We start from the raw sequence: 57,470 nt of genomic DNA, 5'->3' as shown, positions 1-57,470 counted from the left end.
CGGCTGATGTCTGGCGTCGCTCAGAGCGTCGGCAGCGGGTCCATCGGCATGTCCAAATACTTGCGATGCAGCCGGTCGAGCTCGCCGTTCATCGCATTGAAGAAGATGAAGCCGTCGAGCCAGCGCACGAGATTATGCTGATCCATCTGCACACCCATATGGGCCGGGCTGCGGCGGATGACGAACTTGCGCTCGAATTCCTTGTTCGGGTTCTGCTTCGCCAACGCCTGCGCGACGATGCTGTTGGTGGCGAGCAGGTCGGCCTGGCCGGTGATATAGGCTGCCGCGGCCGTGGCATCGTCCTCGGTGCGCATCAGGCTCGCCTTGGGTGCGGTCGCCGAGATCGCCAGTTCCTGTGTCGTGCCCTTGGCGGCGGCGACGCGGGCGGAGCCGATGGTCTCGGGGCTGCTGACCGGCGAGGCCTTGGCGCCATAGACGGCCAGGAAGGTATTGGCATAGGGCGCGGTGAACTGGATCTGCTTGGCGCGCTCCGGCGTCAGCCCCATCACCGAGATCACGATATCGACCTTGTCGGTGAGCAGGAACGGAATCCGGTTGGCGCCGGTGATCTGCTGCATCTCGAGCTTTACGCCGAGGCCCTTGGCGACCATTTCGGCCATCTCGATGTCGAAGCCGATCGGCTTGCGGTTCTCGTCCTGGGCGCCGAAGGGCGGGGCGTCGAGCGGCACGCCGATGCGTACCACGCCCTTGGACAGGATGTCCTGGAGCTTGTCGGCCCGGGCTTCGGCTCCGCCAAAGACGGCAACAGTCAGTGCAGCCAAACCTGCAAATAGCGAACGCATGTTTCGTCTCCCCTCGTTGTGCAACTGGTGTCGATCGGCCTCCTCAGTGCAGGACCGCGCTGAGGAAGGTCTGTAGTTCGGGCGTCTTCGGCTCGGCGAGCACCGCCGCGGCCTGGCCTTCTTCGTGAATGCGGCCCTCGTGCATGAAGACCACGCGCGAGCCGAAGCGGCGGGCAAAGCCCATCTCATGCGTGACGAGGATCATCGTCATGCCGTCCTGCGCCACCGATTCGAGCACCTTCAGCACCTCGCCGGTGAGTTCGGGATCGAGCGCCGAGGTGACCTCGTCGAACAGCATCAGCTTGGGCTGCATCGCGAGCGAACGGGCGATGGCGACGCGCTGCTGCTGGCCGCCGGAAAGCTGGGACGGGAAGGCGTCGAGCTTGTCCTCCAGCCCGACGCGGCGCAGCACGTCGCGGGCGATCTCGCGGGCTGCGTCCGGCGCCTGCTTCTTCACCACCCGCGGCGCGAGTGTGATGTTGTCGCAGACCGAGAGATGCGGGAACAGGTTGAAGCTCTGGAAGACGATGCCGACCTCCTGCCGGAGCTTGCGCAGGTTGGTCCTGGGATCGTTCACCTGCACGCCGTCGACGAGGATCGAACCGCCCTGGATCGGCTCGAGGCCGTTGATGCAGCGCAGCATGGTGCTCTTGCCGGAGCCCGAGCGCCCGATCACGGCGATGATCTCCCCCTTCGCGACGTCCAGCGAGACGTTCTTCAGAACCTGGACCGCGCCATAGCTCTTGCTGATCCCCTTGATTTCAACGAGCGACATCGAGCTTCCGCTCGAGCGAGCGGCTCCATTGCGTGAGGGGGAAGCACATCAGGAAGTAGATGCAGGCGACGGTGATGTAGACGGCGAAAGGCTTGTAGGTGCCGGCGGCAGTGAGCTGGCCCTCGCGGGTCAGTTCGACAAGCCCGATCGTCGCGGCGAGCGAGGTGTTCTTGATGAGCTGGACGAGGAAGCCGACGGTGGGCGGGATTGCGACGCGGATCGACTGCGGCACGATGATGTGGCGCAACTGTTCCCAGAGCGACAGGCCGAGCGAGGCGCCGGCCTCCCATTGCGTCTTGGCGATCGAGATCAGCGCGCCGCGCCAGATTTCGCCGAGGAAGGCGCTGCCATAGACCGAGAAGGCGACGGCGGCTGCGAACCACGGATTGACCGAGATGCCGATCAGCGGCAGGCCGAAGAAGATCAGGAACAGCCAGACCAGCAGCGGCGTGCCCTGGACGATATGGGTGTAGCCGGCCGCCAGCCAGCGCAGCGGCGCGAAGGGCAGGATGCGGACGACGGCGATGACCAGGCCGAGCAGGGCGGCTCCGGTGAAGGCGGTGACGGTCAAGGCCACGGTCCAGCGCGCCGCCGCGACCAGGTACATCACATCGATCAGGCCGAAGGAACGGATCATCGCCTGACGAACGCCCAGTAATATATGCCGGCAAAGAGGCCGCGGAAGGCCAGCGCGAGGCCGAGATAGAGCACGCCGATCACGGTGTAGACTTCGAAGTCGCGGAAGGTACGCGACTGCACGATCGAGGCCGCGTGGAACAGGTCCTCGACCGAAATCTGCGAGACCACGCTCGTCGCCAGCATCAGCAGCACGAATTGGCTGGCGAGCGCGGGAAACATCGATTTCAGCGCCGGGAACATCACGATGTAGCGGAAGACCTGCAGGCCGGAGAGGCCGAGCGAGTGGCCGGCCTCGGTCTGCGCCTTCGGCACCGCTTCCAGCCCGGCCCGGACGATCTCGGTGGTATAGGCGCCGAGATTGATGACGAGTGCGATGATCGCCGCCGTCAGGCCGTCGAGCCGGAGGCCGAAGCTCGGCAGGCCGAAGAAGATCAGGAAGAGCTGGACCAGCAGTGGCGTGTTGCGGATCACCTCGACATAGCCACCGACGATCCGCTTCAGCCAGCCCGGTCCATAGACCCGCGCCGCAGCACAGGCGACGCCGATGACGAGGCCGCCGAGCATCGCGCAGGCCGAGAGCAGCAGCGTGATCCAGACGCCGTCGAGGATCGACTCCCACGCCGCAAACACATCCCGAAACTGCAGGCCGTATTTCATCGCGCTCAGACCGCCACGGCCGCAGGCAGCGTGACGGCCCGCCCACAACAAACCGACAGAGTGATCAGCGATGGTGTCATTGAGCCTCCCCTTTACAAGAGGCTAGGTTGGCTTCTTATTTGATGTCAAGCTTCACATATGAAACGAGGCAGCATGCCTGACCTTCCGGAAACAGATGACGGCGAGAAGGCCTCCTATTCCGCTCCGGCTCTGGAGAAGGGGTTGGATATTCTCGAGCTGCTGGCGGATGTCGGCGAGCCGCTTTCGACCCGCACCATTGCCGAGCGACTGGAGCGCTCGAAGAGCGAGATCTTCCGCATGGTCTTCGTGCTGCAGCAGCGCGGATATCTGGTGCGGGAGGCGGGAACGGACAGGCTCGCACTGTCGCGACGATTGTTCGATCTCGGCATCAGGACGCCCAGCGGGCGGCAGCTGACCTCGGTCGTACTGCCTCTGATGGAGCGCTTCAGCGAGGAGAGCGGGCAGGCGGCTCATCTCGTCGTGCTGAGCCGTGCGCAGACCGTGGTTCTCGCGACGACCTCCGGACATCTCGACGCGACGGTTACCGTGCGGCCGGGCTATGGCAGGCCGGCGCTGGAAGCCAATTCCGGATTGCTCATCCTGGCGTTCCAGACACGGGCACGGCGTCTGACCCTGATGAAGGATGCCGATAATGAGGCGCGGGCGCGGCTCGAGAGCACCGGCGTTGCGGCCATCTTCGAGATGATCAGGGAGCAGGGACACCAGATCGCACCAAGCCGCGACATTCTGGCGGTTACCGATATCGCCTGCCCGGTCATCGGACCGGCAGGCTATGCGCAGGCGGCGATCCTGGTGCCATGCCTGCAGCGCCATGGCGTGCAGACCAATGAGAAGGCGATCCTCACCAGCCTGAAGGCCTGCTGCCACGAGGCGGGGCTGCGCCTGGCCTATAGCTGACCAGGTGCAGGATGTTGGATCAGGCGGTGACGGGCTGCGGCGTGTAGCCGGCCGCCGTGACGATCGCCGCGATGGCGGCGCGGTCGCTGGTGCCCAGGACGCTGACCAGTTTCGAGGCCGGGTCGGCCTGGACGCGGGTTCCGGGAAGGCCAATTTCGATCGCCTTGATGATCGTACCGGCGCAATGCCCGCAGGTCATGTCCTCGACGCGGAAGCTGAGTGTTCCCGCGCCCTGAGGCTGTGCCTGAGTCCCAGGTGTCGTCTTCTCGCTATGGCTCTGGCATCCGCACATCGTTCTGCGTCCTTTCTGAGGGGTATGAAAGGGAGCCTAAAGCTTCCCATGATGGGAAGGTCAAGCGCCCTCTGCGGGATGCCGGCGCACATCGTGGGGAGGATCCGGCCCTCTCGCGGAGTGTTGAAAATTGGCCTTGACCTTCCCATCATGGGAAGGATCATACCTCTCGCCATCAACATGTGGAGATCAAGCCATGGCGATGGCACGGACAGCGGGAAGCCCCGTTAGAGAATTTGAGATCGAGATCGGCGGGATGACTTGTGCTTCCTGTGTCGGGCGCGTCGAACGCGCCGTGAAGGCCGTCGACGGCGTCGGCTCAGTCGCAGTCAACCTCGCGACCGAACGAGCCCGCGTTACCCTGTCTTCCGGCGGTAGCGATGCCGGCGCGATTGCGGACGCGATCCGCGGCGCCGGCTACGAGCCCACCGAGCGCACCGTCGAGCTGAAGATCTCCGGCATGACCTGCGCGTCCTGCGTCGGCCGGGTCGAGCGGGCGCTCAAGGCGGTGCCGGGCGTGCTCGACGCGACCGTGAATCTCACGACCGAGCGTGCCACCGTGCGGGCTCTCGGCGGTGCGGACCAGATGCAGCAGCTCGTCGCGGCCGTTGCAGGAGCGGGCTATTCCGCCGAAGCGGCGAGCATCGATGCCGGAGCCTCAGATCGCGAGCAGCAGGCGCGCGAGGCGGAACAGGCGGGTTTGAAGCGCGCGGTCATCATTGCCGCAGTCGCGACAATCCCGCTGCTCGTCTTCGAAATGGGCTCGCATATGTACGAGCCGCTGCACCATTTTCTCGCCGGGCGTGTCGGCGAGTTCAACATCAAGCTCCTGTCCTTCCTGCTCGCGACATTCGTCCAGTTCGGGCCGGGCCTGCGCTTCCTGAAGAAGGGGTGGCCGGCCTTGCTGCGTGGCGCGCCGGACATGAACTCGCTGGTCATGCTCGGTACCAGCGCGGCCTATCTGTACTCGACGGTGGCGACCTTCGCGCCGGAGTTCCTGCCTGACGGCACGGACTACACCTATTTCGAGGCCGGTGCAGTGATCGTCACGCTCGTCCTGACCGGACGCTGGTTCGAGGCCAGAGCCAAGGGCCGGACCAGCGAAGCGATCCGGCGACTGATGTCGCTGCAGGCGAAGTCGGCGCGTGTCCTGCGCGACGGCGTCGAGGCCGATGTCGGGATCGAGAGCGTTGTTCCKGGCGATGTCGTCATTGTGCGTCCGGGGGAGCGCATCCCGGTCGATGGTGAGGTTCTCGACGGCGTGTCCTATGTCGACGAGGCGATGATCACCGGTGAGCCGGTGCCCGCCCGCAAGGAAGCGGGGGCGGCTGTGACCGGTGGCACGATTAACGGCACGGGTGCCTTCCGTTTCACCGCCACCAAGGTCGGTGCCGATACGCTGCTTTCGCAGATCGTCCGCACCGTCGAGGCGGCGCAGGGCTCGAAGCTGCCGATCCAGGCCATGGTCGACAAGGTGACGATGTGGTTCGTCCCGGCCGTGATGGCGCTCGCGCTTGTGACCTTCGCGGCCTGGTTCGCCTTCGGCCCCAGCCCCGCCTTGTCCTATGCTCTCGTCAACGCGGTCGCCGTGCTGATCATCGCCTGCCCCTGCGCGATGGGATTGGCGACTCCGACTTCGATCATGGTCGGCACCGGCAAGGGCGCCGAGCTCGGCATCCTGTTCCGCCAGGGCGATGCGCTCCAGGGTCTGAAGGATGCGAAGATCGTGGCGCTCGACAAGACCGGAACCCTGACCAAGGGCAAGCCGGAGCTGACCGATCTCGTCACCGCCGAGGGCTTCGAGGAGGCCCAGGTGCTGCGGCTGGTCGCCTCGGTCGAGGCTCGCTCGGAGCATCCGATTGCGGAAGCGATCGTTGTCGCTGCCCGCCAGCGCGGCCTCGCCCTCGCAGAGGTGTCGGAGTTCGCGGGTGAACCCGGCTTCGGCGTCAAGGCCGTCGTCGAAGGCCGGACGATCGAGATCGGTGCCGACCGGCTGATGCGGCGTCTCGGGCTCGACCTCTCGCCCTTCACGGAGGCGGCAGGCCGCCTGGGCGATGCCGGCAAGACGCCGCTCTATGCGGCGATCGACGGCAGGCTCGCGGCCATCATCGCGGTTGCCGATCCGGTCAAGGCCACGACCCCCGAGGCTATCGCATCGCTGCATCGGCTCGGCCTGCGCGTCGTGATGATTACCGGCGACAACCGGCGTACGGCCGAGGCGATTGCCGCGAGGCTTGGCATCGACGAGGTCGTGGCCGAGGTTCTGCCGACCGGCAAGGCCGAGGTGGTGGCCGGGCTCCAGGCCGGTGGCGCCAAGGTCGCCTTCGTCGGGGATGGCATCAACGACGCGCCCGCCCTGGCCAAGGCTGATGTCGGCATTGCCATCGGCACCGGCACGGACATCGCCATCGAGAGCGCCGATGTCGTGCTGATGTCGGGCGATCTGAATGGTGTCGCCAATGCCATTGCGCTGTCACAGGCGACGATCGCCAATATCCGCCAGAACCTGATCTGGGCCTTCGGTTACAACGCCCTGCTGATCCCGGTGGCTGCCGGCGCGCTCTATCCGAGCTTCGGCATCCTGATGTCGCCGATGTTCGCCGGACTGGCCATGGCGCTGTCGAGCGTCAGCGTCCTGACCAATGCGCTGCGCCTGAAGCGCTTCCGCGCTCGCACGCCGGCCCCGTTGCAGGACCAGCGCGCCGCCAGGCTCGCGTTGGCGGGGTGAGACTGTAGGAGGAGCATGAGAGATGAACATCGGACAAGCGGCAACAGCCTCTGGCGTCAGCGCAAAGATGATCCGCTACTACGAGAGCATCGGGCTGATCGAGGCTCCGGTGCGCACCGAGGCGGGTTATCGTGTCTATGCCGGTGACGACGTCCACACGTTGCGCTTCGTCAAGCGCGCCCGGAATCTCGGTTTCTCGATTGAGGAAACGCGTGAACTCCTGGCGCTCTGGCGCGACAAGAGCCGGGCCAGTGCCGATGTGAAGGCGTTTGCCCTGCGCCACATCGGCGAGCTCGAGGCGCGGATCGGCGAGCTTCAGGCGATGGTGAAGACGCTCGGCCATTTGGCGCAACATTGCCACGGCGACGGTCGCCCCGATTGCCCGATTCTCGAGGACCTCGCCGATGCTCCCGTCCGGCAAGCCGCGGTTCCGGCAGGCTCTCGCGGCAGGGTACGGCATCACGCCTGAAGCCGGACAGGGCGGGCGCCCCGCAAGGCGCCTGCGCCACACGGCGGCTTAGGTTTCCCGGAAAGCGCGCGCCATGCTGTCCTTCAGCGGCTGCATCAGATATTCGAAGAACGTGCGTTCCTTCGTCTGGATATAGACCTCTGCCGGCATGCCGGCCGTCGGTTGGAAATCGTGGATCGCGGCGGCGCTGTTGCTGTCGAGGCGGACCCGTACGACATAGAGATCGGACGTATTGGGGTAGCCGCGCTGCCTTTCATCCGGCAGGGCGTCGGCCGAAATATAGATCACCTTGCCCTTGATCATCGGCGTCGTGCGCTGATTGAGGGCGCTGAGGCGGATGGTCGCGACCTGACTGTGCTTGATCTTGTCGATATCCTGAGGACGGACATGCGTCTCGATGACGAGCTCTTCCTGCAGCGAGACGATCTCCATGATGCTCTTGCCCGCCTCGATGACACCGCCGGCTGAGTGGTAGCGCAGCTTGACCACGGTTCCCTTGACCGGAGTGACGATCCTGGCGCGGTCGAGAACCCCCTTCACCGTGTGTATGCGTTCCCGGACATCGTTCAGATCGGCACTGACGTCCTGCAACTGCTCCGATGCGGCCTTGATCGCGTTCTTTCTGACACCATCGATCTGCTCGACTGCGCGAGCGATGCGCTCCCGCGCGTCGCCGATGTCCCCGGTGATCCGGCCRGCCTCGCCGCGTAGATTGGCGGCGTTGCGCTGAAGCGCGAGGACGTCGGGCTTGCGGATATAGCCACGGTCGAGCAGGGCCTGTTTGCCAGCGAGCTCTTCCTTGAGGAGTTCGCTCTGCTGGGCGACGGCGGCAAGCTGGGCCTTGCTGCCTGCGATTCTTTCCTCCAGCCCGTCGATGCCCTTTTGCTGAGCCGAAATGTCATTGGAGATGTTGTTCTGGCGGGCAATGAAAGTCGCCGTCTGCGCCTGGAGCATCGCGGCGACATCGGGATCGGTGCTGCTCGCAATCAGGTGGGGGGGGAATACCAGTTGGGACCGACCGGCCGCCTCGGTGTTCAGCCGCGCTTCGACCGCCTCGAGCCGCATCTGCTTGAGCAGGTGCCGGCGGAGTTCAGCCCGGGAAGAGGTGTCGTCGAGCTGCACGAGCAACTGGCCGGGCAGGACGACGTCGCCCTCTCGCACCATGATCTCGCGGATCACGCCGCCTTCGAGATGCTGGATCGTCTTGTTCTGTCCCGTGGTCACGAAGACCCCCGGCGCGATCACGGCGCCTGAGATCGGTGCGGTATTGCCCCAGACGCCGAAGCCCATGACCGTCATCAGCATGATGCCGATGCCGCTGAGTTTCGCCCATCGGGTGTTGCGCGGGACGTCGCCATACCAGGGCTGAGCTGCGATCATTGCGGTCATCGTGCGTCTCTCCACCCTTGCAAAACGCCTGACTGCCCGCCCCGGCAGGGGCGTGGCGGCACAGAATCTCAGTTCGGCCTTGGCGTGCTGTCGATGCTCCGCTGCCCGACGATCAGGGGCAGGATCTCGTCGCGTGCGCCGATCGCCTGGACCGCGCCATCCTTGATCATCATGATCTTGTCGACGCTGCGCAGCAGGGCCGGCCGCTGTGTCACTGCCACGACCGTCATGCCTCGCGCCTTGGCACGCTCGAAGGCTCGCGCCAGCGCGGCCTCGCCGATCGTGTCGAGATTGGAGTTGGGCTCGTCGAGAACGACCAGTCTCGGATTGCCGAAGAAAGCACGGGCGAGCCCGAGTCGCTGCTTCTGGCCGCCGGAGAGCGGGCTGCCATCGATGCCGATCTGCGTCTCGTAGCCATGGACGAACTGCGCGACCATTTCGTGGATGTCGGCGATCTCGGCAGCCTCGTACACATCCTCGTCGCTCGCGTCGTCCCGCATCCTGGCGATATTGGCCTTGATCGAGGCTGGGAAGAGTTGCGTGTCCTGGGGGAGATAGCCGACATTCTCGCCGAACTGCCGCGGGTCCCAGTTGCGCTGCTCCATTCGGTCGAGCCGCACCGTGCCGGCCGTTGGCGTGATCGAGCCGACCAGCATGCGCGCGAGCGTCGACTTGCCGCTGCCCGAGGCGCCGACGATGGCAAGCGAGTCGCCGGGTTCGAGGCTGAAGCTGATGCCGTTCAGGATGACCTTCTTGTTCGGTGGCGGCACATAGAGGATGCGCTCGACATCGAGGCGGCCCTTGGGGTTCGGCAGCTTCAGCCGATCGAGATTGAGCGGCGAGGCCTGCAACAGGGCCTGAACCCGGGAATAGGCGGCACGCGCGTGGATGAAGCTGCRCCAGCCTTCGATCGTGCCTTCAAGCGGGGCCAGCGCGCGGCCTGCGACCACTGATGACGCGATGACCATGCCGCCGGTGAGGGATCCTTCCAGGGACAGCCAGGCACCCCAGCCGAGCATGGCGATCTGCGTGCCGAGCCGGAAGAATTTCGACAACCCGGTCATCATGATGTTGCGATCCTGGGCGCTGACCTGCGCCTTCAGGGATTCCGCGGTCTCGCGGCCCCAGATCAGCACGCCCTCCGGAATCATGCCCATGGCGTTGATGACCTGCGAGTTCCGCGACATCGCTTCCGACTGCAGATTGGCGCGCGTCGCAAAGGCGCTCGACCTTGCGAAGGGGACGGCCGTCAGCTTCTGGTTGAAATAGGCGACCACGAACAGGACGATGGCGGCGACCGTGACGATGTAGCCGAGATGCGGGTGGATCAGATAGACCGCCAGCAGGTAGATCGGTGCGGTCGGCGCATCGAGCATCGTCAGGATGACCGGCCCGGTCAGGAAGCTCCGGATCTGCTGAAGATCGGCGAGTATCTGGAACTCCCGATTCGAACCGCTCTGGGCCGCCTTGGCTGCCGCGCTGAGAACRGGGCCGCCGAGCCGGCTTTCGACATCCACGGCAACCCGCATCAGGATGAAGCGGCGCATCATGTCGAGCAAGACATGGGCCAGGATCGCGACCATCACGATGATCGAGAGCATCATCAGCGTGTCGAGGCTGCGGCTGGTCAGCACCCTGTCCGACATCTGGAACAGATAGATCGGGACAGCCAGCACCAGCGTGTTCACGACGATCGAAAAGATCGCGACGATCACCAGGTTGTGGCGCGCTTCCGCGAGCCCTTTGCCGAGGACCTGCTGGAAATCGCGATCCCCGAGGCGTTGTTCGAGCGGTGATCGGCCGCCGCTGCCACCGCCCCCTCCGCCACCACCTGTTCCGCCCTTGCCGCCCCCAGGACCGTTCGATGTCGTCGTGCCTTGCGGGCTGCCGGCGCCTCCGACCGGTCGCAGATTGGGGACGCTGTCGGCGGGAGGAGCGCCATGCTTCGCCTCGGCGCGCAGCGGGGCTTGCCCTGGTGAGGCCTGACGGGCCTCGCCGGCCATGCGGTCGTTTGAATTGGCGACCAGCGTGAGCGGGGGCGGGGGCCTGCCAATGGTCGTCCCGAGCGGCGTGGCTCCGGGCAACCTGGCGGCATCTGGACGGTTCGATGGCGCGGCGGGAACGGCTTCGTCGGTCATGGAGAGCCCTCGATGCGTACTGGCCTCAAGACATGATGTTGGAGGTGAGGTGATCGTGCTGGGACGGGTCGGGTATGACTGGGCGCGAGACGGAGGAGTCCGATCCGGAATGTGTATCCACGTCATGAGCGAAGGCGACGAGCTCGGGCACCAATGTCTGGGTGTCGTGGATGGTGACCTTGTCGGTGTCGGTGATCATGTTGGTCTGGATCAGCACGCTCTCCTCGTAGGTGTCGCCACCCAGGTATTTCGAGGTCGAAAGCGTGCCGGGATCGATGATATGCGCTTCGTTCAGCACCGTGTTTCCGCCGGTGGCGACGCCCTGGGTCGTCCCGGGGTGAGCATTGGCCTGGATGACCTGGTCGGCGTCGTTCAGAACATTGATCTGGGTGATGACGTTCACGTCGTAATAGTCGCCGGGCACGTAGAGGACGTGAAGCGTTCCGAACCTGTTGCCGTTGAGTTGCCAGTTGGCGTCGGGCGTCAGAATTGTAGAGTTCTGATCAAGAGCGCCGAGAAGATCGTAATGCGCCTGCTGCATCGGCTTGAATGCGACGCTGTCATAGGTCGTGATATCTGCGAGATTGGTAAGGTTGTTGAAGCCTGTGGTGACAACGGTAATATCGCTGCCGTGGCCTGTTGCAAACAGCTTGGCGCTGTCTGAGTCCAGAACGATGTTGTACTGGTAGATCCAGTCGGCGCGGTGATAGTTGCCGCCAATGATGATGATGTCGTAGCTGTCCAGGCCGGTGATCTGAGCGAGATTGAGCTGGGCGTTCTCGCCGCTCTTCACGTCGAAATAGGTTCCGTTCTCCGCCTGAACGATCCTGTCGCTATCGTTCAGTCCATTGAACTGAATGACGGATTTCACATCATAGAAGCTTCCCGGCATGACATCGACCGACCAGAAGGGGGTCGCTGCGGCGCCGTTTGGCGCGATCGTCATCGTATGCGTCGCGAATTCCGCGATGTTGTGGACTTCGTTGCCATGGCTCTGAACCAAGGGGGCCAGCGTGCCATCGACGGCGACGTCGACATGGTCGTTGTCCACGAGGACATTTACCTGCGCGATGCCGCGGCTGAAGAAATAATTGCCGCCCACGATCATCGAGCCTGTTGCTTCGTTGGCGTCGACGATGACCGCAGCATTTGCCAGCATGTTCAGCCCGGTCTCCGAGACGACGGCGACCCCGCCTGTGGGTTCGGCGGCTGTAATGGATTTGGTGATGCTGTCGGCGGGCGCGTCGGCCAGGCGCCAAGGCGCGACCTCGGCAAGGCTCGGCACCGGTGGATCGTTCGCGTTGAGCGCGCCGTCGACAATTCTGCCTTCCATGGCATGTGAGACAGGGCTGCCGTCGGAATAGGGGCTCCCCGTTTCGGTCCAGCGCATATCGCGACTTTCGATAGCCGCTATCACGCTCTGGGTCGTGCCGCCCTGAAGCGCCGCGACCTCGCCGGGCACAGCGCTCTGCGCCTGGTGCAGCATGTCGCTCAGGACGCCGTCGAGATGAAGTTCGGGGGGCACGACGAGAGTGCCGTCAGGATAACGGATCGCGTCGGATGTCAGCAGATCCCGGTCGTCCGCCTGATTGACCTGGTGGATCGAGAGCAATGTCTCGGTGCCGCCGTTCTGATACCCCACAGTGACGATCTTGTGGCTGGTGACCATATAGCCATAGTCGTTATCGACGCTGTCGGGCGCATCGAGGCGATGTGGAGGCGGATGACTCGATGGGAGGATTCTGGCCGGCGGAGTGAAGGGTGTGGGCGTCAGGCTGTGGAGGGCGGGACTGTCGTCGGAGACGTTCGGCGCCCGAAAGAACACGGGTTGCGAAGCCGTTTCATCCGGTGTGATGGGCGCAACGCGATCGTAGAAGCGATCGCCCCCCTCGTCCGACACGACCCGGGACGCTTCGCCGTCATAGGTTTCGCGCGCCCGCATTTCATCAATGAAGACGCGAAGATAGCCGGCAAAATGCCATATCGTTTCGGTAAAGCCGCCAATGTTCATGGCACACTCTGCACTATTGCCTGGCAAGGCCGGTCGCGAGGGCACCAGGCATTGCGTGGGCTCAGGGGCTCACCGGCCCCGAGCAGGGAGCGCGCGGGGAGGCGACCCCGCGCGTCCGAGCATAGCTTGCCTTCCGAGCGTTGGGACGCTCAAAGTGTGCCGATGTCGTGACCTGCGACGGTCAGGTGATCGACGGAGTTGAACTGGACATTTGCGCCCATGGCGATGTGCTGTGTGAAGGCCTCCTGGGTCAGGGCCACGTTGGCAGCAGCCGCGCCGATGCCCGAGTAGCCGTCACTTCCGCCATGGATGTCGCCGAAGCTCGACGATGCTGAGCCACCCGTGGCCGTGGCGGTCATGGAGAAATCGCCAACCGCTTCCGGGATATGGCCTGGACCATAGCAGGACGGGTCGAGCCCACCAGAGTTGAAGTTCACCGACGGATTGGACAGGCTGTCATTGTCGGTGAGGTTGTTGACCTGCGCGATATTGAAGTTGTTGCCGTCATCCGTCGTCTGGGTGACGACGGACGGCATCACGATCGAGTCGTGGATGTCGTGAATCGAGTCGATATCCATCACCCGGTTATCGACGGGTGGCACGAGGGCGCCACTGAGGTCGAGGTCGACCTTTACATTGACAGTGGTGTCGACGGCGGTCTGAACGTGGTTGATGTTCTCGTTGTAGTTGAGGTTGCCGTTCAGGTTGCCATTGGCGTTCAGATTGCCGTTGCCGTTGAGATTCAGGTTGCCGTTGTCATTCCAGACGGAGGTGTCGACGGCCTGCGCGGAGTACTGCGCCTGGCCTTGTCCCTGCCCCTGGCCTTGTCCTTGCCCCTGACCTTGTCCCTGCAATTGGGCTTGAATCTCAGCCTGCGCCTGATCCTGGCTTGGATCCTGCGGGTGATAATCGTTGTTGTTCGGCATGGTGCTTTCCCGTCAAAAAAGGAAAGGCACCCTTCCGCTCGTTGATCGCCGCGTCCCTTCTGCGCTGCGCCGATCCACTTGCGTTGGATGCCATTAGTGCGGAATATTGATAATTTATGTCGAATGAATGTCCCGCCTATCTACGCAAGGAACGTTCTTCAAGATTTCGTACTGGCGACAGCAGAAACCCCTTAATTGACTAAGTCATTGTTTGCGTCTCCCGATATTAATTAGTTGATATAAGTAATAATTTTTCTGAACTATTAGTCTGGTTCGATATTGGGCCAGAGTGTGCGAAATGAAATCTGAGACATATAATTTTATGAGTCATATACTAGCAGATAGGTATAAATTCTGAATATTATTTAAAATTATTGAATGTAATATTCATTATTGGCGAACAATTTCTTTTTGTTGCCTAAATTGATAAATGTCTCAGAAATAATGTGACAATTTGGGGGTTGTGTGCATTATTCCCGATCAGCAAACATCCAACTATGCCCTTGCGGCGTCAATGTATCGAATTATTACCCATTTTCAGACTTTATTGACTTTCAATTACCCATCTGGGACCATGTTTTCGGGTTGGAGGTTGCGCCATGCCGAACGCCATCCGCTTGCAGAACGAGCGCGTCGTCCATTTGTCGCTCGAACGAATGGTCTGGCCTTCCGGACCGGTTTGCCCGCATTGCGGCGAGGCTGCCCGGCTGGGGCGGCTCAACGGCCTGAGCACCCCGATTGGCGCGTGGAAATGCTATTCCTGCCGGAAGCCGTTCACGATCAGGAACGGCACGATCTTTCACAACAGCCATGTGCCTCTGCATGTCTGGCTCCAGGCCCTCTACCTGCTGACGGCGACCCGGCAGAAGATGGGGTCGCAAAGGCTGGCGCAAACGCTGGGAGTTTCCGTCCGAACGGCCTGGCATCTGAAGCAGAAGATTGCCGGCGGCCTCGCGGTTTCTCCGCTGGAGGTGGCCTGCTACGCACCATGGCAGCATGGCGACATGGTCATGCGCTGCGAGTTCCTGGACTGCCAGGTCGATGGCGGCCCAGGCAGCGCGAGTTGCGTCGCGCGTTTTGAACGCTTCATGGCAGCGCTGGAAGGCATCGCAACCGCGGAAACGGACACCTTGTTCATTCAGGCGTTGCGGCGGCTCCTTGCAACCCGGCCGGAGCGGCTGGAAGAGGCCGGCGAGGCGTTGACGGAAGTTCAACTTGAACTCGGCTTGCTTGACGACGAGCCGGCGCAGCCGCGGGTCCGAGCTGCGAGCTTCGGCGGTTTCGGCATGCCGGTCTCTCAGGCCAAGAACTGACCTCTGCGCATATGACGTTCGACATGGTCGTGCCAGAGCTCGTCCAGCGTTCTGCTTCCGGCTTCGCTGGAAGCTGTGCCGAGCGGCTCCATTCCTACCAGTTCGCCCGCCGATGGCCGGGTGGCGTCCAAGGCTTCCAGAAAGGCGAGCGCTCCCATCGACCCTGCGGTGAAGGCCGGGTCTCGGCGGCTGCTCAGAAGACAGATTTCCTCGCCCACAAGTTCCGGGCCGATCCCGGTGAGAGCATTCAGCACCGATGACTGGGCCGAGGCGAGCGCGTGCGTTCGCAGCTCGCCGCATTTGCGTTCGACGATCAGCGTGACCAGGGTCGCAAGGAAACCGAGAATCTGCGGCTGGAGCCAGTCGCCCGCTTGCAGGCCGGCGCCATTCGCGGAAGTCTTCAGAACGAACGGCTCGAGGACGGAGAAGGCAGCCTTGCGCGCTGGTCGGGCTCTCAGAAGATCGAACATGCTGGCTCTGCCGTATCGGAGCCTTCAGGAACGGTGGACGACATGCTTAGGCACAACCGGAACGGGCCATCTACGCTGCCGCCCCGTCCTGATTTCATCGCGCTGGAGCTGGCCGCGCAACGCTCGGCCGAGCAAAGGGTAGCCTTTCTGTCGTTGATAGGCGATCTCAATTTCGCCTGGTCCAACAATGAGAGCATGTTCATCTATGTGCTGATGCTGCTGCTGGACACGGACGAGGCGGCTGCAGCGATCGTCTTTTCCACGCTCAACACGACGCGGGCGCGCCTCGACCTGGCGCAGCGCCTCGCCAAGGTCCGGATCACGGACAAGGGGCTGCGCGCCGAGCTTGACGCGGTTGTCGAGGCCTTTTCTGCGGCAACGCGGCTGCGCAACGATCTCAACCACGCCACCTTCGTCGTCGACGCGAGCGGGGCGATCACACACACACAGAGCATGAAACTGGAGGAGGCCCGGGGCAGGCTGCGTTTCGGCACCCGCCGCCCCGTCGACCAGGCTCGGCTCGACGAGATCGCGGCGGCGACGCAGGAACTCTATGCTCTGAACCGGCGGATCTGGGATCTCCTCCCGCAGCTCGAACGCGGCGTGGCCACGTCCTGACCTTGCTTGGCATCGCTCCGAAAAGTGGAGTGCGGTTTTCGGGAAAGCCGATGCAAACACAGGTGGTTAGACCGTCGGACTGGATATGATATCCGGTCCGATGATCTAGGAAAGGCGCAGCCGCGTCTCCGCATCGAACAGGTGTAGCCGGTCGAGATCGCATGCGAGTTTCACTGCCGCTCCGGCGGCAGGTACGAAGCGGCCATCAGCCATGCCGACCACTTCGCGGCCGGCGAGCTTGACGATGACCTGCGTCGTGACGCCGAGGGGTTCGGCTACGACCACCGTGGCATTGAGCTTCTGCCGCCCCGCGGAGGTGAGGTCGGGTGCATCGAGCGGCTCGACCGTGAGATTGTCGGGCCGCAGGCCCATCAAAACCGTGCTGCGGTCGCCGAGGCGCGCGGCCGCGTCAGGGGCGAGAGTGAGCGCCGCGCCACCGGGCTCCAACGCCAGCGCGGGCATCCCGTTCTGCTGGACCACGGAGACCTCCAGCAGGTTCATCGTCGGCGTGCCGATGAAACCGGCAACAAAGGCGCTCGCAGGGGTGTGAAACACGTCGAGCGGCGTGCCGACCTGCTCGATCCGTCCGTCGCGCATGATCACGATTCTGTCAGCGAGAGTCATCGCCTCGATCTGGTCATGCGTCACATAGACGATCGTGGTGCCGATCGACTGGTGCAGCCGCTTGATCTCGGTGCGCATCTGGCCGCGCAACTGGGCGTCGAGATTGGAGAGCGGTTCGTCGAACAGGAAGACGGTGGGATCGCGCACGATGGCGCGGCCCATGGCGACGCGCTGGCGTTGGCCGCCGGAGAGCGCATTCGGCCGGCGTTCGAGCAGGTCGGTCAGCCCGAGCAGCGCGGCCGCTTCGCGTACCTTGCGGTCGATCTCGGCCTTCGGCAGTTTTGCAGCGTAGAGGCCGAAGGCGATGTTCCGGTGCACCGTCATATGCGGGTAGAGCGCATAGTTCTGGAACACCATCGCGATGTTCCGGTCCTTGGGCTCCAGCGTGTTCACGATGCGGCCGCCGATCGAGATCGTGCCGTCGCTGAGGCTCTCGAGCCCGGCGATCATCCTGAGTGTTGTCGACTTGCCGCAGCCTGAAGGGCCGACCACGACGATGAACTCGCCATCGGCGATCTCGAGGTCGATGCCGTGGACAATGCCGACATCGCCATAGCGCTTGACGACCTTGCTGAGCGAAACGCTGGCCATCGGCTCAAAGTCCCTTCGGCGCGGAGAATGAGGCAATGGCGCCGGACAGCGTCTTGCCCGCTGCGGCGTCCCGCGCAGCGTGACGGGCAATCAACTCCCGCGCCTCTGCAGCCTGTGCCTCGTAGAGGGAGAGGCTTTCGGCGATCGCGGCAGGGGCCGGTCCGCCTGGGAGCGTCCGCACCGAGACGAAATACTCGGGCGTCACGGCCTCGCGGAATTCGGCCTCGGTCAACACCGGGTCGCGGTCGGTAACCTCACGGAACAAGGCGACGAACTCGGCATAGGGCACCGTGCCGAGGGTCTGCCGGGTCGCCTGCAGGTGCTTTGCCATCGCGGCGGCGACATGATGCGTGATGGCGAAGGGCAGTTTTTCGCAGCGCACCAGCGTGTCGGCGAGCTCGGTGATCGTGGCGTAGGACGCCTCGATATTCGCCCGCGCCCGCGTCTCGTCGACCTTGGCGGATGCGAAGACCCCGCCGAGAAGGCTGAGCGCGCGTTCGGCCATGACGAAGGCTTCGTAGCCCTGACCGTGCACCTCGTGCTCATTGTCGTTCATGTCGGTGAAGGGCGTATTGTGCAAGGCGAGCAGCACCGCGTCGCATTTGCCCGCGGTGAGCGAAGCCATCAGGCGCAGATGCTCGACGGGAACCGGATTGCGCTTCTGCGGCATGATCGAGGAGATCTGCACGAAGCCGTCGGAGAAGCGTAGTTGCCCGACCTCGAACGAGGTCCAGAAGGCGAGGTCCTGCGCGAAACGGCCGAGATTCAGCGCCAGCACCCGCAGGGCCGAATAGACGCCGGCGGTATAGTCGCTCGAGGCGATGCAGCCATAGGAGTTGCGCAGGAAATCGGGGAAGCCGAGCAGGTCTGCGACGCGGGCGCGGTCGAGCGGGAAGCCTGTCGTGGTGATGGCAGCTGCGCCCATCGTGCTGAGGTCGACGACCTCGCGCGCCTGCATCAGCCGGGTCACGTCGCGCAGCAACACCTCGATCACTGCGCCGAGATAGTGGCCATAGGTCGAAGGCTGGGCCGGCTGGCCGTGCGTATAGGCGAGGATCAGCGTGCCGGCCTCCTCGCGCGAGCGCCGGATCAGCGTTGTGATCAGGTCGAGCAGCTGCAGGCCGAGCGTGTCGAGCCGCTCGCGCAGCGCGAGCTTGAACAGGGTGTGGTCGATATCGTTGCGCGAGCGCCCGGTATGCAGGCGCCCGGCGATGTCCTTGTCGATCAGCGCCGCGAGCTTGGTCTCGATGAAGAAGAACAGGTCCTCATGCTCGCCGGTATAAGCGGCGGGTTCGGCTCCGGTGAGTTCACGTTCCACGATGTCGAGAGCGCCAAAGATCGCCGCCGCCTCGGGGCGGGTCAGCAGGCTTTGCTCGGCCAGCATGACGCCATGGGCGCGGTGCAGGCGCAGGAGATGCGCGAGATGATGCATCTGGCTATGGGCAAAGCCCGGCGCCAGCACGGTGCGGGCATAGACCGGCGCCGGAAAACGGTCGTCGCTGCCGGAAGGGGCGTCGGGCGTAAGCGCGTTCATGCGAGAATCAGCCTTTCAGGCCCGCGAGCACGACGCCGCGGATGATGTAGCGCTGGAAGATGACGAAGACGACGAGCGTCGGCAGCGTCGCGATGGTGGCGCCGGCCATGATCAGCTCCCAATCGGTCAGGAACTCGCCGGAGAACGAGGCAAGGCCGACCGGCAGTGTGTAGAGCGCACGGTCATTGGTGGCGATCAGCGGCCAGAGGAAGGCGGTCCAATTGCCGAGGAAGGTGAAGATCGCCAGGGCCGACAGCGCCGGCGTCACCAGCGGCAAAGCCACCTTCCACCAGATCGCGAATTCGCCGAGCCCATCGATACGCGCGGCATGGATGTAGTCGTCGGGCACGCCGGCGAAGAACTGCCGCATCAGGAAGACGCCGAAGCCGGTCATCAGTCCGGGAAACATGATGCCCCAATAGCTGTTCAGCCAGCCGAAATTCTTGGCCATCAGATACCAGGGCACGACCAGCATCTCGGTCGGGATCATCAGCGTCGTCAGGATGGCGATGAACACCACCTCGCGGCCGCGGAACTTGAACTTGGCGAGCGTGTAGCCGATCAGCGAATCGAAGAAGAGTACGGACAGGGTGACGAGGAGGCTCGTCACCAGCGAGTTGACGAACCACAGGCCGAAGCGCGTGTTCTTGAAGATATAAACGTAGTTCTCGAAGGTCGGTTCGCGCGGGATGATGTTGAGTTCATAGACCTCGTTGGAGAGCTTCAGCGAGGTTGCGACCATGTAGAGCAGCGGCATCATCATCGCGATGGCGCCCATGGCGAGGAGCGTCCAGGCGAGCACCTGGCCGGGACGAGCGGCGAGTTGCAGCCGCCAGTTCGGCATCGGGGACGCGGCGGAGGTTGCCGTGCTCATGATTTCTCCCGCATCAGCCAGAGTTGGAGGAGGCTGACCGTCAGAAGGATCACGAACAGCACCAATGTCTGCGCCGCCGCATAGCCCATCTGATATGAACGGAAGGCGGTCTCATAGATGTAGAGCACCAGAGGCTTGGTGCTGTTCAGAGGTCCGCCGGCGCCGTTGTCGGTCATGTTGTAGACCGTGTCGAAGATGCGCAGGAAGCCGATCGACGAGATCACCACCAGGAAGACGATGGTGGGCTTGAGCAGGGGCAGGGTGATCTGGCGCAGGATCATCCATTTGCCCGCGCCGTCGATCCGCGCCGCCTCGTAATAGCTCGACGGAATGGCACGCAAGCCCGCCATGAACAGCACGATCTGGAAGCCGAGCCCGGCCCAGATCGCCGGCGTCAGCACTGCATAGAGCGCCTGCGTCGTCGAGCGCAGGAAGGGCTGCGCATCGAGCCCGACCGCGTTCAGCATGTTGTTGAGCAGCCCGATCGGTGGCGGCTGGTAGAACCAGCGCCAGACCCAGGCCATCGCGACTGTCGTCGTCAGGTGCGGGATGAAATAGCAGGCCCGGATCAGGCCATGCGCGAAGCGGACCTGATCGAGATAATAGGCGATGACGAAGGACAGGAGCAGGCTGAGCGGCGTGCCGACCATGAGGTAGATGAACGTGTTCTTGAAGGCGAGCCAGAACACCGGATCGCCCATCATCTTCCGGAAATTGTCGAGCCCGATGAAGACCGGTTTCGAGAGCAGGTTCCACTGCATGAAGGCGATGCCGAACGATTCCAGTGCCGGATAGAATCGGATCACCGCGAAGAATGCGATCGGCACGGCAAGGAACGCCCAGGCCGTGAGTGCCTGCTTCGTCTCGATCGTCAATCCCGCGTAGCCCCGCATGCGTCGCATCCCCGTTCCGGCGTCCCCGCTTTGTGTCGTCCGATTAAATCAAGTCCGTTGATTTAATACGAAGCCGGCGACATGATGCAAGCCCTGCTTCGCGCCAGGCCCACAGGCTCTGCATTTCAATCGGAAGGTTCGCGCCGCTCATGAGCGTATCCGGTCTCGCCCCGTTCGATCGCCGCGGCCATCATCGCCGCGTGGTGATCGAGGCGTTGAGGCGTTCCGGTGCAGCCTCGCGCGCGGAGATCGCCGAGGCGACCGGGCTCTCGGCCCAGACCGTCTCGACCGTGACTGACGAGCTGTGTCGCGAAGGACTGGTGAGCATCGTCGGCCGCCGCGCTTCGGCGCGCGGCCAGCCGCCAATCGATCTCGCGCTGGCGCTCGATGGCGGCTTTGCCGTCGGTGTGCAGGTCGAGCCTGGCCGCATGACCGGTATCTTGGTCGATCTCGGCGCCCATGTCCGGGCCGAACGCAGCATCGATTGCGATACGGGGCGCCCCGATCTCGCCCTCCCGAGCCTGATTGCGCTGGTTGCCGGGTTGGTCGAGCAAGGCCGCATTGCGCGGGCCCGGCTCTGGGGCGTCGGCATCGCATTGCCGGGCCCGTTCGGAGATGTCGCGGAGAGCGAGCAGGATCCGCTAGCCATGGCGGCCTGGTCTCGGCTTCCGTTTCGCGAGGCCTTCTCTGCGGGGCTGAACCTGCCCGTCATCGTCGGCAACGACGCGACGGCTGCGGCAATCGGCGAGCATCTGCATGGGGTTGCGCGCGATCTGCGCAGCTTCGTCTATCTCTATCTTGCCGAAGGCATCGGTGGCGGCCTCTTCGTCGAGGGACAACCGGTGACCGGCGCCTTCGGCAATGCCGGCGAGATTGGCCGCATGATCGTCGGCCACGACCCTGATCGGGGTGGGCTTGTGGCGCTGGAGGCGCGGGCTTCGCTGCATGCGTTGCGTCGGATGCTGGGTGATGCCGGCGTCGGGGATGCGGACAGCTGTGCGGTTGAGCGTCTCTTCGAGGGTCACGAGGCGATCGTCGCTTGCTGGATCGCCGAGGCGGCGCGCCATTTGCGCATCGCCATCGCCAACATCGAGAACCTGCTCGATCCCGAGACCATCGTGATCGGTGGACAGGTGCCGGAACGGGTCCTGGCTGCCCTGATGCAGGCCATCGCGCCGCTGCCGGCCTCCGTCAGCCAGCGCAAGGGCCGGCAGCAGCCACGCTTGCTGACCGGGCGCGCTGGCCGCAATTCGCCGGCTCTCGGCGGCGCGACCTTGCCCTTGTTCAGTGGCCTGACGCCGCATCCGCGAGCAGCAAAACTGCCGAAACCGGCGCGTGCGGCGAGAGCAACGGAGCTAGGAAAAACCCGTCCGGCCAATGGCAGGCGGGATCTGGCGGCGGGGAGCTGAGGCCATGGTGCCGGCTTGTCCCGCAATCGAGATCGAACCGGCCAGCCTATTGGTGGAGCGGTTGGTAGGCGAGGGCGCCCGTCGCGGCGTCCTGTACGATCTGGCCGAAGGCCTCGGACTCGATGAAATGCCCGGCGGCAACGATCGCCCCGGTTCTGGCTGCATGTTCCGCCACGGCGCGGCGGCTCTGCCGCGCCTGATCCTGGTCGCGATCGGCACGATGGCACCACTCGGGAACCGCGATCTGGGCCGGGTTGTGCCAGCTGTCTCCGGCGATCAGGACGGGGCGGCCCGCACCTTCTATCAGGATCGCATGATGGCCGGCGGTATGTCCGGGAGCCGGCAGGAGCGAGGCGGTTATTTTGCCGCTATCGAAGATCGGCAGTCCAGCCTCTGCGGCCTCGAGCCGACGGCTCTCGACGATGGGCGCGATGCTGCGCCGGAAGGCCGCGACATGGTGCGGCAGGGCGGCTTCCTCGCCCTGAGCCTGCCAGTGCGCGATCTCGGCTGCCGGCGCGAGATAGCGCGCCTGGCTGAAGCGGAGAGCGCCGGTCTCGTCGAGTGCCCAGCCGACATGGTCGAGATGGAAATGGCTGAAGACCACGAGCGAGACTGCGTTCGGATCGAGCCCAGCGGCCTTGAACTCCTCTGGCAGCCGGCCGCCGAGCCCGTCGAAATAGGGACTGGGGCCGGGGCCGAGGCCGGCATCGACCATGAGGATGCGGCCATCGCGGCAGAGCAGCGCGAAGACGCCGAAGCGCGTGTGGAACATCCCGACGGGGAACCAGCGCGCCGTCAATTCAGGATGCGCCGCGAAATCGGCTTCGGGAAACGCATAGCGCGAAGCAGCCGGCGCTGGCGCGGCATCGGTCAGCGCAAACAGCGTTGCGCCATCGAGGTCCAGTCGCCGCATTTCAGTCTCCAGCCACAGATGCGGGCCGGCGCCCGCCTGTTCCACGCCTGCCATCCTTCACCAGGGACAACAAGGGAGAGTAGACCATGACGACAGACAACCAGGGCTTCCGCCTCAGCCGGCGCAGCTTCGCGACCGGGGCCGCGGCCGCCGGCCTGACCGTGGCGGCGCCGAGTGTGCTGCGTGCCCAGACCGTGCAGATCGAGTACTGGCAGTACTTCTTCAAGGAACGCGTCGAGGCGATGGATGCGCTCATCCAGCAGTTCGAGGCTGCCAATCCGGGCATCAAGGTCAAGCACACGCACTTCCCCTACGCCCAGTACCGGACCAAGACGGCGGCTGCCGTGCCGGCGGGCGAGGGACCCGATGTCCTGCAGCTCTTCTTCGGCTGGATGCGCGAATACGCCAAGTCGAAGCTGATCCAGCCGCTGCCGGCCGAGCATTTCAACGTCGCCGATATCGACAAGAACTATTTCGAGTTCGTCCGGATGATGCGGACGAACGAGGGATACTGGGCGCTTCCGACCGCCGTCCGCAGCCTCGGCCTGTTCTACAACAAGACGCTGCTGAGCAAGCCGGGCGCATCTGGTGGCAAGCCGCCGGTGACGCTTGACGACATGCTGAAGAACGCGCTGGCCGTCACCGAGCGCGACTCGCGTGGCAACATCACCACGGCCGGCGCGACCATCGGCATCCCGTCGCAGGACTACCATTGGTGGCGCGAGATCCTGCTGCGCCAGTTCGGCGGCAAGCCCTACTCGGACGATGGCCGCACCGTGACCTATGCCAACGACGCGGGGGCCGCCTCCTTCGGCTGGTATACCGATCTGCAGCGCAAGCATAAGGTCGCTGCGGCGGGCTTCCTCTCCGAGAGCCAGGCGGCCTTCAAGGCCGGCAAGGCGGCGCAGCATGTCGACGGTTCGTTCCGCCTCGGCACCTTCAAGAGCGCGCGTGGCTTCGATTGGGGCGTCTCGGAAATGCCGACCCATAACGGCATTGCCAGCAACTACGCCTCCTATTGGGTCAATGGCCTGGCGTCGAGCGCGACCGGAGCCAAGCGCGATGCAGCGCTCAAGTTCCTCGCCTTCATCACCACCAATGACGCGATGCAGCTCTGGTTCGAGAAGACCGGCGAGCTGCCGGCCAAGCCCGAGGTCGCACTGAGCGCCAAGAACCTGGCCGATCCGCTTTCCGGCCCGATGCTGGCTGGCCTCAAATACGCCCATGCCACCGATTTCGTGGCGGAAGAGGCTCAGGGCCAGATCTTCCAGGACATGCTCGACCGGGTGCTGCYGCAGAACCAGGATCCGCTCGCGGCCCTGAAGGAGGCTGCCGCTGCCGAGCAGAAGCTGATCGACGACTACTACAAGGCCTGATCCAAGGCTTTGGTCCAAATGTGCTGCCGCCCGGTTCTCCCGGGCGGCAGCGCTGATCTCAGGTCGCCGGCCGCGCGACGACGGGGACGTACTCGTCCAGATCCTCATCGGCGAAGTTCACGGTCCGGCCGAGTTCCGCCGAGCGATAGAGCGCCATCAGCATGTGCACGACGGCGACGCCGTCGGCAAAGGTCTCCTCCGGCATGGTGCCGCGCCGGAACGCCTCGACGAAATGCCGGTTCTCCAGCGTGTAGCCATAGACGCCGGCTTCGTCCTCCAGCACGGGCATCAGGCCGTGCTCGGCATTCTGCTTCTCGACCAGGTCCTCGCCGCTTGCGCCGCTGACCGCGCGCGAGATGAAGATCTTCAGTCCCGTGTTCAGCGAGCTGAACTCCATCGCATATTCCGGCCCGAGCAGTTCGAGCGTGATCCTGAGGCCGGGGCCGACATAGGCCCATGACGTCGTCGCCTCGATCATCAGCTCGTTGCCGTCGGGGTCCCGCAGCGTGATCAGCCCGCGTGCAAAATCCTCCGACGGCCGCTTGGCATAGTCGACCTCAGGGCCCATCCCAGCCTTGAGCTGCTTGACATAGGCCGGCCGGTTCCATTTCAGCGTCGCGACGGTGGCATTGGCGGAGACCAGGGTCAGCGCATCGCGGGGCTCGCCCGGCGCGGTCAGCAGATGGCGGGCGACCTCGACGCTGTGGCACATCATGTCCGAGAGCACGCCGCCGCCCTGCTTCTCGCCCTGCCAGAACCAGGGTTCGTGCGGGCCGCTATGTTCTTCGGCGGCGCGCGCGATATAGGGCCGACCGGCGCCGGGCACGGCGCGACGCCAGATGATCTCGCGCCCGCGCTGCACCGCCGTCGAGAACAGCTGGTTCTCGAGATAGCCGTGCAGCAGCCTGGCATCCTCGGCCAGCCTCAGCATCTCGCGCGCCTCGCGCAGTGTCCGGCCCAGAGGCTTCTCGCAGGCGATGGCGCGCAGGCGGGACCGGCCGGACGTTACCGCCGCGTGGATCTCGCGCATCGTCTCGACGCGCGTGTGGTTCGGGCTCAGCAGCCAGATCGCGTCGATCTCGCCGGAGGTCAGCATGGCCTCGAGGCTGGCGAACGCCTTGCAGGGGCCAAGATCGAGTTCGTTCGCCCGCGCCGCGAGGGCCGCGCGGCGTTCCGCGCGCGGCGAGTAGACCCCGGTGACCGCGACATTGCGGACTCCCATCAGCGCCGTCAGATGGAAATGCGCGATGAAGCCGGAGCCGACGAAGCCGATCCGCAGGGTGGGAAGCAGGGAGTGRTCGGGCATGGCCACCTCGTGATCAGTCGCGCGGGTTGAGAACGTCATTGAGCGCATCGCCCAGCAGGTTGAAGCCGATCACGACGACGACGATCGCGAGCCCGGGCCAGATCGCCATCCAGGGGGCGTCCACCAGGAACTGCCGAGCGGCGTCGAGCATGCTGCCCCAGGACGGATCGGGGGGCGCCTGGCCAAGGCCGAGAAAGGCGAGGCTCGCCTCCGCCAGCACAGCGATCGCCGTGGTCAGCGTGGCCTGCACGACGAGCGGCGGCATGATGTTGGGCAGGATATGCGAGATGATGACCTTGCGATGCGACGCGCCGAGCGAGACCACCGCGCTGACATAGTCTTCTTCCCGCACGATCAGGGTCTGCCCGCGCGCGAGCCGCACGAAGATCGGCATCGCCGAGATGCCGATGGCCATCATCGCGTTCTGCAGGCTCGGGCCGAGGAAGGCGGCAAGCGCGATCGCCAGAACCAGGAACGGACAGGCGAGCAGCGCGTCGGTCAGGCGCGAGATCACGATGTCGACGACACCGCCGAAATATCCGGCGATCAAGCCGAAGGGCACGCCGAAGACCAGTGCGATCGCCACCGAGAGGAAGCCGGCCGCGAGCGAGGCCCTCGCGCCGAAGATGATGCGCGACAGGACGTCCCGACCCAGATCGTCGGTGCCGAAGGGGTGGGCGAGTGTCGGGCCGAGCCGGATCGCCGACCAGTCCGAGGCATTGGGATCGTAGGGGGCGACCCAGGGGGCGAAGACGGCCATCAGCGCGAAGACGAGCACGATGCCACCGCCGATCAGCGCCGAAGGCTCGCGCAGCAGGCGCTCCCACCCCGTACGGGTCCGCACCGGGACAGAGGGCGCAATGATCTCGACCTGGCTCATCCGCGCAGCTTCGGATTGAGCGCGGCATAGGCGATGTCGGCGAGAAGGCTCATCAGCAGGAAGAAACCGGCCGCACACATCACCACGGCCTGGACCACGGCGTAGTCGCGGCTGAAGACGCCGTCGACGATCATCTTGCCGAAGCCGGGAATACCGAAGACCTGTTCCGTCAGCACGGCGCCGGAGAGGAGCTGCCCGAATTGCAGCGTGCCAAGGGTGACGACCGGGATCAGTCCGTTGCGCAGCGCATGGCGGACCACGACGACATGTTCGCTGAGGCCCTTGGCGCGCGCCGTGCGGACGAAATCCTGCTTCAGCACGGTCAACATCGAGCTGCGGGTATGGCGCATGATGATGGCGCCGGAGGCGGCGCCGAGCACGAGGCTCGGCATGGCCATGGTCCTCAGGTTGCCGAGCGGACTTTCGAAGAAGGGGACGTAGCCGCCCGACGGCAACCAGCCGAGCGAGACCGAGAACAGCAGGATCAGCATGATCCCGAGCCAGAAGCTCGGGATCGAGAGGCCGGCGAGGCCGAACAGGCTGACGGCGTGGTCGAGCACCGAACCGCGCCACAGGGCGGCGATGATTCCGGCGGGGATTCCGATCGCGACTGCGATCAGCATCGAAAGCGTCGCGAGTTCGATCGTGACCGGCAGTTTCTCGGCGATCATCGTGCCGATCGGCAGTCGGGTTCGGATCGAGAGACCGAAATCGCCCTGCACGAAGGCGCTCAGCCAGCTCCAGTATTGCACTGGCAGGGGCTGGTCGAACTGGTACTTGGCGCGGAGGTACGCGATGATCTCGGGGCTGCGATCCTCGCCGGCGAGTGCGAGCGCGGGGTCGCCGGGCAACAGCTTCTGCAGCCCGAATACCAGGATCGAGACCAGCAGCAGCGTCGGCACCGCGACGGCCAGACGCCCCGCCAGGAAGTTGATCATTCCGCGCCCCTCTCGGCCGCCGGCACGTGCCTCACGGCGCCGGCTTGACGCCCTTCAGCCGCAGCAATCCGTCGGGATACACGCTGAGGCCGCCGACATTGGCGCGCGCCGCGAAGAACCAGTTCGGATGATAGAGCGGGATGCTGGGCAGGTCGGCGAGATAGAGGCCGGTGGCCTTCTCATAGAGCGCCTTGCGCTTGCCGGCGTCACCCTCGGCACGGGCATTGTTCAGGACGGTTTCGAGATCGCGGTTGCAGTATTTGTTGAAGTTCTGGCCGCCGGCGCAGGAGAAGAAGGCGTAGAGGGTCGGATCCGGATCGCCGCGCCCGCTCCAGTTGCCGATATAGACCTCGAAATTTCCTGCGAGATAGCGCTGGATCGCACTCGCCGTTTCGAGCGGCAGAAGCTTGACGTCGAAGCCCGCCTCCTTGGCCATGGATTGCACGATCTGTGCGACGCGCGCATCCGTGAGGGCGTTCTCGAAGGTGATCTCGACCGGCACGCTGGTCACCCCGGCCTGCGCCATCAGGGCCTTGGCCGCGGCGACGTCACGGGCCGGAACCGGATGCGCCTTCGAATGGAACGGGTCCGAGGGCGGGATCATCTGGTTGTCGGCGGTGTATTCACCGTTGAAGGCAACGCGGTTGATGATGGCGCGATCGAGCGAGAGCTCGAAGGCCTTGCGCAGCCGGGCATCCTTCGCCAGGGGGCCGTTGGCCTTCTCGCCATTGCCGAGATTGACCATCAGATGCGAGACGGCGAGACCGGGCGCGCCGTGCAGCTTGAGGCTCTTGTCGTCACGCACGGTCTTGAGATCGGTCGGTGCGACGCGCTCGACGAGATCGAGATCGCCGGCCCGAACGCGCGACAGGCGAACGGTTGAATCCGGCACGTAATAATAGGCCACGCTGTCATAGCCGTAATTGGCGGCGTCCCAGTAATCCGCGAACTTCGTCAGCTTGATCAGGTCGCGCGCCTTGCGCTCGACGAACTTGTAGGGTCCCGCACAGACGGGCGCGTTGGCGAAGTCGTCCTTCGCACCGGCCGCGGGCGAGACCATCATGCCGGCGCGGTCACTGAGCACGGAGAGCAGGGGGGCGAAAGGCTCCTTGAGCGTCAGGCGCACCTGATCGGGGGCCACGACCTCGACGCCAGCCACCGCTGAAAGCTCGGCCTTCCGGCGAGAGTCCTTCATCGTCAGCATGCGCTCGATGTTGAACTTCACGGCCTCCGCATCGAAGCTGGTGCCGTCGTGGAACTTCACGCCTGGGCGGAGCTTGAAGGTGATCGCCTTCTGATCCGGCGCCCATTCCCAGCTCTGGGCGAGTTGCGGTGCGATCGTCAGGTCAGGCGCAATATCGACCAGCTTGTCGCACATGGCCGCGAAGACGAAGCGGCCGGCATAGGTCCCGCTCGTCGCCGGGTCGAGCGCATCGGGGTCGTCCTGGATGCCGACCCGCAGATTGGTGCCCTGGGCCGAAGCGGCAACCGCAGCGCCTGCCAGACTTGCTGCGAGCGCAGCGGCAAAAACCAGTGGTCTAGAATTTCGCATGATCCAGCCTCCCGAGCCGTCTCGTCACCAGCTGCCACCGAGGCGGCGCCGTCTTGAGCGTGATGCTGACGGGAATGCATGCACGTGCTCTCGAGTTTGTAAAGACACCTGACGAACAATGCCGCTCGGCAAGAGGATTTAGTCGCATCTTGCATGTGCGAGATTGACAATTGGCAAGAACGATCCGTTATTAGTTCGCATGGTTGACGAATTGACGGATGAACCGCCTCGCGCAGAGGCTTACTCCACGCCGGTTGCGCGCCAGATGTCGGTGCGCTCGGTGATTGAGGCCGTGCTGCATCGCGGCCCGATTTCACGTGCCGAGCTGGCCCGCATCACCGGCCTGTCGAAGCAGACGACCTCCGAGGTCGTGCGCGCGCTGGAGGATAGCGGCTGGTTGCGTGTGCGTGGGCAGACGCAGGGCGCGGTGGGACGAAGTGCCGTGACCTACGAGATCCAGCAGGACGCCGCTTTCGTGCTCGGCGTGGATCTCGGGGGCACCAAGATCCACGCCGCGCTTGCCAATGTGGTCGGTACGATCGTCGCGGAAGAGATGGAGCCGACGGATTCGCGCGGCGGCCTTGCGGTGGTCGAACAGATCGGCGCGCTGGCTGAGCGGCTGGCACGCAAGGCCGGCCTCGCTCCGGGCGGCCTGCGCTGCGCCGCCATGGGCAGTCCGGGCGTCGTCGATCCACGCTCGGGCAAGATCGAGATCGCGCCCAACATCCCCGGCTTCGACCGCATCCGGGTGGCGGACGAGCTCGAGCGCCGTCTCGGCTGTGCCGTGGTGATCGAGAATGACGTCAATCTCGCAGCGATGGGCGAGCAATGGCAGGGCTGCTGCAAGGACGTCCGCAACTTCGCCTTCATCGCGATGGGCACCGGCATCGGCATGGGCCTTGTTCTGGATGGGCGACTTGCCCGCGGCGCCAGCGGGGCTGCTGGCGAAATCGCCTTTCTGCCGGTTGGCGGCGATCCTTTCGACTCGCGCGGCCAGTTCCATGGCCCCTTTGAGACCGCGATCGGCAGCGTAGCCATCCTTCAGCGTTACCGCGGCTTTGGCGGTCGCATGGCGCAGGATGTGCGCGGTGTCTTCGCGCAGCTCGCTCAGGGCGAAGAGGCCGCCATCGCGACACTCGACGAGACGGCGCGCGTCATGGTCCAGGGCATGATGGCGATCCGCGCCGTGGTCGACCCTGAATTGATTGTGCTCGGCGGCAGCATTGGCGTGCGCGAAGAACTGATCTCGCGACTGCGTACGCTCGTCGCCCGGCATCTCGGGGGAGCCCTGCGGATCGAGCCGAGCGCGCTTGGCAGCCGTGCGACGCTTGTCGGAGCCGTCGGCACGGCGCTGTCACGAATCCATGACAGCCTGTTCGGCCTGACCAGCCTCCAGAGCGACTTCGCTCTCCCCGTCGGGAAGGCGACCGAGACAGCATGAACGCCCATGTCACTGCCCCCGGCCTCGTCGTGCTCGACGATGCCGCTACCGTTGCCGCGGATGTCGCGAACAGGATCGTGGCGGAACTCTTGTCGCGGCCTTCGACCGTGCTTGGCCTGGCGACAGGCGAGACGATGCGCCCGGTCTACGGCGAGTTGGTTGCGGCCTATCGCGCCGGGCGGGTCTCCTTTGCCGGGAGCACAAGCTTCAATCTCGACGATTATGTCGGCGTGCCGCCGCAGCACCCGGCCTCGTTCCCGCGTTTCATGAATGAGACGCTGTTCGAAGAGGTCGATGCCGATCGCGCCCGCACCTTCATGCCAGACGGCAACGCGTTCGATCTCGCTCGTGAGGCGGCAGCCTATGAAGCCGCTATCGCGGCGGCCGGCGGCATCGACCTGCAGCTGCTGGGCATCGGCTCCAACGGCCATATCGCCTTCAACGAACCCGGTTCGGATTTTACCTCGCGTACGCGCCAGGTCGCGCTCGCGGCCTCGACTCAGGAAGCGAACCAGGGGCCCTTCGCCGAAAGCGAAACGGTGCCGGAATTCGGCATCACCATGGGGATCGGGACGATTCTGGAGGCGCGCCGGATCATCCTGATCGCTACCGGAGCGGGGAAGGCGGCGGCGGTGGCCCGCGCGGTCAAGGGGCCGCTCGATCCTGCCTGCCCTGCGTCGATCCTCAGGACACATCGCGCCGCGATCATGATATGCGACCGCGCAGCAGCAGCCGGTTTGAGCTGACGACAAAGGGAAGAGACGATCATGTTCGGGACGCGGGATTTCACCAGGCCAGGGCGTTCGCTGGCAGTGGCAGAGAACGGGATGGCGGCGACCTCCCACCCAGCGGCCACTTTGGCGGCGCTCGGCATCCTGAAGGCCGGCGGCAATGCGATTGATGCGGCGATCGCCGCCGTGGCGATGCAGGGCGTCATCGACCCCCACATGACCGGCATCGGCGGCGATTGTTTCGCGATCTACGCTCAGCCCGGCAAGGCGCCGATTGCGCTCAATGGCTCCGGGCGTGCACCAGCGGCGGCCACGCTGGCTTGGTTCCGCGAGCAGGACATGACCTCGATTGCCGATAACTCACCCCATGCCGTGACGGTTCCTGGCGCGGCCGATGCCTGGTGCCGACTCTCGGCCGACCATGGCCGCCTCAGCCTGGAGGAAGTGCTGCAGCCCGCCATCAAGGCGGCGGAGGACGGCTTCCTGGTGACCCCGCGCGTCGCCCATGACTGGGCGATCTACGCCAATCGCCTGCGCAAATATGAAGGTGCGGCGGCTGTCTATTTGCCGGGCGGCGAAGCCCCCCGCGTCGGCGATCGCATGACCCATCCCGCGCTCGGGCGGACGCTGCGCCGGCTCGGCCATCAAGGACGCGACGCCTTCTATCGCGGGCCAGTGGCGGACGAGATCGTTTCCGTCCTCAATCGCAACGGCGCTCTGCATGTCGCGGATGACTTCGCCGGCCAGACCTCCGACTATGTCGAGCCGATTTCAGCCGAATATCGTGGCTATCGCCTGCACGAGTGCCCGCCGAACGGCCAGGGGCTGACGGCACTGATCATCGCCCGCATCCTCGAGGGTTTCGATCTCGCCGAGGGGCGCGTCAGCGAGGCCGATCGTATCCATCTGCTGGCGGAGGCGACGAAGGCTGCCTATCACCAGCGCGACCTGCTCGTTGCCGATCCGGCCTTTGCGCCTGTCGATGTGCAGCAGGTTCTGTCGGATGCCTTCATCGGCCGCCTGCGCGACCGGATCGACATGAAGCGGGCGCAGCCCGCCGTCGACGACGACATGCCGGTGCATCGCGACACGGTCTATCTCACCGTGGTCGATCGCGATCGCAACGCCGTCTCCTTCATCAATTCGTTGTTCTGGGCCTTCGGGAGCGGCATCTATGCGCCTGAATCCGGTGTGATGCTGCAGAACCGTGGCGCCGGCTTCCGGCTGATCGAGGGCCATCCCAACGCGATCGCGCCGCGCAAGCGCCCGCTCCACACCATCATCCCGGCGCTGCTGACCAAGGATGGCCGCACGCAGATGACCTATGGCGTGATGGGCGGCCAGTATCAGGCGACCGGCCACGCGCATGTCCTGTCTTCGATGCTCGATCGTGGCGACGACCCGCAGCAGGCGGCCGACCGCCCGCGCAGCTTCGTCGCCGAGGGCAAGCTCACGGTCGAGTCGACGATCGGCCCCGAGATCCGCGCCGATCTCGCCGCGCGCGGCCATGATGTCTCGGTGCTGCCCGAGCCGACCGGCGGCTGCCAGGCCATCTGGATCGATGAGGCGCGGGGCGTCCTGCTCGGCGGCTCCGATCAGCGCAAGGACGGCATGGCGCTCGGCTACTGAGCCTGGCGCCGGCGCACCGAGCCCGCTCGGCGTCTGATATGAACAGGGCCCGCCTGGCACAGGCGGGCCGCTTTGCGAGAGCTGTCTATCGCGGTCTCGGCCCGATATCCGGCATGGACGGTGGCCGTGTGCTGCGCTCGGAACCGAGGCTTACCGCCGGCGGCTTTTTCAGCAGCCGCACTGCGAGATAGCCGACGAGGCCGGCCGATAGCAGGCCGATATAGGCCAGCAACGCCTGCGGCCCGAACACTTGCATGAACCCGGTGGCGACGATCGGGCCGATGGCTGCGCCCGTTCCCCAGAGGAAGAGCAGCCCGGCCGAAAGGCCGACCGCCTGATCCTGTCCCAGCCGGAGATAGGCGTGCGTGACCGCGACGGTGTAGAGCGCAACGCTGCAGCCACCGATCAGTGCGAAGAGCGTGTAGGACCAGAGCTTGGCGTGCGGAGCATTGGCGAAGAGCACGGCGCCGAGCGCTGCAGCAGCGAGCGTCACGATCGTTGCCGCGCCCAGCATGATGATGCGGCTGTCGATCCGGTCGGCCATCAGGCCGATCGGCCATTGCAGGATCAGCGCGCCGATCTGGATCGAGGCGGTCAGCAGGATGGCCGATTGCTGGTCGAGACCGATGAGGATGCCATAGGCCGGGGCGACATTGGTCAGCACCCCGCCCATCAATCCGACGTAAAGACAACCGACGACGGCAGCCGGGGCCTGGAGCCAGAGCGTCTTCAGCTTGACCGAGACGAGCTCGTGCGATTCCGGGGCTCTCGTGCGCGTCAGCCCGACCGGGATGAGCGCCAGCGAAAAAGCGGCGCTCGCGATCAGGAAGATGTCGTGGGATTCGATGGCGACATAGCCGATCCCGATCTGCGAGCCGATCAGTGCGAGGCGATTGAGGATCTGGTAGGCGCCGAAAATCCGGCCGCGATGGCTCGAAGGCGCCTGTCCGCTGATCCAGCTTTCGATGCAGATGCCGTGCCCGGCTGCGGCCACGCCCATGATGAAGCGCGAGACGCCCCACCATTCCACCGGCATGGCCGGAAAGCTCAGCGCAAGCACCGATTGCACCGCGGCAAAGACCGYAAAGCCACGGATATGGCCGATCCGCCGGATCAGCGAGGGGATAGCGAAACAGCCGAGCAGGAAGCCGAGCGAATAGGCGGAACCGACGATGCCGATGAGGAGAGGAGGCTGCTTTTCGACCGCCAGGCGCAGGGGTACGACCGTGTGAATGATCGTGCTTGCGATCTGCAGGATCAGGGCACCGGTGACGATCGCACCAAGGGCTGCGACAGAGCCGGTCTGGCTTTTCTCCGTCACCGGCCTGTCCACCCGTCGGCGAGCCGCTCGTCGCGGAGCTGGGGCAGCGAAGACCTGGCGGCCGGGGCGAGGATCCTCATCGAACTATTTTCGTCAGGCGGGCTGATTCGGGGTGAGCGCCGGAGATGAATAGCATCGTGACCGATGCTTCGCTTAGGAAAACTGTTTCCGAGGGCGGGATTATTCCCTTGTCGGCTCGCCCGACGCTAAGCGCGCAGCCCCTTTGCCAGAAACGAGACGACCGCGCGGACGCCGGGGAGCTGCCCGCGCCGATGTGTCGTCAGGATCGAGGTCGTGACCGTGCCGGCTGTCCAGTCCGGCAGGACGCGCATGATTTCGCCGGCATCGATGGCCCTTCGGCAGGCGACCTCCGGCAGGCATGCGATCCCAAGCCCGGCCTTGGCAGCTCCGAGCAATATCTGCGTTTCGTCGGCGATGAAGCGCCCGAAGGGCGCGGCGAGCACCTCCTGGCCTGCGCTGTCGTGCAGTCGCCAGATCTTGGCGGAGGGGGAGACCAGGAGCCCGTCATGCACACTGAGATCGCCCGGCACGGCAGGAGCGCTCCGCTGGCTGAGATAGCCCGGAGACGCCACCAGGATGATGGTCTCCGTGGCGACCTGCAACTGCACGAGCCCTGAATCCGGCAGTGGCGCGAAATGGCTGCGCACCGCGATGTCAAATCCCTCCTGGGCCAGGTCGACGAAGCGATCGGTGGCATGAAGCTGCACCGTCAGCTTCGGATAGGCTGCCACAAGCGCCGGTAGGCGTTCCGCCAGGTAGAGCTGCGCTGTCGGGACCGATGTCGTGACCCGCACGGTGCCGCTGGGCTCGGCCTGGCGCCGACGGACGATGCTCTCGGCGGCTTCCGCCTCGATCAGCGAGGCGCGCGCGTGCTCGTAGAAGTCCCGCCCGAGTTCAGTCAGCGTGAAGCTGCGCGATGTCCGGTGAATCAACCGTGTGGCGAGACTGGCTTCAAGCACGGCGACGCGCTTGCTGATCGTCGATTTGGGCATGCCGAGGCGGCGTGACGCCGACGCGAAGCCGCCGCTGTCGACGGCCTGGACGAAGAGATGAAGGTCGTTGAGGTTGAGCATGGGGCGATTTCATCATCCACCGATGTGGACTTTCGGCTCTGGTATGAGCGATTGCCGCCGCAAGGTCCATGAATTCATCGCAGGCGAGCCAGGGAATAGCGCCCCAGGACTGGCTCATTTGCTTCGGTTTTCCGTCGAATGATGCTTGCGAAGCGGCCCTTCTCTGCCCATTTTGCCGTGCTCATGCCGGCGCTTCCCCGGGGTCTCGAACTTCGGGCACGGAACTTCGAATGGGGAGGCTGCGGATGCGCCCGATCCTGTCGCTACGATCCTATCCGCCGCATGAGACGGAGCACGCGCACGACTGGCATCAGATTGTCGTGCCCGTCGATGGCACCATGCAGATGCGCATCGCGGGGCAGGATGGCATCGTCGATGACAGCAGCTTCGTGATCGTCGCCTCGCAGGCGCGCCACCGTTTCACGACCCCGCATCATGGCCATTTCGTCGTGCTCGATGTTCCGACCGGAGCGGGCTTCTTTGGCCTGCCGGATCGCCTCGTCCAACAGGCGGAGGGGCAGCCATTTCACCCCCTCGACGCCGGATTGCGGCATCTCGCGCATTACATCGCCCATGATGCGGCGGCGCCTGCGCGCCGATCGGACCTGCTTGATCGGCTCGGCGGCATGTTGCTCGAGGCGGTGGCGGAACGGTCCGGCGATCGGCTGCATTGGCCGCCAGCGCTGGAGCGTGCGGTCTCGCTGCTCGGTCATGGCTATGATGCGACGCTAACCGTCCAGCAGCTGGCAGTCGCCGCCGGCGTGTCGGTCAGTGGCTTGCATGCGCTGTTCCAGCGTTGGATCGGCATGTCGCCGGGGCGCTATCTCGCCGATCTGCGCCTGCGGGAAGCCGAACAACTGATCCGTGAAACCCGGCGTCCGCTTGCCGAGATCGCGCTTGCAGTCGGGTTCAGCGATCAAAGTGCGCTGACGCGAAGCCTGCGTCGTCGGCGCTCGACCACTCCCGCGGCATTGCGACGTGGAGATTGAGCCCAAAGGTTTGGAGATCGGGACAAGAGCGGGAATCGCCGCTGGTCTATGACCGTCACCAGAGAGATGATGGAGACGGCCCATGAAGCTGCGTGATTTCACCACCCTGACCTTCGATGTTTACGGCACCCTGATCGACTGGGAGTCCGGTCTGCTGGCGCAATTGCAGCCTTGGCTGAACGCCAGGGGGATTTTCGTCCGTGACGAAGACCTGCTCGCCGAGTTTGCCCGGCTCGAAAGCCAGTGGGAGGCTGAACAGCCGCGGCTGCTTTATCCCGAGATTCTGGAGCGCGTGCATGGCGACCTCGCCAGGCATTTCGGCACGTCGCCTGATCAACTGGCGGCCCGGGAATTCGGCGCTTCGGTCGGGAACTGGCCGGCCTTCCCCGATAGTCGCGAGGCTCTGCAATATCTGGCCAGGCACTATCGCCTTGTCGTGCTCTCCAATGTCGACCGCGCGAGCCTTGGCCGCAGTGCGGCCTTGCTCGGCACGGAGTTCGACCTCCGGTTCACCGCGCAGGATATCGGCTCCTACAAGCCATCGCTCGCCAATTTCGAGTACATGCTGGCCCATGTCGGCGAGGACAAGGGCAAGATCCTCCACGTGGCGCAAAGCCTGTTCCACGACCACGTGCCGGCCAGCGCAATGGGGATCAGCAGTGCCTGGATCGACCGCCGTCACGACAAGGGGGGCGGAGGCGCAACGCTGCCACCGAAGGATATGCCGCGCCCGGCCTGGACCTTCCGGAGCTTGGCAGAATTCTGCGAGGCGCATGCTGCGGAGCGGTGAGGGGCAGGCTTGACCTTCCCACAATGGAAGGTTGCACGATGCCGCCGCTATCGCGGCCGGATTGTGCAAAGGAATATCATGGCGAATGCCCCGAAGGAGACGTCTCACGGTGGTCACGAGGCCCATGTGGGCCATGCCGCCCACCATGGTAACCACGGACATGGTGCTCATGTCGGGCACCAGGATGCCGGGAAGACGAATGAGGGGCAGGTCAAGGATCCGGTCTGCGGGATGGCGGTCGATCCCCACGAGACGACACACCGCGCGCAGCACGGAGGGCGGCCCTATTATTTCTGCTCCTCTGGCTGCCAGTCGAAATTCGAGGCTGACCCGGCTCGTTACGTCGATCCAGAGCTAGCCGCGGCAACCGATACCGCGCCGGAGGGGGCGACCTACACCTGCCCGATGCATCCCGAGATCAGGCAGATCGGGCCGGGTTCCTGCCCGATCTGCGGCATGGCGCTCGAGCCGGTTCTGATGACGGCTGAAGCACAGCCCAATGCCGAGCTGGTCGACATGAGCCGGCGCTTCTGGATCGGCCTCGTTCTCGCCCTCCCGGTCGCGATCCTGGAAATGGGTGGGCATCTGCTCGACCTTGACCACCTGATTCCGCGTCACCTCTCCAACTGGATCCAGCTCGCCCTGGCGACGCCGGTGGTGCTGTGGGCTGGCTGGCCGTTCTTCGAGCGCGGCTGGCATTCGCTGGTCAGCCGCAACCTCAACATGTTCACGCTGATTGCGATGGGAACGGGCGTTGCCTGGGTCTACAGCGTCGTGGCGACGCTGATGCCCGGGATCTTCCCGCCGGCCTTCCGCGGGCATGACGGCTCGGTCGCAGTTTATTTCGAGGCCGCGGCTGTCATCACGGTGCTGGTCTTGCTCGGGCAGGTGCTCGAGCTGCGCGCGCGGGAAAGCACGGGCGGCGCCATTCGCGCCCTTCTCGATCTTGCTCCCAAGACGGCCCGGCGTCTGAATGCCGACGGCTCCGAGGAGGAGATCCAGCTCGATACGGTGCAATTGGGGGATCGTCTGCGGGTTCGCCCTGGCGAGAAAGTGCCCGTGGACGGCGCAGTGGTCGATGGCCGCAGCGCTGTCGACGAATCCATGGTCACYGGCGAATCCATGCCCGTGACCAAGACTGTCGGCGACGCCGTGATCGGCGGCACGATGAACCAGTCCGGCGGCCTCGTCATCGAAGCGCAGAAGATCGGGCGCGACACCATGCTGTCGCGGATCGTGTTGCTGGTCTCGGAAGCCCAGCGCAGCCGCGCGCCGATCCAGCGCCTGGCCGACCAGGTCTCTGGCTATTTCGTGCCGGCCGTCATCGCCATTGCCCTGCTCGCCTTTGCCGCCTGGGCCATCTGGGGGCCTGAGCCGCGCCTTGCCTTCGGGCTGGTGGCTGCGGTCTCGGTCCTGATCATCGCCTGCCCCTGTGCGCTCGGCCTTGCGACGCCGATGTCGATCATGGTCGGTGTCGGGCGGGGGGCTCGGGCCGGCGTGCTGATCAAGAATGCCGAAGCGCTTGAGCAGATGGAGAAAATCGACACGCTTGTCGTCGACAAGACCGGCACGCTCACCGAGGGGCGGCCGGCGGTCACCGCGATCCGGCCGGCTTCGGGATTTTCCGAGGCCGACATTCTGCGCCTTGCCGCCAGCGTGGAGCGGCCGAGCGAGCATCCCCTGGCGGTTGCGATCGTTGCATCTGCCGAAGCCAAGGGCGTTACGACGGCGGCCGTGACGGACTTCGATTCCCCGACCGGCAAGGGGGCGTTGGGAACGGTCGAGGGCCAGCGGATCGTGCTCGGCAATGATCGCTTCCTGGCCGAGCACGGCGTCGATGTGTCGGGTCTTGTCCAGATCGCGGACGACCTGCGCAGGGACGGTGCGACGGCGATTTTCATGGGCGTGGACGGCAGGCCGGCAGGCGTGATCGCCATTGCCGACCCGGTCAAGGCTTCGACGCCGGAGGCTCTGTCGGCGCTGCGGTCCGAGGGGATACGCGTCGTCATGCTCACCGGCGACAACCGCACCACGGCGCAAGCCGTCGCCCGCAGGCTCGGCATTACCGAGGTCGAGGCCGAGGTTCTCCCCGAGGACAAGAGCGCGGTCGTGGCGAAGCTCAAGCGGGAGGGGCGCGTGGTTGCGATGGCGGGTGACGGCGTCAATGACGCGCCGGCTCTGGCTGCAGCCGATGTCGGCATCGCGATGGGCTCCGGGACCGATGTCGCCATCGAGAGTGCCGGCGTCACATTGCTCCAGGGCGACATGACCGGGATCGTGCGTGCCCGGCGTCTGTCTGAGGCCACGATGCGCAATATCCGACAGAACCTGTTCTTCGCCTTCGTCTACAACGCGTTCGGGGTGCCGGTGGCGGCAGGCGTGCTCTATCCGATCTTCGGCTTGCTGTTGTCGCCGATCATCGCAGCGGCCGCGATGGCTTTGTCCTCGGTCAGCGTGATCGCCAATGCCGCGCGGCTGCGGGCGGTGAAGTTGTGACCGATGCGAGCCGGCCGCGGCCGTATCCCCGCTCCGGCTCGCTGGCGGCTTGCCGGTGGCGAGCGCCGAGAGGGCGCAGGAACACGGTCAGACATGTCCTCGGGCCGGAATGCGCCCGGACGGTGCGCCCATTCTCCGCCCTGGTTCGAATTTGAGTTCCTGACGCAGATCTGAGGGAAGCATCTCGTAGCGTCACTACAGCATTGCCTGCGTCAGTCGTTTGAGAGATGCTGTCATTGCGGTTTGGGATGGTCGCGTCGTTGTTGCCCCATCCCTGCCGGCCTGTCGCTTGGACGAGCAAGCCTGCCTTACACGCGGAATGTGAAAGCGTTCTCGACCGGAGGCGAAATGAGCTACGTCGCTGATCGTGACAAGCAGCAGCTCGCGCAACTCGACGAGCAGATTTCGCAGTTCATCGCGCGCTACAGGCAGCACAGACCGGCGCGGCGCAAGACGGTCATCCTGTTCCCGGGAGGCATGGGATCCAGCATCAAATGGGCGACCACGACCCAGGGCAATACGCCCTATTTCTACAATCTGATCTGGCTGGATTGCCCCATCCTGACCGGGGGCGCGCTGCTGCTCAAGATGAAAGGCGATGACGATGCGGGCCGGCATTTCGTGATCGCCGATGGCTGCGTCCGGTTTCCTCCGGTGCTTACCCCCTACGATGATTTCCTGAGCTGGTGCACAGCCAGGAAATTCGATTGGTTCGTCTTTGGCTGGGACTGGCGGCGCGATCCCGAGCTCGTGGCGCGCTTCTTCCTGAAGAGCTTCGTGCCGAAGTTCCGTCAGCGGGTCCGTGTGGAATGCGGCACCGATCCCTTCGCCGATGTGACGCTGATCGGGCACAGCTTCGGCGGCATGGTCGTCAAGCTGGTCCTGAACCAGGGGGGCTCGCATGTCGCAGCGGTCAGGCGGGCGATCAGCGTCGGGTCGCCCTTCTACGGCTATGCCGGGCAACTGAACCGCTATTTCAAGGGCGACCCCGACCTGGACAGGCTCTCATGGTCCTACGACCCGCGCAATCTGACCCAGTTGATCTCGTCGTTGCCGGGGCCATACACGCTTCTCTACCTGGACCAGGCGACCTTCCAGCGTGACCAGGCGGCGTTGGCTGCCGATCCGAACTATCCGCTGTCGCGATATCCGGTCAGGGACCGCGATACCGGCGCGATCGCCGATCCTTATAACCCCGGGAAGAACGGAACCCAGGTGCGCTACCCCGTGAACTGGGGCTTCAGCCATGCCGCCCTGGGCCGGGGCGAAGCGATCTATCGGAAGGTGGCGCTGCCGCTCGGGGCGGCCACGAAGAGCAAGTTCTACAATATCCGCGGCGTCCAGCAGCGCAATGGCGGGACCATTAACGAGACGACGGATGAGCAGACATGGGGCTGGATCGACCCCGCCTTTGATCCGAGCGCCGAGCCGTCACCGATCGTGGATCACTCCTATTGCCCCGGCGACGGCGTGATCCCGGCCTGGTCCGCGCGTCTGGTCTCGACCCCGGCGGCCAATGTGCGCACCGTGACCGGAGACATTGACCGGGACAGTCTCGAGCATATGGATCTGATGCTGAGCCCGCAGATCCGCGCGCAGATCCTCAACATCATGCAGTAGCTTGGCGAGGTGCGTCATGGCCGTGAAAATACGCAAGCCAAAGTCTCCGCCGCCTCCTTTGCGCGCCTCGCGGGACGAGCTCAACAGGTTTCTGGACGGTCTCCAGGCTGCCCAGGCGGAGGCTGGCGGAGACAGCACCAAGCTCCGGACGGCGACGCTCGCGCACATCGCCAAATACAGTCTGCCTGAATTGCAGGGACTCATCGGCAGGGCCTATGTCGATGCGCCCAAGAGCGCCAGCCAGAAGCTCGGTACGATGCCGAAGGATGGCGGGCCTACAGAAGAGGAAGGTTCGCCCAAGGTTCCACGACCGCGCTCTCCAGCCCCGAGGGGCAGGGCCAGCCCAAAGCCGAAAGGCAAGTGAGCCTGGAATGCTGCGCTATTTCTCCGGCCGCATGGCGACGATGCCGGTGTCCAGGGGAGGCGAAACCGGCAGAGGTCGTGCCGTCGCCTTGGGTTTCCGGCGGGCTTCGGCATAGGGAATGAGCCAGAGGCTCGGCTTGCCGTCGCCATCGGTTAGCGCGATCGGCTCGAAATAGCGGACGCGATCCTCCGGCGACAGATCGTCCGGATGTTCGCCATATTGCGGGTCGAGCGTATCGCTCCCAGCCAGATAGGTGCGCGGTCGCGCCGGCGAGGACTTTGACCAAGTAAAGCAATGAAAGCTCGCCGAGGCGATGATGTACCATCGCATCGGGTTGAACGAACGGCTGTGGCGGAGCCTCCGCAAGGTCTTGAGCAGGATGCGCATGCGCCCGACCACGGTCCAGGGACGCCGGAAGATCCGTTCGAGAAAGGCGACGATCGGCTGAGCCGGTTCGGCAAGCTGCGCGTAGCAGATCGTCTCGCCGTCCAGGTCCCGGAAGCGAAGATTGGGAGCCAGGCGCCCGCTCTCCAGATCCTCCCAGAAGAGCTGGGTTCCGGCGAGAGGAGCAACGACGCTGAGATAGGTCGGCATCGGCATCAGCGGGTTGTCGGCGATGGCTTCCATGGCCTGCTGCATCTCCGCAGCCGTCTGGTAGCGAGGGTCGAAGAGATAGCCGTAACCGACGGCAATGCCGTGCCCCTCGGCGAAGGCGACGTCATCGATGACATTCTGGCGCCGGCTGAGGTTCTGGGTCTTGTTATAGCGGCGCAGAAAGCTCGCATCGAGCGATTCAATCCCGACGAACAGCCCGACGCATTTGGAGGCGGCGAAGGTCTCGATGAGCGCGCGGTCCTGGACGACGTTCTGGGTGACCAGCGCGCCCCAGCCCCGCACCTTGGGATGGTCGCGCAGGAACTCGCAGATGGCCAGCATATGGGCCCGGTCATCCGAGAAATTATTGTCCAGCAGCATGACCATCGGATACCAGCTGCGCATGCTCAAGCGGGGGCTCGATTCCAGCGCGCTTTCCAGCGACGCCTTGAAGCTGGCCAGCCCATGGCGAACATGCGCCCCGACTTCCGAGGGGATGACGCAAAAGCTGCATTTGAAGCTGCATCCGCGTGAGGTCTCCGCAAGATGCGTGCTCGGATTGATGCCGCTTTTGCGCAAAAGGCTATAATCGACCGTGTAGTCGGAGATTTGTGCAATCGGAGAGCGGTAGATTGGTCGGAGCGAGCCGGCCAAATAATCGTTAACGACATCTCTGACGCAATCGACGCCGCCGGCGCAGACGACATCGAAGAACTGCTGAGCGAATTCCGGGAAAAGCGTGCATACGCTCCCGCCGGCAACGACCGTCGCTCCACTGCGTCTGAAATGATAGGAGAGTTGCCGCAGTCGATCGAAGTCGGGCTGAAGCCCCGTGAGGAATACGAGGTCGTACTTGTTGCAATGTGCAGGGTCGAATGGGCCGTGCCAGTCTTCATGATAAAGCACGACATCAAATCGCTTTGCATCGATCAGTGCAGCAATATGCAGACCTGCGATAGGTTGCATGAAATGCGTCGAGCGCCGTTTGTCGCGACCAGGCCGAAGATGGGCGCAAATGACGACCGTTTTGATCGTCTGTGGTGCGCCGGGACTGGCTTCGGCTGATGTTCGGGAGAAAAGACGCGATATTCTTGAGGCAGGCATGAACGGTCGCCCCCCGTATACTGGCTGAAAAACTAGAGACAGCTAGGTAATGACTTCACTCTATGCGCATATGCGGCCATATTCAAACTGACGAGACAGTAGCCGAGCGCCGACTTTCGCGACACAGGAGCCTGTGCGATGACGATGAGCGAAGCCGAGCCTCGAAAACTTGTGTCGGAGAGGCGCTACGTCACGATCGTCTTCGTCGACCTCGTCGGTTACACCCAGTTGTCGGAGCAGCTTGATCCGGAAGAGCTCCGTCTCGTTCAGCGCCGCTACCAGCAACTGACCCTGACGACCATGGAGCGCTATGGCGGCTTCGTTGCGAGTTACACGGGCGACGGTGTCCTCATCTTCTTCGGCTATCCCACGGCCCGCGAGAACGACGCGGAACGGGCCGTCCGTGCCTCCCTCGAGCTGATGGAGCGGATCAAGACGCTGAACACGAGCATCGAGGATGGCACCGTTCCGGATATCGCAGCGCGTATCGGCGTTCACACGGGCCTCGTCGTGATGGCACCGGCCCGCGTCAGCAGCGGCTCCAGCGAACTCGGTGCGGTGGGCGAGGCCATCAATCTCGCGGCGCGACTGCAGGCTGAGGCCGCGCCTGGGACGGTCGTGGCGACCCGGGAGGTCACCGACCTCACCGCCGGGCTGTTTGAAGTCAGGGCCCTCGGCCCAAGAGCCATCCGGGGCCTTTCGCGTGAGATCGAAGTCTTCGAGATTGCTCGTGAGCGATTGGGAACGGCGCGGCGCCGAGGCAGGGTCGCGAGCAGTGTTCCGATCGCTGTCGGCCGGGAAAGCCATTTCCAGAGCATCCTTGCGCGCTGGACCAGCGCAACGAGCGACAGGCGGGCGCAGTTCGTTCTCGTGGCCGCGGATGCCGGAGTTGGAAAGACGAAGGTCATCACGGAGATCTGCGGTCATCCCGCGCTCTCCGATGCAGSGATCTACATGACCTATTGCCATGAGCTGTTCGCGAGTACGCCGCTCTACCCGGTCGCGAGCTTTCTCTGGGCACGGGCTGGTCTCAAGTTCGAGGACGACAACAAGGTGCGCGGCGCGAAGATCGGCGCCGTCCTGGACGAAATCGGCCTCAACACGCCGGAGAACAACGAAATACTGGCAAGCCTGATCGGTTTGGCTGCAACCGGCATCCGCGAGCAGTTTGCCCCGGCCCCGACAATGTTCAAGCGCAAGCAGTATGAGTTCGTCATCTCGGTCATCGTGCGCACGGCCCGCCGACAGCCGACCCTTGTGGTGATCGAGGATGCGCATTGGCTCGACCCGTCCTCTGCGGAACTCTTGCGGGAACTCCTGACCGCCGGGAGCGATGAGGCGCTGATGGTGGTGGCAACCGCACGGCCGTTCCCGCGCGCCGAGGGGTTACCGGAGCCGGACGAAGTCGTGACGCTGGAGCCGCTGTCGGGGGAGCAGAGTCTCGCGCTGGCGCACGCGATTCCGGGTTCGGAGGAGCTGCCTCCCGAGAAGATCGCGCAGGCGGTCGCTGCCGCGGAGGGCGTTCCGCTCTTTGTCGAGCAGTTCGTGCTCTCTTTGATCGACGAACACATCCAGACGCCTCATCCCATCCGCAAGCCGTCGAATGTCCCGCTTCTCCTTGCGGAACTCATGTCCGAGCGGCTCGACCGGCGCCCGGGTGCGCGACCCGTCGTACAGGCCGCGGCCTGTATTGGTCGTTCCTTCACCCCGGTATTCCTCGCCCACGTCCTGGAGAAGGGCATCAGGGAGGTGATCGCGCCTGTCGAGGCGCTGGTCGACGCCGAGATTCTCCTGCCCAAGCGCATAGGTGGGGAAATCCGCTATGAGTTTCGGCATTCATTGCTTCAGCGCATGGCTCATGAATCGATGCTCGCCACCGAACGGCGCGCGATCCATGACCGCATTCTGGGCCTGCTCGATCAGGGGGATGGCGTCGATATCCCCTTGCCCGAGGTCACAGCGCACCATCTCACCGAGGCGGGCCGCTACCAGGAGGCAGTCAAGGCCTGGCTGAGGGCCGGAGCGAGCGCCGGACAGCGTTCTGCCCATATCGAGGCTATCGGGCATATTCGCCACGGATTGTCCCTGCTCGACAAATTGCCGGACGACATGGCGCGGACGACGCTCGAGCGCGGTCTTCAGGCGGCGCTGGTCGGCTCCATCACCGCCGCGCAAGGGCCGACATCGGCAGGTTTGCTGCAATGCTGCAAGCGCGGGCTGGAGCTTTGCAGCGAAGACGAGCCCTCCGCATTGATGTTTCCGTTCCTGTTCGGAAAGTTCACATTCGCCAATTGCAGCGGCGATGTGCCTGAAGCCGCGTCGCTGGCCCAGAACTTCCTCGATCGATCCGAGCGCGCGGACTATGGCTCTGGCCGAGCCATCGGGCACCGTCTGATCGGCATGGTGCGGCTCGGCCAGGGCAAGGCCGACGAGGCGATCGAGCATCTCGAGCACTCCCTGCTCATCGGAGAGCGTGATCGCGATGAGGCAAGTACATTCATGTTCGGCCAGAACACCGAGATTCACACCAGATCACTGCTGAGCCTCGCTCATTTCTGCCTTGGCAATGTCGGCGAGTCCCTGCGCATAGGCATCGATGCGCTTCGTTCCGCAGACGCCTTGCGGCATCCTCATTCCGCGGCGATTCCGATGTCCTATGTCGGTGGCTGGGTCTTCGGGCTGTCGAACGCGACCAATGAGCTGATGCAAGAGGCGGGGCGGTTGGTGRCACTGTCGGAACAGCACGGGCTCGCAGGCTTCCGGGCCCATGGCGCGGCATTCCTGGGCTGGGGGCTCTGTCAGAAGGGTGATCTCGCGCGCGGCGCAGCAACCATGCAGAGGGCGATCGCGGCATTCGAACGCGTTGGCTATGTGCTGTCCCTCTCCGGCTATCTCGCCAATCTCGCCGAAGCTCAGCTTCAACTCGGGCAGCTGGCGGAGGCCCAAGCCTCCTGCGACCGGGCGATCGCGTTGATGTCGCGAAGCGGTTCGCTGTGGCTGGAGCCGGAGCTGGATCGGATCCAGGCCGGCATCATGGCCAGGGGCGTGCGGGCGCAGCAGCAGGATGCGGAGGCGGCACTGCGCTCGGCGGTGGAGAAGGCAACGCGGCTGAACTCTCCCGTGCTGGAGCACCGCTGCCTGGCGTCCCTCCGGGATCACCTCAGGCCGCAGGGCCCCGATCCCGCGGTCGAGGCGCGTCTGGAGGCTCTCGCACGCTTTGACGATCTGTCCGGGACTGTGTCGCGCGCCTTGCGGGAGACGGGCGCTGCGGCTGACCTGTCTCGTGTCGCCAGCCAGATGGTGTCATAGGCCGCTGATGCGGCATGAGCAGCCGCGGCAGYGGCGCAATCTCCCGTCGCGCTACAGGCAGGCATAGCAGATCGCCCTGACATGGCGCAGGTCGGTGCCGCAACAGCCTCCGAGGACACGCGCGTTCTTGAGTTGCTTGCGCAGGCTGCGATAGCGATGGGCGAGGTCGAGGGGATCCCCAGCATCGAGTTCGGTCGCGATGTCGAGTTCGGTGTGGCTCAAGGTCGAGGCGTTCGCCCTCAAGCCCCCGATCCTGTCGAGCCAGGGTGCGCTGCCGGAGATGACCCGCTCGAAATGCAGGGGATGCGCGCAGTTGATCATGTAATGGAGGGGATAGGCCTCGGTTGCCTCATCGACGCGCTCGATCGCATGGCCCAGGGGCTCTCCGCTCGGGAGCCTGCCGTCGGTCTCCAGGGTGAAGGAGATGACGGCGGGCATTCGGTGAGCCTGCGCAGCGGCGGCGATGCCGATCGCCTCGTTGCTGTAGGTCATCGTGATGGCGCTCACCATGTCCGCTTCGGTGCGGGCAAAGGCCTTGACCTGATCCTGATGGTAGAGCTGCGCTTGCCGCGCGCTCATGCGCGTATCGATCCGGTAGCCATCCCCACGCGGCCCGATCACGCCGTTGATCACGATCCTTGAATCGCTGGTTTCGTAGTGAGGACGCAGCTCCATCGCCAGCTGAACCGAGGCTCTCTGAACCTCCTCGATCATGGTGCGCGAGTAGTCCAGCTTGCGGGCCCAATCGGGATTGGCGCGCCAGGTCGGCGTATCCAGAATGAAGCCCTTGCCGTACTCGGCGGCGAGCGTGAGATAGGGCAGGAAATAGGCCTTGAGGCGGGCTCGGCCTTCTTCGCTGCGCACCAGCGGGAAAGCGGCGAAGAATGGCAATTCAAGCCCGTCACGAAAGGCGAGTGTCGTTTCCAGTCCGCCGTCCGTGAGGAATTCTCGCGCCAGGACCTGCGGAAGAATCGCCCTGTACTTGGCCATGGCCTTTCCCCTGTGTGGGATTGTCGCCGAACCCTTCCCGGAAAGGCGGATGCGTTCTGTGATCTGGATCACAGATGCTGTCAGGCGCCCCAGAGCGCGACGGAGATGCGTTGGCGCCTGCCGCGAATCTCGACTGTGCGAATGCTGTCGGGTTCGCGGTGGCGCTTCCGGATGTCGCCGGATGCGACGAGGAGCTCTGCTGAAACGGCAAGCGCGGCGCCTTGCTCCTTTGCGACTTCCATCAAGCGGCTCGCGACATTGACGCTGTCCCCGGTCGCAGTGATGTGCTGATGCGCTTCGTGCCCGAGACGAGAGACGATGACCGGGCCGAAATGGACACCGACACGAAGATCCGGATGGCCAATCGATACCTCTTCGCCGGTGGCCCACTCGCGCATATCCTTGAGCAGTGCCCAGGCCGTGGAGAGGGCGTGGCCGGCATCATCGGCGTGCGGATCTGGAATGCCGAACGCGATCATTGCACCGTCGCCCATGAAGGAGATGACGAGCCCGTCATGCGCGGTCACCTCGTTTTCGATGAGCGTGTGAAACGCCTTGAGAAATTCGCGTGTTCGCGTGAGGCCGGCCTGCTCGCTCAGCCGCGTGAAGCCCGAGAGGTCGACGAACAGGATCGCAACCGTCTGTTGCACCGGCTCGCGCAGGAACCCCGGGTCCCGTGCAATGCGATCTGCGAGCAATGGCGGCTGAAACTGCCGTAAAGCGGCTTCGGAACGGGCGATATCCGTGGCCTGGCGGCGGTCCCATGTCTGCCGTAAAACCACTGCGAGGACGACAGGTGGAATGACTGACGCCAGCGGGAGCGCCGAACTGAGCCAATAGCCTGCGGCGAAGAGCGCCGTGGTGGCCAGCAGCCAGGCAGCGAGACCGAAGACCGCTGCGCCAACGCCRATGCCGAGCGGAGCAGAGGCGATGAAGAAGACGGAGCCGGTGGCCAGCACGAGTGCCACGCCTGCGTCGAGCAACCGCACCTCGTGATCCCGGACCAGTCCGGTGCCGGCGATCAAATGAGCGATGCCGGTCGCCAGGACCTCCACGCCCGGCGTCACGGGATCGAAGGCGGTGCTGAAGGTGTCGCCGATAGCCGTGGCGGTGACGCCGACAATGACGATACGGCCCCGCAGGCGTTCTACGGGCACGGTGCCCGCAAGCAGGCCGGTTGCACTGATCGTTTCGAAGCTGCCTCGCGGGCCGTAGAACCGGAGCGGAAGATGGAATCCGAGGTCGAGCTTCACCGGGCTGCCTGCCAGGCGCACGGTATCGACGCCGAACACAGGAGCCTCGCCCTTGAAGCCTGCCGCCACACTTAGGACGAATGATGGCATGACCCCGCGGTCGGTCCGGAAAAGCAGCGGCACATGCCGCGGCGTGCCGCTTGCGTCGGATGAAATATTGACGAGACCGACGGCTGCCAACCGGTCGAACGGCGACAGCGGCCAGAGCATCTGTTTCGGTGCCGGTAATTGCGAGCTTCCTTCMTCGTCCCGGCCGAAGCTGCCGGCCGCGGCGACGAGTGAAGGCGTTTGTTCGAGAGCCTGGGCAAGCGCCTCATCTGTCTCGGGCGAGGTCGGGTCGACGAGCAGCAGGTCGAGTGCAAGGGTGCGTGGGGCCGCGGTTCCAATGGCGAGGATCATCCGAGCCAAAGTGGAGCGCTGGAGCGGGTAGCCGCGTTGCTGAGCCACGGTTTCATCATCGATGGCGATGATGACGATTTCGCCTGGGGGTGAGCGTCGACCGGCAATAAGCAGGCGCATGTCGGCGAGCGCCGCCTCGACTCGGTCGAGAGGATTGCGCTCGCCCGCGAGATGCATTCGCCCCAGAAATCCGGACCAGAGCGCGGCGATCACGAGGCAGAGGATGGTGATCGACGCGGGCAGGCGGACACTGCGCGTCGAGGTCACCGCCCGAACCGAGCAAGCAGCCCTGCGGCGCGCTCGCGGGACCAGCGGTGCACGTCAAGTCGCTTTTCCTGGGAGACGTCAACGCCATCGCCGGGATTGAGTTCGACGGGGTCCGTGCCATCGCGGCGCGTGACACGCACGCGCCCTTCGGCGACGAACACCGATGTCTTCGAGGTCGTTACGTCGACGGCATAGATCGTGCCGCGGACCGAGGCGATGGCGTGGGGCGTCAGGATCTGGAGGGGCCCGCGGCGACGGGGTAGCTCGACCAGAAGGCCTTTGCCATCCAATGCGATTGATTGAAACGCGCGGCCGGGCTGTGGCGATTGGACCTGGAAGCGGGTGGCGGCCTCCGCTTCAATGATCAGGCCACCGCTGCACCGGAACACGGTTCTCGGCGGATCGGTCCGCGCTGACGGGGTGCAGCCCGTAGGTTGTTGCGCGGCGGCGGGCGGGATCGATGCGCAAATGGCGCAAGCGGCAATCGAGAATCGGAGGAAGCGCATGGCAAGCCTCTCATGCTCGGTATTCAGATCGCGCCGGACTTCGCCAGCTGCCGAAAGCTGTCGACATTATGAATCACGAGGCGGCCCCGTCCAAGGGAGAGGATGCCGATCTGTTTCCAGCGCTGCAGCTGGCGGTTCACGGTTTCGCGGGTGACGCCGGTCAGCGCCGCCAGTTCCTCCTGGGAAATGTGCAGCTCGCTGCCATAGTCGGTGACGAGCACTTCGATGCGTCGCGCCAGCCGTGATGCGGCTGGAAGGAAGGCCGTGTCCTCCATGCGCTCGCTCATGCCGCGCAGCCGCTCGCAGAGCAATTCGATCAGCCGGACTGCAATCAGTGGCTCGTTGTCGAGCAGATTCAGGAAGTCACGCCGCGGCACGAAGAACATCTCGGTGTCTTCCAGCGCAATGGCGTCGGCGCTGCGGGCGCGACCGTCGAGAAGGGCGATCTCCCCGAAGACGTCGCCGCCTCCCAGCAGGTTCATCGTCAGCTGCTGGCCGGCATCGTCCGTGGTGCCAATTCGGATCCGGCCATGCCGGATGGCATAGAGGCCATCGCCGGGATCGCCCTTCAGGAACAGGACCTCGTGCGGTGCCAGGTGCCTCGGCAGGCAAATGGCGGCGATCTTGACCAGGGCGTCGTGAGCAAGCCCAGCGAAGAACGGATTTACCGATAGAAGCCGAACCACCAGATGCGGCGCGCTGCGCATTCCCAAGTCCCCCTGTTCTCTCCGTTGCTAGGAAAAGCTGACGCCTATGTGACCTGTTTCACAGAAGATAGCACGGGAACGGCCGAAAACCCCCGGCGAAGGCCGCAGCGACCGCAGCCCGCAGTCGCTGTGTGTGCCGCTCCGAACGGGAGTTTCGCCGTGCACCACACCGCCAACACTCATTCCACGCCGTTCAGGACAACCTCGCTCGAACCGCTGCGCGAGCCCGAGACAGTGACGCAGGCGGGCGAGTGCCCCTTTCTTGGCAGGATGACGCGCGCGAGCCGCGCGCTGGTCACATCGCTGGCGCTCGCCTTTGGCCCGCAGCGCGGGCAGTCGCAGAGCGTTGCCATGGATGCGCATACATTGAATGACATTGGGCTGAGCCACGCCGAGGCTGCCCAATGGGGGCCGCTGAGCCGTTACATGCCACGCCCCTGGGGCGAGACGGATACGCTGAACTGATGCGCAGGCGCAGGGAAGCTATTGTCCGCAACACGCGAAAATTGCGGTACGCTGGAGCGCAGCGCTCACATCACAGGCCGGATGCGCTCCATGGCGGATGGTTCCTCTCTGCAGGCGGCCCAGCGCTTGCGCTCGCGGCCAGGACAGGCGGCAGCGCAAACCACGCCTCAGGCGCCGGTTGAGGCGAGCGCGCCCGCAGCAACAGGCTTGTTTGCCTATATCTGGCGCAACAGCCGCCGGCAGCAGCTCCAGATCATCGCGATCGTGCTGCTGTCCTTTCCCTTCTACTATCTTTCGCTTGAGCTGCCGAAATACATCATCACGGACGCCATCCAGGGCCGCGCCTTTTCCGGTGGGCAGGAGACTGCACGGCTCTTCCGGTTCTCGCTCGCCCTACCGGCCTGGCTCGGGGGCAGCCGTGAACTTCTCAGCGGCGTCATGCTCGATCGCATCAGCTATCTGTTTGCGCTGTCCGGCCTGTTTCTGCTGCTGGTGCTCATCAATGGCGCCTTCAAATACGTCATCAACATGCGCAAGGGGGCCTTGGGCGAACGGCTGCTGCAGCGCCTGCGCGCCGACCTCTTCGCGACGCTGCTGAGTTTCACGCCCGAGGCACGGCGCCGGCTCAAACCGTCCGAGGCCGCGACTGTCATCAAGGACGAGGTCGAGCCAGTCGGCGGTTTCGTCGGTGATGCCTTCATCCAGCCGGTTCTGCTCGGTGGCCAGGCGCTGACGGCGCTGATCTTCATTCTGCTGCAGAATCTGGCGCTGGGGTCGATCGCGGCAGGCATCGTTCTCGTGCAGGCCGTGATCATTCCCCGGATGCGGCGTGAGCAGATCCGGCTTGGGCGACAGCGCCAGATCGAGTCGCGGGCCCTTGCCGGCAAGATCGGCGAGGTCGTCGAGTCGCTGGACGAGGTTGCTGGCCACGGCACCTCTGCGGTCGAAAAAGCACTCGTCGCAGTGCGCCTCGAGAGGCTGTTCGGCATCCGCTACCAGCTCTATGGGCGCAAATTCGCGGTCAAGTTCCTGAACAACCTGTTGGCCCAGCTGACGCCATTCCTGTTCTACACGATCGGGGGGTATTTTGCCCTGACCGGCCGTCTCGACATCGGCCAGCTCGTCGCGGTCATCGCCGCCTATCGTGACCTGCCGACGCCGGTAAAGGAACTGATCGACTGGGATCAGCAGCGTCTCGACGTCGAGGCGCGGTTTCAGCAGGTCACCCAGCAATTCTCGCTGGACGATGCCCCGGCGCCGGAACGGCCGCAGGCCCCGCTCTCCGGAGATGGGATCGTGCCTGGCGAAGGCATGATCGCGGCCAAGGGGCTGACGGTTCTTGGTCCGGCCGGCGACCGGCTGCTCGAGCGCGTTTCATTCGCTCTGCCCTTGGGGGGGAACATCGCCTTGATCGACAAGGCGGGGGAAGGGGCGGCTGCGTTCGCGTCTGTGCTCGGGGGCAGTATGGCGCCGTTCGACGGCGCGGTGACGCTGGCCGGTATTCCCTTGGCTTCGTTGTCCTCCGAACGGCGAGGGCGGACAATGGCCTATCTCGGAGCGGAGCCCGTCATTCTCGATGCGTCCCTGCGCGACAACATTCTCTATGGCCTGCGCCGCCCTGTTGTCGCCCAGGCCGGGGCCCAGCCCTGGTCGCTCGACTTCAGCGGCGCCGGCGTCGCGAGCAGGCACGAGCTCGAACGTCTCCTGGTCGAGGTGCTAGGCGTGGTCGGGCTCGCCGAAACGGTGTTCCGCTTCGGCCTGCAGCGCCAATTGAGTGCGGACGACCCGACCGAGATCGTCAACAGGGTTGCCGAGATCCGTACGAGAATTCGCTCCAGGCTGATTGGGCGCGGGGCGGGCGATGCGGTGGAGCCCTACGATCCCGAGCGATACACACGAAACGCGACCATCGGCGAGAACATCCTGTTCGGCGTCGTCACTGATCCCGGCTTCGCCGGGGAACGCCTGGCCAGTCACAAGCTGGTGCGCGCCATTCTGGACGCGCAGGGCCTGACCACGCTTCTGACCCAGATCGGGCGGCGTATCGCGGCGACCATGCTCGAGATCTTTCGCGATCTTCCAGCCGATCACGTCCTGTTCGAGCAGTTCTCCTTCCTTTCCGCGGCCCAGTTCCCTGACTATCAGGTCATTCTCGGGCGGGCCGAGGCCCGCACCCTCCGGGAGGCCGATCGCTCCCGGTTGATCGCGCTGGCATTTCTCTATGCGGAGCCGCGGCATCGGCTGGGGCTGCTGAGCGAGGGGGACGAGGTCCGCATCCTCGCCGCGCGGCAGTCTTTCCGCGCGCAGGCCACCCCGGAGATGGCGGATGCCATCGCCTTCTACGATCCGGCCCGTTACTGTCCGGCAGCGCCTCTGCGCGACAATCTCTTGTTCGGCTGCGTTGCCAGCAGCAGTGCTGCCGACGCGGAGCGCGCGCTCGAGGCCATCCGTGAGAGCCTGATCGAACTGGGCCTGGAGCGTGACGTCTATCGTTGGGGACTTGAACAACAGGCCGGCTATGGCGGACAGTTCCTGTTTCCGGCTGCGAAAGCGGCCGTTGCTCTGGCACGTTGCCTGATCAAGCGCCCGCAGATCATGATCCTGAACGACGCGTTGGCGTCGTTCGGGCAGGCCGAGGCTGCCAGGCTATTCGCACGGATCACGACCTTCATGAAGGGGCGGACCATTCTCGTTGCCGGCCGGCAGATTGCGGAACTGGGTCGTTTCGACGCCAGCCTTGAATTCCACGGAACCAACTCCGTCAGTTCCGCAGACGCGGCGGTTCAGACGCAAGCTCAGTCCGACGAGGCGTTCGTGAGCGATCAGTTTGACGCGGGCAGTATCGAGCTGCGCGCCCTGCGTTCCGTGCCGATCTTTGCCGATGTCGATACGGTGCGCCTAAGGTTGCTGGCCTTCACAGGCGAGCGGGTCGAGTTCGCGGCGGGGGAGGTCATCTTTCGCCAGGGAGACGAGTCGGACGCCGCCTATCTGCTGATCACGGGCTCGGCCGACGTCGTGTCCGAGGCGTCGGGGCCGCCTGTCCGGATCTCGACCATGAACGCCAACAGCCTGTTCGGTGAAATGGGGATCGTGACGGATGATCCTCGCTCGGCAACGGTCATCGCGACCACGCCGCTGACGGCGCTCCGCTTGCGCAAGGAGGTTTTCGTCGCTCTGCTGACGGAGTTCCCTAACATGGCCCTCTCGGTGACGCGGTTGATCGTCCGGCGCCTGCAGGACAATGTGGTTACGCTGAGCCAGCGGCACTGAACCGGCCTCTGGCAGGCGCGTCAGGGCAGTTGCAGTGGGTCGACCGAGATCGCCCGCTTCAGCGTCCTGAGACCGAAGGTTGTTCGTGACTGGCGAATTCCGGGGATCCTGTACAGCGTTTCACGGAGGAAGCGCTCGTAGTGGTCGGTGCCGCTGACCACGACCTTGACGAGATAGTCGTATTCGCCGGTGACGAGATGCGCCTCGACCACTTCGGGAATGCGCGCCAGCGCGTCCCCGAACGTGTCGAGCACCTTGTCATCGTGTTTGTCCAGGGTGATTTCGACGAAGACGGTGTTGTTGAGCCCCAGCGCCGCGTGATCCAGGACTGCCACATAGCGCTCGATTGCGCCGCTTTCCTCCAGCCGCCTGACCCGTGTCCAGCAGGGCGATGGCGAGAGCCCGACCTTCTCGGCCAGTGCGCTCGTCGTCAGCCGGCCATCGGCCCGCAGGGCGGACAGAATCCGCCGGTCGATAGGATCGAGAGCGTCGCTGCGCCTGGACTTGCCGGTCATCGGGTGAATCTTCTGTAGATCGACGGAGTGGCGGAATAATTGACCGAGATTTCGTCGAAGGTCGAGTACATTCGGGAAATCTCTTTCCGTTTGCCGGATTAACGTCGTTGCGGCGTGGGGGAAGGCGTGATGACAGGGCGAACGCAACGGCGAGTGCTGGTGAAGGCGTCGACCAGCGACGCCTATGACGGGCTGGTCAGGCTCCTGGTCGATGCCCAGCGCCTAGGCTTCGCCCTTGTCGAACTGTCGAGCTCCCGCCAAGATGACGGACGAACCGCGATCCGCATGGTCATCGAGACCGAAGGCGTCTCGGACTGCGCGGAGATCGGCTTCCGCCTTGCCCGCCATCCGGCGCTCGCAGCCGTTGAGGCTTTCGAGTTCGGCGACGAGCCGGGTTCATTCTATGTCGGCTCGCTGCATGCGGGTCGGCAGGGCGCCCTTGCCGGAGTGCGGGCATGACCGATCAGCCGTTGCGCTTTCATGTCCCCGAACCCGCCAGCCGCCCTGGCGGCAGGCCGGATTTCTCCAATGTCGTCATCCCGGAAGCGGGCTCGGTCCGCCGGCCTCCGGTCGATATCGATCCCAAGGAAATTCGCGATCTCGCGTATTCGATCATCCGCGTGCTCGACCGGGAGGGGCAGGCTGTCGGCCCGTGGGTGCCCGATCTCGACAGGGATGCTCTGATCCGGGGCATGCGCCACATGATGACGCTGCGCGCCTTCGATGCCCGCATGCAGATGGCGCAGCGCCAGGGCAAGACCTCGTTCTACATGCAGCACACCGGGGAAGAGGCGGTGAGCTGCGCCTTTCGCATCGCGCTTGGCCCGGAGGACATGAATTTCCCGACCTATCGCCAGGCTGGGCTCCTCATCGCGCATGATTATCCGCTCGTCGACATGATGTGCCAGATCTACTCGAATGAGCGAGACCCGATCAAAGGCCGCCAGCTTCCGGTCATGTACTCGTCGAAGGCGCACGGCTTCTTTTCGATCTCCGGCAATCTCGCCACCCAGTTCGTTCAGGCGGTAGGCTGGGCCATGGCCTCGGCGATCAAGGGCGATTGCAGGATCGCCGCCGCCTGGGTCGGCGACGGCTCGACAGCGGAGTCCGATTTCCACGCCGCCCTGGTCTTCGCCTCGACCTACAAGGCCCCGGTCGTCCTCAACGTCGTCAACAATCAGTGGGCGATCTCGACCTTCCAGGGCATTGCCCGCGGCGGCTCCGGCACTTTCGCAGCGCGCGGACTCGGCTTCGGCATTCCGGCCCTGCGCGTCGACGGCAACGACTACCTTGCGACCTACGCAGTGGCGCAATGGGCGATCGAGCGCGCGAGGCGCAATCTCGGGCCCACGCTGGTCGAATACGTCACCTATCGCGCCGGCGCCCACTCGACCTCGGACGACCCCTCCGCCTATCGGCCCAAGCATGAATCGGAAGGTTGGCCGCTCGGCGACCCGCTGATCCGGCTGAAGCAGCATCTGATCGCATTGGGCGCCTGGACTGAAGAGCGGCACAAGCAGGCCGAGGCCGAGATTCTCGCAACCGTGATCGCCGCGCAGAAGGAGGCCGAGGGCCACGGCACCCTGCATGCCGGCGGCAAACCCTCGGCACGCGACATCTTCGAGGACGTCTATGCCGAACTGCCTCCGCACCTGCGCCGGCAGCGTCAGCAGATCGGAGTCTGACGCGATGGCTCGAATGACGATGATCGAGGCGATCCGTTCGGCGCTCGATGTCTCGATGGGGCGCGACGAGAATGTCGTGGTCTATGGCGAGGATGTCGGCTTCTTCGGCGGCGTGTTCCGATGCACCCATGGACTGCAGCAGAAATACGGGGTGAACCGCTGCTTCGACGCCCCGATCAACGAACTCGGCATCGTCGGCACGGCAGTCGGCATGGCGGCCTATGGCCTGCGCCCCTGCGTCGAGATCCAGTTCGCCGACTACATGTATCCGGCTTACGATCAGATCGTCTCGGAGGCGGCCAGGCTGCGCTACCGTTCGGCCGGCGATTTCACCTGTCCGCTGGTGATCCGCATGCCGACGGGCGGCGGCATCTTCGGCGGCCAGACGCATAGCCAGAGCCCGGAGGCGCTCTTCACCCATGTTTCCGGGCTGAAGACCGTGGTGCCCTCCAACCCGCATGACGCCAAGGGCCTCTTGATCGCCGCAATCGAGGATCCCGATCCCGTCATCTTCCTCGAACCGAAGCGGCTCTATAACGGCCCGTTCGACGGTCATCACGATCGCCCCGTGACACCCTGGTCCAAACATGCGCTCAGCGAGGTGCCGGACGGCCATTTCGTGCTGCCGCTCGGCAAGGCCGCGATCCGGCGCGAGGGCGCGAGCGTCACCATCATCGCCTATGGCACCATGGTTCATGTCGCCGAAGCGGCAGCCGAAGAGACCGGCACCGACGCCGAGGTCATCGATCTGCGCAGCCTGCTGCCGCTCGACCTCGATACGATCGTGGCCTCCGTGCGCAAGACCGGCCGCTGCATTGTCCTGCACGAGGCGACGCTGACCTCGGGGTTCGGCGCAGAACTCACGGCCCTGGTG

Annotated in this window: 49 protein-coding genes; 22 read left to right on the top strand and 27 right to left on the bottom strand. The window is 64.7% G+C overall.

Features of this window, described 5'->3' with window-relative positions; translation table 11 throughout:
• Positions 1-20 precede the first annotated feature (20 nt).
• Genes AC1D34_RS01405 through AC1D34_RS01390 form a run of 4 tightly spaced genes read right to left on the bottom strand, consistent with a single transcriptional unit; the run spans position 21 to position 2,874 of the window.
• Entirely contained in the window at positions 21-803 is a 783-nt protein-coding gene (locus AC1D34_RS01405) for a transporter substrate-binding domain-containing protein (RefSeq protein ID WP_441507528.1), read from the bottom strand.
• Positions 804-846: 43 nt separating this feature from the next.
• Positions 847-1,578, bottom strand: a complete 732-nt coding sequence (locus AC1D34_RS01400) for an amino acid ABC transporter ATP-binding protein (RefSeq protein WP_113519325.1) — start codon at positions 1,576-1,578, stop codon at positions 847-849.
• Positions 1,565-2,215 carry an amino acid ABC transporter permease gene (locus tag AC1D34_RS01395; protein ID WP_069877846.1) on the bottom strand — a complete coding sequence of 217 codons (651 nt, stop codon included), beginning with the start codon at positions 2,213-2,215 and terminating at the stop codon, positions 1,565-1,567. Before AC1D34_RS01395 ends, AC1D34_RS01400 begins: the two co-directional genes overlap by 14 nt.
• Complete coding sequence (locus tag AC1D34_RS01390) at positions 2,212-2,874, bottom strand: amino acid ABC transporter permease (RefSeq protein ID WP_441490320.1); 663 nt, start codon at positions 2,872-2,874, stop codon at positions 2,212-2,214. Before AC1D34_RS01390 ends, AC1D34_RS01395 begins: the two co-directional genes overlap by 4 nt.
• A 153-nt stretch (positions 2,875-3,027) precedes the next feature.
• Between AC1D34_RS01390 and AC1D34_RS01385 the strand changes: the two genes are divergently transcribed.
• Positions 3,028-3,813 carry an IclR family transcriptional regulator gene (locus tag AC1D34_RS01385; RefSeq protein ID WP_441490319.1) on the top strand — a complete coding sequence of 262 codons (786 nt, stop codon included), beginning with the start codon at positions 3,028-3,030 and terminating at the stop codon, positions 3,811-3,813.
• Between the two features lie 19 nt (positions 3,814-3,832).
• Here the strand turns inward: AC1D34_RS01385 and AC1D34_RS01380 are convergent, their stop codons facing one another.
• Positions 3,833-4,105, bottom strand: a complete 273-nt coding sequence (locus AC1D34_RS01380; RefSeq protein WP_441507530.1) for a heavy-metal-associated domain-containing protein — start codon at positions 4,103-4,105, stop codon at positions 3,833-3,835.
• A gap of 202 nt (positions 4,106-4,307) precedes the next feature.
• Between AC1D34_RS01380 and AC1D34_RS01375 the strand changes: the two genes are divergently transcribed.
• The gene (locus AC1D34_RS01375) at positions 4,308-6,833 is read left to right on the top strand and encodes a heavy metal translocating P-type ATPase (protein ID WP_476823297.1); all 2,526 of its coding nucleotides are present in this window, start codon (positions 4,308-4,310) and stop codon (positions 6,831-6,833) included.
• A gap of 22 nt (positions 6,834-6,855) precedes the next feature.
• Positions 6,856-7,302 carry a Cu(I)-responsive transcriptional regulator gene (gene cueR / locus AC1D34_RS01370; protein ID WP_476823296.1) on the top strand — a complete coding sequence of 149 codons (447 nt, stop codon included), beginning with the start codon at positions 6,856-6,858 and terminating at the stop codon, positions 7,300-7,302.
• A gap of 48 nt (positions 7,303-7,350) precedes the next feature.
• Here cueR and AC1D34_RS01365 read toward each other — a convergent pair whose 3' ends face one another.
• The 4 genes from AC1D34_RS01365 to AC1D34_RS01350 all read right to left on the bottom strand — a co-directional run bounded on the left by AC1D34_RS01365 (position 7,351) and on the right by AC1D34_RS01350 (position 13,766).
• Positions 7,351-8,691, bottom strand: a complete 1,341-nt coding sequence (locus AC1D34_RS01365) for an HlyD family type I secretion periplasmic adaptor subunit (protein WP_441490317.1) — start codon at positions 8,689-8,691, stop codon at positions 7,351-7,353.
• 68 nt (positions 8,692-8,759) lie between these two features.
• Positions 8,760-10,829 carry a type I secretion system permease/ATPase gene (locus tag AC1D34_RS01360; protein ID WP_476823295.1) on the bottom strand — a complete coding sequence of 690 codons (2,070 nt, stop codon included), beginning with the start codon at positions 10,827-10,829 and terminating at the stop codon, positions 8,760-8,762.
• A 25-nt stretch (positions 10,830-10,854) separates the two neighbouring features.
• Complete coding sequence (locus AC1D34_RS01355; RefSeq protein ID WP_476823294.1) at positions 10,855-12,840, bottom strand: hypothetical protein; 1,986 nt, start codon at positions 12,838-12,840, stop codon at positions 10,855-10,857.
• 149 nt (positions 12,841-12,989) lie between these two features.
• Positions 12,990-13,766, bottom strand: coding sequence for a hypothetical protein (locus AC1D34_RS01350; RefSeq protein ID WP_441507534.1), 777 nt, complete (start codon positions 13,764-13,766; stop codon positions 12,990-12,992).
• A gap of 599 nt (positions 13,767-14,365) precedes the next feature.
• Here AC1D34_RS01350 and AC1D34_RS01345 point away from each other — a divergent pair.
• Positions 14,366-15,079, top strand: coding sequence for a transposase (locus tag AC1D34_RS01345; RefSeq protein WP_441490313.1), 714 nt, complete (start codon positions 14,366-14,368; stop codon positions 15,077-15,079).
• Here AC1D34_RS01345 and AC1D34_RS01340 read toward each other — a convergent pair.
• Complete coding sequence (locus AC1D34_RS01340; RefSeq protein ID WP_441507536.1) at positions 15,064-15,549, bottom strand: hypothetical protein; 486 nt, start codon at positions 15,547-15,549, stop codon at positions 15,064-15,066. The two genes, AC1D34_RS01345 and AC1D34_RS01340, sit on opposite strands and share 16 nt — an antisense overlap.
• Positions 15,550-15,591: 42 nt before the next feature.
• Here AC1D34_RS01340 and AC1D34_RS01335 point away from each other — a divergent pair, with 42 nt between their 5' ends.
• Positions 15,592-16,167 (top strand): hypothetical protein, encoded by a 576-nt coding sequence (locus AC1D34_RS01335; protein ID WP_441507537.1) that lies wholly within the window; start codon positions 15,592-15,594, stop codon positions 16,165-16,167.
• Positions 16,168-16,272: 105 nt separating this feature from the next.
• On the opposite strand, the gene AC1D34_RS01330 is transcribed toward AC1D34_RS01335, so the two are convergent.
• The 4 genes from AC1D34_RS01330 to AC1D34_RS01315 are packed head-to-tail and all read right to left on the bottom strand — an operon-like array spanning position 16,273 to position 20,683.
• Positions 16,273-17,382, bottom strand: a complete 1,110-nt coding sequence (locus AC1D34_RS01330) for an ABC transporter ATP-binding protein (RefSeq protein WP_441490310.1) — start codon at positions 17,380-17,382, stop codon at positions 16,273-16,275.
• Between the two features lie 4 nt (positions 17,383-17,386).
• Positions 17,387-18,916, bottom strand: a complete 1,530-nt coding sequence (locus AC1D34_RS01325) for a lyase family protein (RefSeq protein ID WP_476823293.1) — start codon at positions 18,914-18,916, stop codon at positions 17,387-17,389.
• 7 nt (positions 18,917-18,923) lie between these two features.
• Positions 18,924-19,790, bottom strand: a complete 867-nt coding sequence (locus AC1D34_RS01320; RefSeq protein ID WP_441490308.1) for a carbohydrate ABC transporter permease — start codon at positions 19,788-19,790, stop codon at positions 18,924-18,926.
• Positions 19,787-20,683, bottom strand: coding sequence for a carbohydrate ABC transporter permease (locus tag AC1D34_RS01315; protein WP_441490307.1), 897 nt, complete (start codon positions 20,681-20,683; stop codon positions 19,787-19,789). The genes AC1D34_RS01320 and AC1D34_RS01315 overlap by 4 nt, the downstream gene beginning before the upstream one ends.
• Before the next feature lie 149 nt (positions 20,684-20,832).
• On the opposite strand from AC1D34_RS01315, the gene AC1D34_RS01310 reads away from it, so the two are divergent.
• A complete protein-coding gene (locus AC1D34_RS01310) occupies positions 20,833-22,092 on the top strand; it encodes an ROK family transcriptional regulator (protein ID WP_441490306.1) in 1,260 nt (419 codons plus the stop codon).
• 46 nt (positions 22,093-22,138) lie between these two features.
• Here AC1D34_RS01310 and AC1D34_RS01305 read toward each other — a convergent pair whose 3' ends face one another.
• Positions 22,139-23,005, bottom strand: a complete 867-nt coding sequence (locus AC1D34_RS01305; protein WP_441490305.1) for an MBL fold metallo-hydrolase — start codon at positions 23,003-23,005, stop codon at positions 22,139-22,141.
• A gap of 86 nt (positions 23,006-23,091) precedes the next feature.
• Between AC1D34_RS01305 and AC1D34_RS01300 the strand changes: the two genes are divergently transcribed.
• The gene (locus tag AC1D34_RS01300; protein WP_476823292.1) at positions 23,092-24,381 is read left to right on the top strand and encodes an extracellular solute-binding protein; all 1,290 of its coding nucleotides are present in this window, start codon (positions 23,092-23,094) and stop codon (positions 24,379-24,381) included.
• Between the two features lie 58 nt (positions 24,382-24,439).
• On the opposite strand, the gene AC1D34_RS01295 is transcribed toward AC1D34_RS01300, so the two are convergent.
• The 4 genes from AC1D34_RS01295 to AC1D34_RS01280 are packed head-to-tail and all read right to left on the bottom strand — an operon-like array spanning position 24,440 to position 29,057.
• Positions 24,440-25,687: a Gfo/Idh/MocA family protein gene (locus tag AC1D34_RS01295; protein ID WP_441490303.1), complete on the bottom strand. Its 1,248-nt coding sequence runs from the start codon at positions 25,685-25,687 to the stop codon at positions 24,440-24,442.
• A gap of 13 nt (positions 25,688-25,700) precedes the next feature.
• Positions 25,701-26,567: an ABC transporter permease gene (locus tag AC1D34_RS01290; RefSeq protein WP_441490302.1), complete on the bottom strand. Its 867-nt coding sequence runs from the start codon at positions 26,565-26,567 to the stop codon at positions 25,701-25,703.
• A complete protein-coding gene (locus AC1D34_RS01285; RefSeq protein ID WP_441490301.1) occupies positions 26,564-27,505 on the bottom strand; it encodes an ABC transporter permease in 942 nt (313 codons plus the stop codon). Before AC1D34_RS01285 ends, AC1D34_RS01290 begins: the two co-directional genes overlap by 4 nt.
• A gap of 31 nt (positions 27,506-27,536) precedes the next feature.
• Positions 27,537-29,057 (bottom strand): ABC transporter substrate-binding protein, encoded by a 1,521-nt coding sequence (locus AC1D34_RS01280; RefSeq protein WP_441507832.1) that lies wholly within the window; start codon positions 29,055-29,057, stop codon positions 27,537-27,539.
• 199 nt (positions 29,058-29,256) lie between these two features.
• Between AC1D34_RS01280 and AC1D34_RS01275 the strand changes: the two genes are divergently transcribed.
• Genes AC1D34_RS01275 through ggt form a run of 3 tightly spaced genes read left to right on the top strand, consistent with a single transcriptional unit; the run spans position 29,257 to position 32,858 of the window.
• On the top strand, positions 29,257-30,498 hold the full coding sequence (locus AC1D34_RS01275) for an ROK family transcriptional regulator (RefSeq protein WP_441490498.1): 1,242 nt from the start codon (positions 29,257-29,259) through the stop codon (positions 30,496-30,498).
• A complete protein-coding gene (locus AC1D34_RS01270; protein ID WP_441490299.1) occupies positions 30,495-31,244 on the top strand; it encodes a glucosamine-6-phosphate deaminase in 750 nt (249 codons plus the stop codon). Before AC1D34_RS01275 ends, AC1D34_RS01270 begins: the two co-directional genes overlap by 4 nt.
• Before the next feature lie 21 nt (positions 31,245-31,265).
• Positions 31,266-32,858 (top strand): gamma-glutamyltransferase, encoded by a 1,593-nt coding sequence (gene ggt, locus AC1D34_RS01265; RefSeq protein ID WP_441490298.1) that lies wholly within the window; start codon positions 31,266-31,268, stop codon positions 32,856-32,858.
• 85 nt (positions 32,859-32,943) lie between these two features.
• On the opposite strand, the gene AC1D34_RS01260 is transcribed toward ggt, so the two are convergent.
• Both AC1D34_RS01260 and AC1D34_RS01255 read right to left on the bottom strand, forming a co-directional pair.
• Complete coding sequence (locus tag AC1D34_RS01260) at positions 32,944-34,179, bottom strand: MFS transporter (RefSeq protein ID WP_476823291.1); 1,236 nt, start codon at positions 34,177-34,179, stop codon at positions 32,944-32,946.
• Between the two features lie 206 nt (positions 34,180-34,385).
• Positions 34,386-35,273: a LysR substrate-binding domain-containing protein gene (locus tag AC1D34_RS01255; protein ID WP_441490296.1), complete on the bottom strand. Its 888-nt coding sequence runs from the start codon at positions 35,271-35,273 to the stop codon at positions 34,386-34,388.
• Positions 35,274-35,518: 245 nt separating this feature from the next.
• Here AC1D34_RS01255 and AC1D34_RS01250 point away from each other — a divergent pair, with 245 nt between their 5' ends.
• The 5 genes from AC1D34_RS01250 (at position 35,519) to AC1D34_RS01230 (ending at position 41,532) form a co-directional block, all read left to right on the top strand.
• On the top strand, positions 35,519-36,262 hold the full coding sequence (locus AC1D34_RS01250; protein WP_441490295.1) for a helix-turn-helix transcriptional regulator: 744 nt from the start codon (positions 35,519-35,521) through the stop codon (positions 36,260-36,262).
• 82 nt (positions 36,263-36,344) lie between these two features.
• The gene (locus tag AC1D34_RS01245) at positions 36,345-37,052 is read left to right on the top strand and encodes an HAD-IA family hydrolase (RefSeq protein ID WP_441490294.1); all 708 of its coding nucleotides are present in this window, start codon (positions 36,345-36,347) and stop codon (positions 37,050-37,052) included.
• A 78-nt stretch (positions 37,053-37,130) separates the two neighbouring features.
• On the top strand, positions 37,131-39,548 hold the full coding sequence (locus AC1D34_RS01240; protein WP_476823290.1) for a heavy metal translocating P-type ATPase: 2,418 nt from the start codon (positions 37,131-37,133) through the stop codon (positions 39,546-39,548).
• A 348-nt stretch (positions 39,549-39,896) separates the two neighbouring features.
• Positions 39,897-41,168, top strand: a complete 1,272-nt coding sequence (locus tag AC1D34_RS01235) for a hypothetical protein (RefSeq protein ID WP_476823289.1) — start codon at positions 39,897-39,899, stop codon at positions 41,166-41,168.
• A gap of 16 nt (positions 41,169-41,184) precedes the next feature.
• Positions 41,185-41,532, top strand: coding sequence for a hypothetical protein (locus AC1D34_RS01230; RefSeq protein WP_441490291.1), 348 nt, complete (start codon positions 41,185-41,187; stop codon positions 41,530-41,532).
• A gap of 15 nt (positions 41,533-41,547) precedes the next feature.
• Here AC1D34_RS01230 and AC1D34_RS01225 read toward each other — a convergent pair whose 3' ends face one another.
• A complete protein-coding gene (locus AC1D34_RS01225; protein WP_441490290.1) occupies positions 41,548-42,537 on the bottom strand; it encodes a radical SAM protein in 990 nt (329 codons plus the stop codon).
• Positions 42,538-42,672: 135 nt separating this feature from the next.
• On the opposite strand from AC1D34_RS01225, the gene AC1D34_RS01220 reads away from it, so the two are divergent.
• Together AC1D34_RS01220 and AC1D34_RS01215 are read left to right on the top strand one after the other, a co-directional pair.
• Positions 42,673-43,191, top strand: a complete 519-nt coding sequence (locus tag AC1D34_RS01220; RefSeq protein WP_441490289.1) for a hypothetical protein — start codon at positions 42,673-42,675, stop codon at positions 43,189-43,191.
• A gap of 177 nt (positions 43,192-43,368) precedes the next feature.
• The gene (locus tag AC1D34_RS01215; RefSeq protein ID WP_476823288.1) at positions 43,369-46,539 is read left to right on the top strand and encodes an ATP-binding protein; all 3,171 of its coding nucleotides are present in this window, start codon (positions 43,369-43,371) and stop codon (positions 46,537-46,539) included.
• A 51-nt stretch (positions 46,540-46,590) separates the two neighbouring features.
• On the opposite strand, the gene AC1D34_RS01210 is transcribed toward AC1D34_RS01215, so the two are convergent.
• From AC1D34_RS01210 to AC1D34_RS01195, 4 genes are all read right to left on the bottom strand, one after another.
• Complete coding sequence (locus tag AC1D34_RS01210) at positions 46,591-47,529, bottom strand: homocysteine S-methyltransferase family protein (RefSeq protein WP_476823287.1); 939 nt, start codon at positions 47,527-47,529, stop codon at positions 46,591-46,593.
• Between the two features lie 80 nt (positions 47,530-47,609).
• On the bottom strand, positions 47,610-49,448 hold the full coding sequence (locus tag AC1D34_RS01205; protein WP_476823286.1) for a CHASE2 domain-containing protein: 1,839 nt from the start codon (positions 49,446-49,448) through the stop codon (positions 47,610-47,612).
• Positions 49,445-49,954, bottom strand: a complete 510-nt coding sequence (locus tag AC1D34_RS01200) for a FecR domain-containing protein (protein WP_476823285.1) — start codon at positions 49,952-49,954, stop codon at positions 49,445-49,447. Before AC1D34_RS01200 ends, AC1D34_RS01205 begins: the two co-directional genes overlap by 4 nt.
• Before the next feature lie 23 nt (positions 49,955-49,977).
• Positions 49,978-50,661: a Crp/Fnr family transcriptional regulator gene (locus AC1D34_RS01195; protein WP_476823284.1), complete on the bottom strand. Its 684-nt coding sequence runs from the start codon at positions 50,659-50,661 to the stop codon at positions 49,978-49,980.
• A 159-nt stretch (positions 50,662-50,820) separates the two neighbouring features.
• Here AC1D34_RS01195 and AC1D34_RS01190 point away from each other — a divergent pair, with 159 nt between their 5' ends.
• Together AC1D34_RS01190 and AC1D34_RS01185 are read left to right on the top strand one after the other, a co-directional pair.
• Entirely contained in the window at positions 50,821-51,126 is a 306-nt protein-coding gene (locus tag AC1D34_RS01190; RefSeq protein WP_441490283.1) for a hypothetical protein, read from the top strand.
• Between the two features lie 90 nt (positions 51,127-51,216).
• Positions 51,217-54,396, top strand: a complete 3,180-nt coding sequence (locus tag AC1D34_RS01185) for a cyclic nucleotide-binding domain-containing protein (protein WP_476823283.1) — start codon at positions 51,217-51,219, stop codon at positions 54,394-54,396.
• A gap of 20 nt (positions 54,397-54,416) precedes the next feature.
• Here AC1D34_RS01185 and AC1D34_RS01180 read toward each other — a convergent pair whose 3' ends face one another.
• Positions 54,417-54,911 carry an Lrp/AsnC family transcriptional regulator gene (locus AC1D34_RS01180; protein WP_441490281.1) on the bottom strand — a complete coding sequence of 165 codons (495 nt, stop codon included), beginning with the start codon at positions 54,909-54,911 and terminating at the stop codon, positions 54,417-54,419.
• Between the two features lie 129 nt (positions 54,912-55,040).
• Between AC1D34_RS01180 and AC1D34_RS01175 the strand changes: the two genes are divergently transcribed.
• From AC1D34_RS01175 to AC1D34_RS01165, 3 genes are all read left to right on the top strand, one after another.
• Positions 55,041-55,370: a hypothetical protein gene (locus AC1D34_RS01175; protein ID WP_441490280.1), complete on the top strand. Its 330-nt coding sequence runs from the start codon at positions 55,041-55,043 to the stop codon at positions 55,368-55,370.
• Complete coding sequence (locus tag AC1D34_RS01170) at positions 55,367-56,596, top strand: thiamine pyrophosphate-dependent enzyme (RefSeq protein ID WP_476823282.1); 1,230 nt, start codon at positions 55,367-55,369, stop codon at positions 56,594-56,596. Before AC1D34_RS01175 ends, AC1D34_RS01170 begins: the two co-directional genes overlap by 4 nt.
• A 4-nt stretch (positions 56,597-56,600) precedes the next feature.
• Positions 56,601-57,470: alpha-ketoacid dehydrogenase subunit beta (locus AC1D34_RS01165; RefSeq protein ID WP_476823281.1), on the top strand; the 870-nt coding region annotated here is incomplete at its 3' end.

Source organism: Allobosea sp. P1_A7 (genome assembly GCF_056406775.1).
The sequence above is the reverse complement of the archived record's forward strand: the minus strand, read 5'-3'. Positions and strand labels throughout refer to the sequence as shown.

Bases quoted from the DNA above. Each gene is read 5' to 3' on its own strand.
- AC1D34_RS01405 (WP_441507528.1), bottom strand. From the start codon at position 803: ATGCGTTCGCTATTTGCAGGTTTGGCTGCACTGACTGTTGCCGTCTTT.
- AC1D34_RS01400 (WP_113519325.1), bottom strand. From the start codon at position 1,578: ATGTCGCTCGTTGAAATCAAGGGGATCAGCAAGAGCTATGGCGCGGTC.
- AC1D34_RS01395 (WP_069877846.1), bottom strand. From the start codon at position 2,215: ATGATCCGTTCCTTCGGCCTGATCGATGTGATGTACCTGGTCGCGGCG.
- AC1D34_RS01390 (WP_441490320.1), bottom strand. From the start codon at position 2,874: ATGAAATACGGCCTGCAGTTTCGGGATGTGTTTGCGGCGTGGGAGTCG.
- AC1D34_RS01385 (WP_441490319.1), top strand. From the start codon at position 3,028: ATGCCTGACCTTCCGGAAACAGATGACGGCGAGAAGGCCTCCTATTCC.
- AC1D34_RS01380 (WP_441507530.1), bottom strand. From the start codon at position 4,105: ATGTGCGGATGCCAGAGCCATAGCGAGAAGACGACACCTGGGACTCAG.
- cueR (WP_476823296.1), top strand. From the start codon at position 6,856: ATGAACATCGGACAAGCGGCAACAGCCTCTGGCGTCAGCGCAAAGATG.
- AC1D34_RS01355 (WP_476823294.1), bottom strand. From the start codon at position 12,840: ATGAACATTGGCGGCTTTACCGAAACGATATGGCATTTTGCCGGCTAT.
- AC1D34_RS01350 (WP_441507534.1), bottom strand. From the start codon at position 13,766: ATGCCGAACAACAACGATTATCACCCGCAGGATCCAAGCCAGGATCAG.
- AC1D34_RS01345 (WP_441490313.1), top strand. From the start codon at position 14,366: ATGCCGAACGCCATCCGCTTGCAGAACGAGCGCGTCGTCCATTTGTCG.
- AC1D34_RS01340 (WP_441507536.1), bottom strand. From the start codon at position 15,549: ATGTTCGATCTTCTGAGAGCCCGACCAGCGCGCAAGGCTGCCTTCTCC.
- AC1D34_RS01335 (WP_441507537.1), top strand. From the start codon at position 15,592: ATGCTTAGGCACAACCGGAACGGGCCATCTACGCTGCCGCCCCGTCCT.
- AC1D34_RS01330 (WP_441490310.1), bottom strand. From the start codon at position 17,382: ATGGCCAGCGTTTCGCTCAGCAAGGTCGTCAAGCGCTATGGCGATGTC.
- AC1D34_RS01325 (WP_476823293.1), bottom strand. From the start codon at position 18,916: ATGAACGCGCTTACGCCCGACGCCCCTTCCGGCAGCGACGACCGTTTT.
- AC1D34_RS01320 (WP_441490308.1), bottom strand. From the start codon at position 19,790: ATGAGCACGGCAACCTCCGCCGCGTCCCCGATGCCGAACTGGCGGCTG.
- AC1D34_RS01315 (WP_441490307.1), bottom strand. From the start codon at position 20,683: ATGCGGGGCTACGCGGGATTGACGATCGAGACGAAGCAGGCACTCACG.
- AC1D34_RS01310 (WP_441490306.1), top strand. From the start codon at position 20,833: ATGAGCGTATCCGGTCTCGCCCCGTTCGATCGCCGCGGCCATCATCGC.
- AC1D34_RS01305 (WP_441490305.1), bottom strand. From the start codon at position 23,005: ATGCGGCGACTGGACCTCGATGGCGCAACGCTGTTTGCGCTGACCGAT.
- AC1D34_RS01290 (WP_441490302.1), bottom strand. From the start codon at position 26,567: ATGAGCCAGGTCGAGATCATTGCGCCCTCTGTCCCGGTGCGGACCCGT.
- AC1D34_RS01285 (WP_441490301.1), bottom strand. From the start codon at position 27,505: ATGATCAACTTCCTGGCGGGGCGTCTGGCCGTCGCGGTGCCGACGCTG.
- AC1D34_RS01280 (WP_441507832.1), bottom strand. From the start codon at position 29,057: ATGCGAAATTCTAGACCACTGGTTTTTGCCGCTGCGCTCGCAGCAAGT.
- AC1D34_RS01275 (WP_441490498.1), top strand. From the start codon at position 29,257: ATGGTTGACGAATTGACGGATGAACCGCCTCGCGCAGAGGCTTACTCC.
- AC1D34_RS01270 (WP_441490299.1), top strand. From the start codon at position 30,495: ATGAACGCCCATGTCACTGCCCCCGGCCTCGTCGTGCTCGACGATGCC.
- ggt (WP_441490298.1), top strand. From the start codon at position 31,266: ATGTTCGGGACGCGGGATTTCACCAGGCCAGGGCGTTCGCTGGCAGTG.
- AC1D34_RS01255 (WP_441490296.1), bottom strand. From the start codon at position 35,273: ATGCTCAACCTCAACGACCTTCATCTCTTCGTCCAGGCCGTCGACAGC.
- AC1D34_RS01250 (WP_441490295.1), top strand. From the start codon at position 35,519: ATGCGCCCGATCCTGTCGCTACGATCCTATCCGCCGCATGAGACGGAG.
- AC1D34_RS01245 (WP_441490294.1), top strand. From the start codon at position 36,345: ATGAAGCTGCGTGATTTCACCACCCTGACCTTCGATGTTTACGGCACC.
- AC1D34_RS01235 (WP_476823289.1), top strand. From the start codon at position 39,897: ATGAGCTACGTCGCTGATCGTGACAAGCAGCAGCTCGCGCAACTCGAC.
- AC1D34_RS01230 (WP_441490291.1), top strand. From the start codon at position 41,185: ATGGCCGTGAAAATACGCAAGCCAAAGTCTCCGCCGCCTCCTTTGCGC.
- AC1D34_RS01220 (WP_441490289.1), top strand. From the start codon at position 42,673: ATGCGTGCTCGGATTGATGCCGCTTTTGCGCAAAAGGCTATAATCGAC.
- AC1D34_RS01210 (WP_476823287.1), bottom strand. From the start codon at position 47,529: ATGGCCAAGTACAGGGCGATTCTTCCGCAGGTCCTGGCGCGAGAATTC.
- AC1D34_RS01200 (WP_476823285.1), bottom strand. From the start codon at position 49,954: ATGCGCTTCCTCCGATTCTCGATTGCCGCTTGCGCCATTTGCGCATCG.
- AC1D34_RS01195 (WP_476823284.1), bottom strand. From the start codon at position 50,661: ATGCGCAGCGCGCCGCATCTGGTGGTTCGGCTTCTATCGGTAAATCCG.
- AC1D34_RS01185 (WP_476823283.1), top strand. From the start codon at position 51,217: ATGGCGGATGGTTCCTCTCTGCAGGCGGCCCAGCGCTTGCGCTCGCGG.
- AC1D34_RS01180 (WP_441490281.1), bottom strand. From the start codon at position 54,911: ATGACCGGCAAGTCCAGGCGCAGCGACGCTCTCGATCCTATCGACCGG.
- AC1D34_RS01175 (WP_441490280.1), top strand. From the start codon at position 55,041: ATGACAGGGCGAACGCAACGGCGAGTGCTGGTGAAGGCGTCGACCAGC.
- AC1D34_RS01170 (WP_476823282.1), top strand. From the start codon at position 55,367: ATGACCGATCAGCCGTTGCGCTTTCATGTCCCCGAACCCGCCAGCCGC.